Source organism: Rhodococcus sp. 14-2483-1-1, assembly GCF_002259335.1.
Lineage (GTDB): Bacteria > Actinomycetota > Actinomycetes > Mycobacteriales > Mycobacteriaceae > Rhodococcoides.
In genome coordinates this window covers 230,685-288,355 of sequence record NZ_NPFX01000022.1, presented here as the reverse complement: position 1 = coordinate 288,355, position 57,671 = coordinate 230,685, and the positions used below count along the sequence as shown (strand labels likewise).

General features: G+C 65.0%; 52 protein-coding genes and 1 tRNA gene (1 of these 53 only partly in view). 26 read left to right on the top strand and 27 right to left on the bottom strand.

Annotated features, from left to right (window positions below):
* Both scpA and meaB read left to right on the top strand, forming a co-directional pair.
* Nucleotides 1-814 carry the 3' end of a methylmalonyl-CoA mutase gene (scpA, locus tag CH294_RS22250; protein ID WP_094739091.1) on the top strand. It extends 1,457 nt beyond the left edge of the window, so 814 of the gene's 2,271 nt are visible here — the last part of the coding sequence; its start codon lies beyond the left edge, outside the window; its stop codon occupies nt 812-814.
* A 2-nt stretch (nt 815-816) separates the two neighbouring features.
* A complete protein-coding gene (gene meaB, locus CH294_RS22245) occupies nt 817-1,851 on the top strand; it encodes a methylmalonyl Co-A mutase-associated GTPase MeaB (RefSeq protein ID WP_249305453.1) in 1,035 nt (344 codons plus the stop codon).
* Here meaB and CH294_RS22240 read toward each other — a convergent pair.
* Together CH294_RS22240 and CH294_RS22235 are read right to left on the bottom strand one after the other, a co-directional pair.
* Entirely contained in the window at nt 1,828-2,904 is a 1,077-nt protein-coding gene (locus tag CH294_RS22240; protein WP_094704912.1) for a nucleoside hydrolase, read from the bottom strand. The genes meaB and CH294_RS22240 overlap by 24 nt on opposite strands.
* Complete coding sequence (locus CH294_RS22235) at nt 2,901-3,371, bottom strand: OsmC family protein (protein ID WP_094739184.1); 471 nt, start codon at nt 3,369-3,371, stop codon at nt 2,901-2,903. Before CH294_RS22235 ends, CH294_RS22240 begins: the two co-directional genes overlap by 4 nt.
* Nucleotides 3,372-3,679: 308 nt before the next feature.
* Between CH294_RS22235 and proP the strand changes: the two genes are divergently transcribed.
* Entirely contained in the window at nt 3,680-5,089 is a 1,410-nt protein-coding gene (gene proP / locus CH294_RS22230; protein WP_242640151.1) for a glycine betaine/L-proline transporter ProP, read from the top strand.
* A 33-nt stretch (nt 5,090-5,122) separates the two neighbouring features.
* Here proP and CH294_RS22225 read toward each other — a convergent pair whose 3' ends face one another.
* The 5 genes from CH294_RS22225 to CH294_RS22205 form a co-directional block, all read right to left on the bottom strand.
* Entirely contained in the window at nt 5,123-6,388 is a 1,266-nt protein-coding gene (locus CH294_RS22225; RefSeq protein ID WP_094739090.1) for a CoA transferase, read from the bottom strand.
* Nucleotides 6,389-6,428: 40 nt separating this feature from the next.
* A complete protein-coding gene (locus tag CH294_RS22220; protein ID WP_052058386.1) occupies nt 6,429-7,694 on the bottom strand; it encodes a saccharopine dehydrogenase NADP-binding domain-containing protein in 1,266 nt (421 codons plus the stop codon).
* Nucleotides 7,695-7,737: 43 nt separating this feature from the next.
* Nucleotides 7,738-9,234 carry a glutamate-cysteine ligase family protein gene (locus tag CH294_RS22215; RefSeq protein ID WP_032403401.1) on the bottom strand — a complete coding sequence of 499 codons (1,497 nt, stop codon included), beginning with the start codon at nt 9,232-9,234 and terminating at the stop codon, nt 7,738-7,740.
* Between the two features lie 124 nt (nt 9,235-9,358).
* On the bottom strand, nt 9,359-10,819 hold the full coding sequence (locus CH294_RS22210) for an SDR family NAD(P)-dependent oxidoreductase (protein WP_032403402.1): 1,461 nt from the start codon (nt 10,817-10,819) through the stop codon (nt 9,359-9,361).
* 145 nt (nt 10,820-10,964) lie between these two features.
* Nucleotides 10,965-11,050 (bottom strand) — tRNA-Leu (locus CH294_RS22205).
* A gap of 179 nt (nt 11,051-11,229) precedes the next feature.
* On the opposite strand from CH294_RS22205, the gene CH294_RS22200 reads away from it, so the two are divergent.
* A complete protein-coding gene (locus tag CH294_RS22200) occupies nt 11,230-12,588 on the top strand; it encodes a M20/M25/M40 family metallo-hydrolase (RefSeq protein ID WP_094739088.1) in 1,359 nt (452 codons plus the stop codon).
* A gap of 16 nt (nt 12,589-12,604) precedes the next feature.
* The gene (locus tag CH294_RS22195) at nt 12,605-13,132 is read left to right on the top strand and encodes a YbhB/YbcL family Raf kinase inhibitor-like protein (RefSeq protein WP_094739087.1); all 528 of its coding nucleotides are present in this window, start codon (nt 12,605-12,607) and stop codon (nt 13,130-13,132) included.
* Nucleotides 13,133-13,192: 60 nt separating this feature from the next.
* On the opposite strand, the gene CH294_RS22190 is transcribed toward CH294_RS22195, so the two are convergent.
* The 3 genes from CH294_RS22190 to CH294_RS22180 form a co-directional block, all read right to left on the bottom strand.
* Entirely contained in the window at nt 13,193-14,263 is a 1,071-nt protein-coding gene (locus tag CH294_RS22190) for a quinone-dependent dihydroorotate dehydrogenase (RefSeq protein WP_094739183.1), read from the bottom strand.
* A 93-nt stretch (nt 14,264-14,356) separates the two neighbouring features.
* The gene (locus CH294_RS22185) at nt 14,357-14,578 is read right to left on the bottom strand and encodes a DUF5703 family protein (protein WP_032403404.1); all 222 of its coding nucleotides are present in this window, start codon (nt 14,576-14,578) and stop codon (nt 14,357-14,359) included.
* Nucleotides 14,579-14,613: 35 nt separating this feature from the next.
* A complete protein-coding gene (locus tag CH294_RS22180) occupies nt 14,614-15,651 on the bottom strand; it encodes a hypothetical protein (protein WP_094739086.1) in 1,038 nt (345 codons plus the stop codon).
* A 158-nt stretch (nt 15,652-15,809) separates the two neighbouring features.
* On the opposite strand from CH294_RS22180, the gene CH294_RS22175 reads away from it, so the two are divergent.
* A complete protein-coding gene (locus tag CH294_RS22175) occupies nt 15,810-16,175 on the top strand; it encodes a hypothetical protein (protein WP_032377866.1) in 366 nt (121 codons plus the stop codon).
* Here CH294_RS22175 and CH294_RS22170 read toward each other — a convergent pair.
* From CH294_RS22170 to CH294_RS22155, 4 genes are all read right to left on the bottom strand, one after another.
* On the bottom strand, nt 16,150-17,013 hold the full coding sequence (locus CH294_RS22170; protein WP_094739085.1) for a heme ABC transporter ATP-binding protein: 864 nt from the start codon (nt 17,011-17,013) through the stop codon (nt 16,150-16,152). The two genes, CH294_RS22175 and CH294_RS22170, sit on opposite strands and share 26 nt — an antisense overlap.
* Nucleotides 17,010-18,077: an iron ABC transporter permease gene (locus tag CH294_RS22165; protein WP_094739084.1), complete on the bottom strand. Its 1,068-nt coding sequence runs from the start codon at nt 18,075-18,077 to the stop codon at nt 17,010-17,012. The genes CH294_RS22170 and CH294_RS22165 overlap by 4 nt, the downstream gene beginning before the upstream one ends.
* Entirely contained in the window at nt 18,074-19,021 is a 948-nt protein-coding gene (locus tag CH294_RS22160) for an ABC transporter substrate-binding protein (RefSeq protein ID WP_230592512.1), read from the bottom strand. Before CH294_RS22160 ends, CH294_RS22165 begins: the two co-directional genes overlap by 4 nt.
* Nucleotides 19,022-19,149: 128 nt before the next feature.
* The gene (locus CH294_RS22155) at nt 19,150-20,082 is read right to left on the bottom strand and encodes an aldo/keto reductase (protein ID WP_032403407.1); all 933 of its coding nucleotides are present in this window, start codon (nt 20,080-20,082) and stop codon (nt 19,150-19,152) included.
* A gap of 250 nt (nt 20,083-20,332) precedes the next feature.
* On the opposite strand from CH294_RS22155, the gene CH294_RS22150 reads away from it, so the two are divergent.
* From CH294_RS22150 to mshC, 5 genes are all read left to right on the top strand, one after another.
* Nucleotides 20,333-21,172, top strand: a complete 840-nt coding sequence (locus CH294_RS22150) for an undecaprenyl-diphosphate phosphatase (protein ID WP_094739083.1) — start codon at nt 20,333-20,335, stop codon at nt 21,170-21,172.
* Nucleotides 21,173-21,192: 20 nt separating this feature from the next.
* Complete coding sequence (locus CH294_RS22145; RefSeq protein ID WP_032403408.1) at nt 21,193-21,900, top strand: histidine phosphatase family protein; 708 nt, start codon at nt 21,193-21,195, stop codon at nt 21,898-21,900.
* A gap of 136 nt (nt 21,901-22,036) precedes the next feature.
* Complete coding sequence (locus CH294_RS22140; protein WP_032378488.1) at nt 22,037-22,627, top strand: DUF3090 domain-containing protein; 591 nt, start codon at nt 22,037-22,039, stop codon at nt 22,625-22,627.
* A gap of 35 nt (nt 22,628-22,662) precedes the next feature.
* Nucleotides 22,663-23,436, top strand: a complete 774-nt coding sequence (locus CH294_RS22135; protein WP_170944826.1) for an SCO1664 family protein — start codon at nt 22,663-22,665, stop codon at nt 23,434-23,436.
* Between the two features lie 24 nt (nt 23,437-23,460).
* Nucleotides 23,461-24,702: a cysteine--1-D-myo-inosityl 2-amino-2-deoxy-alpha-D-glucopyranoside ligase gene (gene mshC, locus CH294_RS22130; protein ID WP_032403410.1), complete on the top strand. Its 1,242-nt coding sequence runs from the start codon at nt 23,461-23,463 to the stop codon at nt 24,700-24,702.
* On the opposite strand, the gene CH294_RS22125 is transcribed toward mshC, so the two are convergent.
* From CH294_RS22125 to CH294_RS22090, 8 genes are all read right to left on the bottom strand, one after another.
* Nucleotides 24,699-25,937 carry a DUF2399 domain-containing protein gene (locus CH294_RS22125; RefSeq protein ID WP_094739181.1) on the bottom strand — a complete coding sequence of 413 codons (1,239 nt, stop codon included), beginning with the start codon at nt 25,935-25,937 and terminating at the stop codon, nt 24,699-24,701. The two genes, mshC and CH294_RS22125, sit on opposite strands and share 4 nt — an antisense overlap.
* On the bottom strand, nt 25,927-30,111 hold the full coding sequence (locus CH294_RS22120; RefSeq protein WP_094739082.1) for a TIGR02680 family protein: 4,185 nt from the start codon (nt 30,109-30,111) through the stop codon (nt 25,927-25,929). Before CH294_RS22120 ends, CH294_RS22125 begins: the two co-directional genes overlap by 11 nt.
* A 4-nt stretch (nt 30,112-30,115) precedes the next feature.
* The gene (locus tag CH294_RS22115) at nt 30,116-31,531 is read right to left on the bottom strand and encodes a DUF2398 family protein (protein ID WP_094739081.1); all 1,416 of its coding nucleotides are present in this window, start codon (nt 31,529-31,531) and stop codon (nt 30,116-30,118) included.
* Nucleotides 31,528-33,051 (bottom strand): TIGR02677 family protein, encoded by a 1,524-nt coding sequence (locus CH294_RS22110; protein ID WP_032377875.1) that lies wholly within the window; start codon nt 33,049-33,051, stop codon nt 31,528-31,530. Before CH294_RS22110 ends, CH294_RS22115 begins: the two co-directional genes overlap by 4 nt.
* A gap of 76 nt (nt 33,052-33,127) precedes the next feature.
* Nucleotides 33,128-33,427 (bottom strand): Rieske 2Fe-2S domain-containing protein, encoded by a 300-nt coding sequence (locus CH294_RS22105; RefSeq protein ID WP_037150453.1) that lies wholly within the window; start codon nt 33,425-33,427, stop codon nt 33,128-33,130.
* The gene (nirB, locus tag CH294_RS22100; protein ID WP_094739080.1) at nt 33,424-35,913 is read right to left on the bottom strand and encodes a nitrite reductase large subunit NirB; all 2,490 of its coding nucleotides are present in this window, start codon (nt 35,911-35,913) and stop codon (nt 33,424-33,426) included. Before nirB ends, CH294_RS22105 begins: the two co-directional genes overlap by 4 nt.
* Nucleotides 35,913-36,260, bottom strand: a complete 348-nt coding sequence (locus CH294_RS22095) for a hypothetical protein (RefSeq protein WP_032377878.1) — start codon at nt 36,258-36,260, stop codon at nt 35,913-35,915. The genes nirB and CH294_RS22095 overlap by 1 nt, the downstream gene beginning before the upstream one ends.
* A 101-nt stretch (nt 36,261-36,361) precedes the next feature.
* Nucleotides 36,362-37,276 (bottom strand): PAC2 family protein, encoded by a 915-nt coding sequence (locus tag CH294_RS22090; protein WP_052058405.1) that lies wholly within the window; start codon nt 37,274-37,276, stop codon nt 36,362-36,364.
* Between the two features lie 152 nt (nt 37,277-37,428).
* Here CH294_RS22090 and metH point away from each other — a divergent pair, with 152 nt between their 5' ends.
* Genes metH through CH294_RS22065 form a run of 5 tightly spaced genes read left to right on the top strand, consistent with a single transcriptional unit; the run spans nt 37,429 to nt 43,243 of the window.
* Nucleotides 37,429-40,998, top strand: coding sequence for a methionine synthase (gene metH, locus CH294_RS22085; protein ID WP_032403415.1), 3,570 nt, complete (start codon nt 37,429-37,431; stop codon nt 40,996-40,998).
* Entirely contained in the window at nt 40,991-41,662 is a 672-nt protein-coding gene (locus CH294_RS22080) for an HAD family phosphatase (RefSeq protein ID WP_032403416.1), read from the top strand. Before metH ends, CH294_RS22080 begins: the two co-directional genes overlap by 8 nt.
* Before the next feature lie 41 nt (nt 41,663-41,703).
* Nucleotides 41,704-41,985: a phosphoribosyl-ATP diphosphatase gene (locus CH294_RS22075; RefSeq protein WP_179278375.1), complete on the top strand. Its 282-nt coding sequence runs from the start codon at nt 41,704-41,706 to the stop codon at nt 41,983-41,985.
* Between the two features lie 49 nt (nt 41,986-42,034).
* Nucleotides 42,035-42,886 (top strand): ATP phosphoribosyltransferase, encoded by an 852-nt coding sequence (hisG, locus tag CH294_RS22070; RefSeq protein WP_032377881.1) that lies wholly within the window; start codon nt 42,035-42,037, stop codon nt 42,884-42,886.
* The gene (locus CH294_RS22065) at nt 42,887-43,243 is read left to right on the top strand and encodes a PaaI family thioesterase (protein WP_094739079.1); all 357 of its coding nucleotides are present in this window, start codon (nt 42,887-42,889) and stop codon (nt 43,241-43,243) included. It abuts the gene before it with no gap.
* A gap of 13 nt (nt 43,244-43,256) precedes the next feature.
* On the opposite strand, the gene CH294_RS22060 is transcribed toward CH294_RS22065, so the two are convergent.
* Nucleotides 43,257-44,069 carry a thioesterase family protein gene (locus CH294_RS22060; RefSeq protein ID WP_170944816.1) on the bottom strand — a complete coding sequence of 271 codons (813 nt, stop codon included), beginning with the start codon at nt 44,067-44,069 and terminating at the stop codon, nt 43,257-43,259.
* Nucleotides 44,066-44,905, bottom strand: a complete 840-nt coding sequence (locus CH294_RS22055; protein ID WP_094610428.1) for a RecB family exonuclease — start codon at nt 44,903-44,905, stop codon at nt 44,066-44,068. The genes CH294_RS22060 and CH294_RS22055 overlap by 4 nt, the downstream gene beginning before the upstream one ends.
* Before the next feature lie 344 nt (nt 44,906-45,249).
* Here CH294_RS22055 and CH294_RS22050 point away from each other — a divergent pair, with 344 nt between their 5' ends.
* The gene (locus tag CH294_RS22050) at nt 45,250-46,110 is read left to right on the top strand and encodes a tRNA (adenine-N1)-methyltransferase (protein ID WP_032403681.1); all 861 of its coding nucleotides are present in this window, start codon (nt 45,250-45,252) and stop codon (nt 46,108-46,110) included.
* 39 nt (nt 46,111-46,149) lie between these two features.
* Here the strand turns inward: CH294_RS22050 and CH294_RS22045 are convergent, their stop codons facing one another.
* Nucleotides 46,150-46,635 carry a hypothetical protein gene (locus CH294_RS22045; protein WP_032403682.1) on the bottom strand — a complete coding sequence of 162 codons (486 nt, stop codon included), beginning with the start codon at nt 46,633-46,635 and terminating at the stop codon, nt 46,150-46,152.
* 184 nt (nt 46,636-46,819) lie between these two features.
* On the opposite strand from CH294_RS22045, the gene arc reads away from it, so the two are divergent.
* From arc to prcA, 5 genes are all read left to right on the top strand, one after another.
* Nucleotides 46,820-48,583: a proteasome ATPase gene (gene arc / locus CH294_RS22040; protein WP_032403683.1), complete on the top strand. Its 1,764-nt coding sequence runs from the start codon at nt 46,820-46,822 to the stop codon at nt 48,581-48,583.
* A gap of 80 nt (nt 48,584-48,663) precedes the next feature.
* Entirely contained in the window at nt 48,664-50,163 is a 1,500-nt protein-coding gene (gene dop / locus CH294_RS22035) for a depupylase/deamidase Dop (RefSeq protein WP_032403417.1), read from the top strand.
* Nucleotides 50,164-50,357: 194 nt separating this feature from the next.
* Entirely contained in the window at nt 50,358-50,552 is a 195-nt protein-coding gene (locus CH294_RS22030; protein WP_008716348.1) for a ubiquitin-like protein Pup, read from the top strand.
* Nucleotides 50,553-50,590: 38 nt separating this feature from the next.
* Nucleotides 50,591-51,490 carry a proteasome subunit beta gene (gene prcB, locus CH294_RS22025; protein WP_170944815.1) on the top strand — a complete coding sequence of 300 codons (900 nt, stop codon included), beginning with the start codon at nt 50,591-50,593 and terminating at the stop codon, nt 51,488-51,490.
* Nucleotides 51,487-52,272: a proteasome subunit alpha gene (gene prcA / locus CH294_RS22020; RefSeq protein WP_032403419.1), complete on the top strand. Its 786-nt coding sequence runs from the start codon at nt 51,487-51,489 to the stop codon at nt 52,270-52,272. The genes prcB and prcA overlap by 4 nt, the downstream gene beginning before the upstream one ends.
* A 35-nt stretch (nt 52,273-52,307) precedes the next feature.
* Here the strand turns inward: prcA and CH294_RS28090 are convergent, their stop codons facing one another.
* Nucleotides 52,308-52,820 carry a hypothetical protein gene (locus CH294_RS28090; RefSeq protein WP_349290439.1) on the bottom strand — a complete coding sequence of 171 codons (513 nt, stop codon included), beginning with the start codon at nt 52,818-52,820 and terminating at the stop codon, nt 52,308-52,310.
* Nucleotides 52,821-53,777: a phosphatase PAP2 family protein gene (locus CH294_RS22015; protein ID WP_349290438.1), complete on the bottom strand. Its 957-nt coding sequence runs from the start codon at nt 53,775-53,777 to the stop codon at nt 52,821-52,823.
* A gap of 98 nt (nt 53,778-53,875) precedes the next feature.
* On the opposite strand from CH294_RS22015, the gene pafA reads away from it, so the two are divergent.
* The 4 genes from pafA to tatA all read left to right on the top strand — a co-directional run bounded on the left by pafA (nt 53,876) and on the right by tatA (nt 57,665).
* Nucleotides 53,876-55,234 (top strand): Pup--protein ligase, encoded by a 1,359-nt coding sequence (pafA, locus tag CH294_RS22010; protein WP_170944814.1) that lies wholly within the window; start codon nt 53,876-53,878, stop codon nt 55,232-55,234.
* 94 nt (nt 55,235-55,328) lie between these two features.
* Nucleotides 55,329-56,321, top strand: coding sequence for a YafY family protein (locus CH294_RS22005; protein WP_032403420.1), 993 nt, complete (start codon nt 55,329-55,331; stop codon nt 56,319-56,321).
* Entirely contained in the window at nt 56,318-57,313 is a 996-nt protein-coding gene (locus CH294_RS22000; RefSeq protein WP_032403421.1) for a YafY family protein, read from the top strand. The genes CH294_RS22005 and CH294_RS22000 overlap by 4 nt, the downstream gene beginning before the upstream one ends.
* An 85-nt stretch (nt 57,314-57,398) precedes the next feature.
* Nucleotides 57,399-57,665 (top strand): Sec-independent protein translocase subunit TatA, encoded by a 267-nt coding sequence (tatA, locus tag CH294_RS21995; protein ID WP_094739078.1) that lies wholly within the window; start codon nt 57,399-57,401, stop codon nt 57,663-57,665.
* Nucleotides 57,666-57,671: the final 6 nt, after the last annotated feature.

Genomic DNA, 57,671 nt, shown 5'->3' with positions numbered 1-57,671 from the left:
GGTGGGCGTCAACAAGTACGTGCCCGACGAGCCCGACACCATCGAGGTGCTCAAGGTCGAGAACTCGAAGGTCCGCCGTGAGCAGATCGAGAAGCTCGAACGCCTTCGTGCCGAGCGCGATACAGCCGAAGTCGAGGCAGCACTGGCGAATCTGACCCGGGCCGCGGCCTCGGATAAGCCGGGAATGGAGAACAATCTGCTCGCTCTCGCCATCGACGCCGCGCGCAAGATGGCCACCGTCGGCGAAATCTCCGATGCGCTCGAGAAGGTCTACGGGCGCCATCAGGCGGAAATCCGGACAATCAGTGGTGTGTACCGCGACGAGGCAGGTAAATCCGAGAACATCACCCGCGCCACCGGGCTGGTCGAGCAGTTCGCCGAGGACGAGGGCCGTCGGCCTCGCGTCCTGGTGTGCAAGATGGGTCAGGACGGGCACGATCGTGGCCAGAAGGTCATCGCAACGGCGTTCGCTGACATCGGCTTCGACGTCGACGTCGGCCCACTGTTCCAGACGCCGGAGGAGGTGGCCCGCCAGGCCGCCGACAACGACGTCCACGTTGTCGGCGTGTCGTCCCTGGCGGCAGGCCATCTGACGCTGGTGCCCGCCTTGCGTCAGGCCTTGGCCGATGTCGGCCGCGGAGACATCATGATCGTCGTCGGTGGCGTCATCCCACCCGGCGATTTCGACGAGCTCTACGCGGCGGGCGCCGCGGCGATCTTCCCTCCGGGCACCGTCATCGCCGACGCCGCGATCGGGCTGGTGGAGAAGCTGTCCGTCGCGCTCGGGCACGCACCACGCGAGGCCAACGCCTGAGTATGGGTTCTCCGAACGACAACACGAGTTCCTCGACCGGTGCAGCGTCGCCGAGAGGCCGAACCATCGACATCGATGCGGTGGCCGAGTCGGTCCGAGCGAACGAGCGATCCGGCCTGGCGCGTGCCATCACGCTGGTCGAGTCGACTCGATCGGATCATCGAGATCTGGCGCAGCAACTGCTCCTTCGCGTGTTGCCCGACGCAGGTGGCTCTCACCGGGTCGGCATCACCGGAGTGCCGGGGGTCGGTAAATCGACGTTCATCGACGCGCTCGGTATGCGGTTGATCGAGAAGGGGCACCGGGTCGCGGTGCTGGCGGTCGATCCGTCGTCGACGCGGACCGGTGGTTCGATCCTGGGTGACAAGACCCGGATGTCGCGATTGGCGGTGCAGGAGAACGCGTACATTCGGCCGTCTCCGACGTCGGGAACCCTGGGCGGGGTCGCACGTGCGACCCGAGAGACCATCGTCCTGCTCGAAGCAGCCGGTTTCGACGTGATCCTGGTCGAGACGGTGGGCGTCGGACAGTCGGAGGTGACGGTGGCCAACATGGTCGACTGCTTCACGTTCCTCACGCTTGCGCGCACCGGAGATCAGTTGCAGGGCATCAAGAAGGGCGTTCTCGAACTCGCCGATCTGGTGGCCGTCAACAAGGCCGACGGCAAGCACGCGACCGACGCGAAGAACGCGGCGCGGGAGTTGGCGGGCGCGCTGCGGCTGATCTATCCGCACGATGCGATCTGGAAGCCCCCGGTGTTGACGATGAGTGCCATCGAGGGCACCGGGCTCGACGAGTACTGGGATACAGTGCTGCGCCATCAGCAAGTGCTCAGTGACGCAGGCGAATTCGCAGAGAAGCGTCGCAAGCAGCAGGTCGATTGGACGTGGACGATGGTCAACGATCAGCTGCTGCGCCGGCTGGCGCAGAATCCCTCCGTCAAGGCCATCCGTAGCGACGTCGAGGCCCGGGTGCGCGACGGTTCCCTGACCGCCGCGCTCGCGGCGCAGGAGCTACTCGACGCGTTCGATTCCTGAATCTGCGTCGGCCGCCGGCGTCGCGGGATAGAGCCGGGCGGCGAGAGCTCCGACACGATCGATCAGGCGGTCGAAGAACGCCTCCGGATCGGTGTGCGTCGCGATCGCGACGTTCGCGTCCCTGCCCCACATTCCGCGCCAGTCCGCGACTGTGGTTCCGCGCGTGAGGGTTCCGACGAGTTCGACGTCGACGGTCGCGTGTCGGTAGGTGGCGATATCCGCGTCCAGCGCGACAGCGGCCGCGAACGGATCGTGCATGTGCGCCAGGAATCCTTGATCGTGATCGCGATGAAATTCCATGTAGAACCGCACCGCGTCGGAGAAGTGCCGCACGATCGGATTCGACGCGGTCGACCGAACACCTGGTGCATCGTCGGGCGAGATCACCTCGCCCGGAGAGCTTCCAGCCCGATCGGCAAGCCGCCGAACATGTTCCGGCGTCATCTCGATGGTCTCGGTGATGTCGAGCGCACAGACGATGGGGCGGCGCTCTGCAGGTAGTCCGGAGAAGGCTGCGAACACCTCCGCGGCTGCCTCCGGGTCCACCGCGATGTTCCATTCGCTGGTAGGTGTGGTGTTGCCCTGGTGTTGGAAGGCTCCGCCCATCAGCACCAGACGCTTCAACAGTCGAGGAAGCTCGGGGTCACGCCGGATCGCCAGCGCGAGATTGGTCAGTGGACCGGTGACGAGACCGGTGATCTCGCCCGGACGCGACCGGACCAGCTCGATCCACATCGTGGTGGCGTCTCGCTCCGACAGCGACCGCGACGAGACCGGTAGTTCCGCGTAGCCGATGCCCTGCGGCCCATGAGTGTCCTCGGTGGTCATCAGCGGTGCCACGAGCGGCACCTGCGCACCGAGGGACACCTCGACATCACTCGCGCGGCACAGGTCGAGCCAGGCCAGATTGTTCGCCGCCACTTGGTTCACCGGCACATTGCCCGCGGTGGATGCGATACCGAGGATCTCGGCATCCTCGCTGGCGAGCAGATAGAGCAGGGCGAGCGAGTCGTCGATCCCGGTGTCGACGTCGACGATCAGTGGCACCGTCATGCGGCCACCTGCGTGGTCGGGGTGTGGCGAACCGGAAAATTGACCGAACGTGCGATGAAGCACTTCGAAGACGCGGATGCGTGCAGTTTCTCGGCGCGGGCCACCATCGACGGGTCGGCCACGCTCACGACCGGGGCCAGGGTGACTTCGACGAACTGCCCGGACCCGTCGGAGTGCTCCGTCATCACCCCGGTGGGGGAGTCGACGTAGCCGGTGACGGTAACGCCAGACGCGGCGGCCAGTCCGAGGTACCAGAGCATGTGGCAACTCGACAGCGAGGCCACGAGGAGCTCCTCGGGATTCCAGCGCTCTGCATCTCCGCGGAAGCTGGGATCGGAACTTGCAGCGAGGTCGGGTTTCCCTGGAGCCGAGACAACGTGGTCGCGGTCGTAGCAGGAGGCGCCCGAGGTGCCCTCGCCGCGGTTGCCCGTCCAGTTCACTGTGAGTCCGTAGTTGTGGTTCGGCACGAGTCCATCGTGCCAGTACCGGGCCGAGGGGCGACGGTCCACCTGGTCCCTCGATGTCCGGATCGACCGTATTGCCCCAATTGTCAAGGGGGCCAGGCAAAACGGATCTTTCGACCACCGACCTGGTGAAACCTGGACCGATGTCGCTTTTTGTCGTGTTGGTTGTTTGATCTGCGGTCATTCCCCTGGCTAACGTTGCAGCAATGACGGTTGCGCAAGGTCCAGAATCTCCCGAGTCGTCACCCCGACAATCGCGATGGGGACATCGGCATGTCCAACTCCTCCGACGGGACGCGTTCTCCCATCGGATGCGGAGAAAGCCGGCGCTGTCGGAGGAGAGCATCACCGTCGTCGATCAACCGATGCTCAAACGCGCGGTGTCGGCTGCGGCCCTCGGCAACACGATGGAGTGGTTCGACTTCGGTGTCTACGGCTACCTGGCGGCGACCCTGGGCAAGGTGTTCTACCCCGACGCCACGCCCGCGGTTCAGCTCATCTCGACGTTCGCCACGTTCGCCGCAGCGTTCGTGGTTCGGCCACTGGGCGGCCTGTTCTTCGGCCCGTTGGGGGACCGAATCGGACGGCAGAAGGTGCTCGCCGCCACGATGATCATGATGGCCATCGGCACCCTGGCCGTCGGACTCATCCCCAGCTACGCGACCATCGGAATCTGGGCACCGATCCTCCTTCTCGTCGCACGCTTGGTTCAAGGCTTCTCCACCGGCGGTGAGTACGGCGGTGCCACGACCTTCATTGCCGAGTACTCCCCGGACAAACGGCGTGGCTTCCTCGGTAGTTGGCTCGACTTCGGCACCTTCGTCGGGTACGCAATGGGCTCCGGCCTGGTGACGATCCTCAACGCGGTGCTGGGCGAGGCCTCGATGGTCGAATGGGGCTGGCGCATACCGTTCTTCGTTGCCGGCCCGATGGGGCTCATCGGGCTGTATCTACGTCTCAAGCTCGAGGACACTCCCGCATTCCGTAAGCAACTCGACGAACACGACAGCAAGGTGAAAGCGCAGGAGAGTGCACGGAGGTCGGTGGGAAAGATCTTCACCGATCACTGGCGAGCTCTGCTGATCTGCATGGGAATCGTGCTGTTGTACAACGTGACCAATTACATGGTGACGTCGTATCTTCCGACGTACTTCACCGAAGTTGTCGGACGTAGTCAGCTCAGTGCCGACTTGCTCGTACTTTCGGCGATGATCGTCGTGGTGAGCATCATCGTGCTCGTGGGCAGACTCACCGACAGGATCGGACGCAAGCCGGTATTCGTGTTCGGTGCCGTCGGACAGATCGTTCTGGCCGTACCGTGCTTTCTTCTGCTACGTGGCAGCGGATGGGTCGGGCCGCTGATCGCGTGCCTCCTGCTCGGCCTCGTACTGGCGTGTTTCGCGGCACCGAGCGCATCGACGCTACCTGCCCTGTTTCCCACCCGGATTCGCTACGCAGCGCTCTCGATCGGGTTCAATCTGTCGGTCTCCATCTTCGGCGGAACGACGCCCCTGGTCACGTCGGCCCTGGTCAGTGCAACCGGCAGTCCGATGATTCCTGCCTACTACCTCATCGTGAGCGGCGTCATCGGACTCATCGCAGTCGGTTTCCTGCGCGAATCCGCCACGCAACCGCTCGACGGGTCTCCGCCGCAGGTGGATTCGACAGAGGAAGCCAAGGAGCTCTACACCGAGGCATCGGCTTTGGCCGGACGACCGTGACGAGAACCTGGCCCTGACGAGACAGATGGCACGTCACAACCAGAGCGCCTCGTCGGCTCCCCATGGGCGTGCTGGAAACGGGTAGTCGGCGTAGTCGTCGAACACCGGACGCGCTGCTGTGACGCGACCGTTCGTGACCACACAGTCCGGTGTCGGGGTCTCGGCCGGACCGTGATCGGGATCCCGTCCGGGTGATTCGAGCAACCAGGCGGCCGTCCGGGCCAGGGACACTTCGACGGTGGCGGCCGACCCGAATCCGGATGCACGATCGGCCAGCTCCGAGACGATTCCAGCAGCGAGCAGGTACCCGCTCGCGTGGTCCAGCGCCTGGGCCGGCAGGCGCCCGAGTTCTCCACCACTACCTTCGAGTACCGAGATGCCGGTGGCAGCCTGGACGAGACTGTCGAAGCCACGCCGTCCCGACCATGGTCCGCGAGTACCCCAGGCACTGACCCGTCCGTGCAGGACGTCCGCTCGGTGTTCGAGTCCGAAGCGCTCGAGAGCGCCCGGGCGGTACCCGGTAACCAGGACATCGGCGAATTCGAGCAGTCGGTTCATCACGGCACGTCCTTCATGCGTGCTCATGTCCACCGTCGCCGAATGCTTCCCCTGCCCATTTTCCATGTGCTGCCAGGTGATTTCGGGGCGGTGGGGCGGATCGACGCGAAGCACCTCGGCACCGAACAGGGCGAGCGCGCGGGTAGCCACCGGTCCGGCGATGACGCGGGTCAGGTCCAGTACCCGCACTCCGGCCAGCGGAGCAGCCGTAGTCCCTCGGAATTCGGGAACTCGATACGCGGCAGAGCCCGTGTCGTCCGAACGCGCGATCACCGGACCTGGCCCGGCCGCTGTTCCTGCAGGCTCAGCGGACCACTGGTCTTCGGTGCGGACCTGCACTGCCAGAGCGCCGTTCTGTGCGCACGACCATTCGAGCTCTGCAGCGGCGATACCCGCCACCCGCGCCGCGAATTCATCTGTGCCGCAACCATCGTCGAGACCGACTGTCTCGAGTAGCGCGGTCCGGTGGTGCGGATAGTTCGCGTGAGTTCTCACCCAGCCGTCGGACGCGAGGAAGAAGCCGGACAGATCTGCGAACGGCTGCACCGGTGCGCCGTCGAGGCGCAGCATCGAGTCACTCATGAACGATGCCGCTATCCGCTCCGCCGACGCGGTCGGGCCCGCGCCGGCGGGGGACGGTCCGAGAACACCCCGCAGCCTGCCGACTGCGGTACCGAGGGCACCGACCGACTCGGCAGCGATGGTCGCCACCGGCAGTGTCGCTGCGAGCCATGCACTCACGGGGGCAGGCCCCGTGCCGATGGGACTGCTGTTCCCGACATCAGTTCCGCTTGGCCCAGATCTCCATCCCGGCCGCGTTGAGACGGTCGATGAGAACGTCGCCGATCGCGGTGGCCGGAGTCAGAACGCCACTGGCCTTCGGCAATGCATCCCCACCGAGCACCAGCGCCAGCGCCGATTCCCCGAGCATCACCGCGGTTGCCTTGTAGCCGGGGTCGCCCGACGCCTTGACCCGAGCCCGGTAGCGAGCACCCGAGGTGGTGAGGGTGTACAGGTCGACGGTGAAATGGCCCTTCTCGCGGGCCTTCTCGCTGGGACCGGTTCCTGGCTTGGGCAAGATACGGTCGAGGACCTTACCCGGCAATACCGTCATGGCGGACACTCCGACGAACAGCCCTGCCGAGAGCGCTCCGGCGAGTACCGGACTGGCGAACGACGACCCGACGCTCATCACTTCGCTGTAGCGGAACTGTTTGCCGTATGCCCAATCACGAAGTGCATTGCTGCGCCGGACGACGCGTGTGTTGTACGAGGCCATCACGAACGGTGCCTTCCATCCGCGCAGGCTCGGGTCGATCTTCTTACCGTCGATCAGGACGGTGTCGAGTTGACGGCCGAGCTGCGGCTCCAGGCCTCGGTCCGGGCTGAGTGAGTACGGTCGAGCGGCGATCCGTCGTGCCCGCTTGTCCTTCTTCATCGCCTCGATCTGTCCTCGCAGCGAGTCGATGGTGCCGCCGCTGACTCCACCGGACATCGAGGTGACCACCAGCGTCGTGTCGGTGAGTTCGCCTGCGTTGTCGGCCGTGACGGCCTCGTACAGGGCATGTACTCCGATGTCGGACGGAACGGAATCGAATCCACACGAGTGGACGATCCGTGCTCCGGTGCGCTGGGCGATCTCGTGATTGGCGTCGATGCTCTCGCGGGCGAACAGGACCTCGCCGGTGAGGTCGACATAGTCCGTGCCGGCTTCGGCGCAGGCCGTTGCCAGCGCCAAACCGTACTTCGCGTAAGGGCCGACCGTGGTGATGACGACCTTGGTGGACCGGGCCATGGTGTTCAGCGACGCGACGTCGGTGGCGTCGGCCTCGAGTGCGGACCAGTGTGCGGCCTTCGGTCCGAGTTCCTTCTGCGCAGCGTGTACCCGGGCGGTCGAACGACCGGCCAGAGCGATGCGTGTGCCGGCCGGAGCGTGCTCGGCAAGGTACTTGGCCGTCAGTTTCCCGACGAAGCCCGTGGCTCCGTAGACGACGATGTCGTAGGTGCGATCGGGGCCGATGGTCGAGTCCGAAGCAGGCGAGTTCATAGCAGCGACACTAACGCGGTTGGCGCACCGAGTCGAAGCACCGTCAGTTGGTCCAGGTGTGTACGGGCTCTCCGGAGTTCATCTGCGTGACGTAGTCGCCCAGCATTCCGGCGAGTGCTCGATCCCGCTTGTCGCCTGCCCGTTCGCGGGCGACGACCGAGTTTCGTTGCCAGACCGACCCGGACTGCTTCGCCAGGCAACGGGCCTCGATAACGCCGAGGTACCGGTCGCGGACGGCGGTGTCCACGCCGTAGGCGGCCAATCCGGCATCGGCCATCGGCAGCAGCCGACGCAACACCAGTTCCTGTGGACTGACCCAGCCGACCTCGGGCCAGTACAGCATCGAATCGAAGCCGCCGCGTGCGGCGGAGTGCACGTTCTCCTCCGCAGCGTCGAACGACATCTGCGACCACAACGGTCGATCGGCATCCGCCAGTGCTCGCACCGTGCCGTAGTAGAACGCGGCATCGGCGAGGGTATCCACCACCGACGGTCCGGCCGGGAGGACGCGGTTCTCGAGCCGGATGTGGTGACCGTCGCCGGACCGGTCGTAGATCGGACGATTCCACCGGTAGACGGTTCCGTTGTGCATGCGCAGCTCGGACAGCGACGGCGTCTTTCCCTCGGCCAGAGCTGCCTTGGGGTCCTCGTCGCTGCACACGGGCAGCAACGCCGGAAAGTAGCGGGAATTCTCCTCGAACAGATCGAAGATCGACGTGATCCATCGTTCGCCGAACCACACCCGTGGCCGAACACCCTGATTCTTCAGCTCCTGGGGGCGGGTATCGGTGGCCTGCTCGAACAGCGGAATGCGAGTTTCGTGCCACAGCGCGCGGCCGGCGAAGAACGGCGAGTTGGCGGCAAGGGCCACCTGAACTCCCGAGAGTGCTTGCGCCGCATTCCAATACGACGCGAACTCGTCGGGCGCGACCTGCAGATGCAACTGAACGGAGGTGCACGCAGCCTCGGGAAGGATGGTGTCGGTGACGATGTCCAAGTCCTCGGTAGCGGCGGCACCGGGCAGTCGAACACCACCGATCTTCAGTTCGATGTCCTCGCCGCGAGCGGCGAATATCTGTTGGTTGAGCAGGTCGTAGCGAGGATTGGCCGACAGCCAGCGGTGCTGAAAGTGTTCTTCGTCCAAGGTCGGGAGCATGCCGATCATGGCGAGACGACTACCCGAGGTGCGGGCGCGTTCGTCCGCTGCGTTCAGCGAGCGCCGCAGGTCCTCTTCCAGTTCTGCGATGGAGGCACCACGCAACGGCCGAGGATCGACGTTGATCTCGATGTTGAACTGGCCGAGTTCGGTTTGGTAGTCGGGGTCGGCGATGGCGTCGAGCACGGCGGCGTTGGCCATCGAAGGTGCCATGTCGTCGTCGACGAGATTGAGCTCGATCTCCATGCCGATCTGCGGCTCACCGACGTGGAAGGTCTCGTCGGCCAGCATGATTGCCAAGGCGTCGAGACAGTCCTGAACTTTCTGACGAAACTCGTGTCGATCCTGCCTGGTGAACTTGCGACGCTCGACGTCCTCGCCCATGGTGACCGCCTATCGGTGCGTGAAGAAGGGCCGATCGCTCACACGTAACGGCTTTTCGAGTATCGCAGCCCGTCTTCGCCCTGGGGCACGCACACCGAAATTACTCCACAGTCGAAGGCCGACATCACCACGGTGACGGTTGGTAATCCTTGAGGAAGGAGCCGTACAGATCGTTTCCGAGCTCTCCCTGCACGATGGGGTCGTACACCCGAGCCGCACCGTCCACCAGGTCGAGCGGAGCGTGGAATCCCTCGTCGGCCAGCCTCATCTTGGTGGGGTGCGGGCGCTCGTCGGTGATCCAGCCGGTGTCGACGGCGGTCATCAGAATCCCGCTCTCGAGCATCTCCTTCGCGCTGGTTCGCGTCAGCATGTTCAGCGCGGCCTTCGCCATGTTGGTGTGGGGATGGCCCGGTCCCTTGTATGCGCGGCCGAACTGGCCCTCCATCGCCGAGACGTTGACGACGTACTTGCGTCGCGCATCCGAGGCCTCCATTGCCGGACGCAGACGCGACACGAGAATGAACGGGGCAACGGAATTGCACAGCTGCACTTCGAGCAACTCGACCGGGTCGACCTGCTCGACTGTGTGGATCCAGCTGTTCGTCTCGGCCAGGTCGGGCACCAGACCGCCTGCATCGATAGCGAGCCCACTCTCGATTCGCTCGGCCGTCACCGAGCCCGCGACCATGGCGAGCGAGGCCACGTCGTCTGCACTCAGCACTGCGGCCGGCTGCCCGCCGAGCGCCGTTGCCGGCAGCGAACTCGCGAGCGACGCGGGGTGGGCATCACTGGTCTTGCCGAACGTGATGCGCTCCGGGCCCGCCCCGTCGGCCAAGGCGGCCGGCAGAGGCTCGGCCTCGGCGTCGGCCAGTGCGCTGTACGAACCGGGGGAGCGCTTGACGGTCTGTGCGGCATTGTTGATCAGAATGTCCAGCGGTCCCTCCGCAGCAACCGAATCGGCAAGGGCCACAACCTGAGCCGGATCACGCAAATCGATCCCGACGATACGAAGACGATGCAGCCACTGGTCGCTGTCGTCCATCGCAGCGAATCGCCGAACCGCATCGTTGGGGAAGCGGGTGGTGATGGTCGTGTGTGCACCGTCCCGAAGCAGTCGAAGCGCGATGTACATCCCGATCTTCGCCCGACCTCCGGTCAACAACGCGCGTCGTCCGGACAGGTCCGTCCGCGCGTTGCGCTTACCGCGATTGAGCGCCGCGCACTCCGGGCACAGCTGGTGGTAGAACGAGTCGACATCGGTGTAGCGCTGCTTGCAGATGTAGCACGGGCGAGCCTTGATCAGCGTGCCCGCGATGTCGCCCTCGGCGCGCGAGGTGAGCGAAAGACCCGCAGTCTCGTCGTCGATGCGGTCCGGCGATCCGGTTGCGGTTGCAGCGACGACGGCACGGTCGGCGGCATTGACGGCATTACGTGCGGCGACGCGTCGGGCACGCTTGAGATCTTTGAACATGGCACCGGAGGCACGTTGAACGGCAATGGAATCAGGATGATTCTTGTCCAATTCGGCGGCCTGCTGCAGCACCCGTAGGCACGTCTCCAGATCGGTGGGGTCGATCGAGTCCATCGTCAATCTCCTAGCATCTGCCCGGTCGAGCCGAACGAGGCGAGTGAAGAACGAAAAAGACCCCGATTCCGAAGAATCAGGGTCCGTTTCGTCTGTCTCAACTCAGATCTTTGAAAATCTTTGTCTGCCTACATCTTTCAGACGGTGTCCGAGGGGGGACTTGAACCCCCACGTCCGTTAATAGGACACTAGCACCTCAAGCTAGCGCGTCTGCCATTCCGCCACTCGGACCAGCGCGACTCGTGTCGCACGTTTCAACCTTGCATTCACAACCGGCCGCTGTGCGCTGCGTTAGATTATCCGACGGGTTCCCGATAACCCAAATCCGCACGTCAGTTCATGTCCGAAGGCGTTCGCCGGTGGTGCCCACAGCGGATTCTGGTGGTAGGAACAACGGTGTGCCCAACGAAGTGAGCAACCCCGGACATCGCACCACCGACAACCCCACCGTCGCCGTCGACGAAGTCGTGGATCTGGTCAGTTCCCTCATTCGATTCGATACGTCGAACACAGGAGAACTCGAGACCACGGTCGGCGAGAAGGAATGCGCCGAGTGGGTGGCGAGCAAGCTCGAGGAGGTGGGGTACGAGACCGAGTACGTCGAATCCGGTGCTCCCGGCCGTGGCAACGTGTTCGCCTGGTTGCGCGGAGCGGACTCCTCGCGCGGTGCACTACTGGTCCACGGCCACCTGGACGTCGTACCGGCCGAGCCGGCCGACTGGAGCGTGCACCCGTTCTCCGGCGCCGTCGAGGACGGGTACGTGTGGGGTCGTGGTGCGGTCGACATGAAGGACATGGTCGGTATGGCCCTTGCGCTGGCCCGGCAATTCAAATCGAACGGAACCGTGCCGCCGCGCGACATCCTCTTCGCGTTCCTCGCCGACGAGGAGGCGGGTGGCAAGTACGGATCGCATTGGCTGGTCGACAATCGACCCGACCTGTTCGAGGGCGTCACCGAGGCAGTCGGCGAAGTCGGCGGGTTCTCGCTGACCGTCGCTCGCCCGGACGGCACCGAGAAGCGGCTCTACATGGTCGAGACGGCGGAGAAGAGCCTGGCGTGGATGCGGCTCACCGCCAAGGCCCGCGCCGGCCACGGATCGTTCCTGCACGACGACAACGCCGTGACGTACCTGGCCGAGGCCGTCGCCAAACTCGGCAATCACACGTTTCCGTTGGTCCTCACCGAATCGGTGTCGCAGTTCCTGCACGCGGTCTCCGAGGAGTCCGGCCTCGACTTCGACCCCACCTCGCCGGATATCGACGGCACCCTGCTCAAACTCGGCAGCATCGCGCGCATCGTGGGAGCGACTCTGCGTGACACCGCGAACCCCACGATGCTCTCGGCCGGATACAAGGCCAACGTGATTCCGCAGAGCGCGACGGCGGTAGTGGATTGCCGGGTGCTGCCCGGGCGGCAGGCGGCCTTCGAGAAGGAGGTCGACGAGTTGATCGGCCCCAACGTCGAACGGGAATGGATCACCAAGCTCGAACCCTACGAGACAACCTTCGACGGTGACCTCGTCGACGCGATGAACGAGGCCGTCCTCGCGCACGATCCGAACGGCCGAACTGTTCCGTACATGCTGTCCGGGGGTACCGATGCAAAGGCGTTCGCGCGCATCGGTATTCGCTGCTTCGGCTTCGCTCCGTTGAAGCTGCCACCGGAGCTGGATTTCGCGGCGTTGTTTCACGGCATCGACGAACGAGTACCCGTGGAGTCGTTGGAGTTCGGTACACAGGTACTGGAACACTTCTTGATGCACAGCTGACACGAAAGGAACCATCGTGGCGTACAACCCATACGACTCGCTTCCGGACCTACCGTCCTTCGAGTTGACGTCCGAGGACATCGAGGACGGCCAGGCGTTGGCCGCTCAGCAGGTCAGCGGGATCATGGGAGCCGGTGGGCACGACAACTCTCCGCAGCTGTCCTGGTCCGGCTTCCCCGAGGGAACCAAGAGCTTCGCTGTCACCGTCTACGATCCCGACGCTCCCACTGCGTCCGGATTCTGGCACTGGGCAGTGGCGAACATCCCCGTCGAGACGACGTCACTGGTGTCGGGCGCCGGCGACGACGGCGGCACCGGAGTGCCCAGCACCGCGGTGACACTGAAGAACGACGCGGGCCTGTTCCGCTACATCGGAGCGGCTCCGCCGGCGGGTCACGGACCGCACCGGTACTTCATCGCCGTCCATGCGGTGGACGTCGAGCGACTCGAAGTGGACGAGACGGCCACCCCGGCCTACCTCGGCTTCAATTTGTTCTCGCACGCCATCGGCCGTGCGGTCATCACCGGCACGTACGAGGCCTGACCTCGGCCCTGTCGTGCGCGTTTTGCGTAGCTCCAGCTACGCAAAACGCGCACAAGGGGATCAGGGTCTGTTCGCCGAACCCACGGCGTCGGCGATCGTGTCGAACCCGTTCTGTTCCAGGCGCGCCGACAGTCCCCGGTGAATGCTCTTGATCCACAGCGGGCCGCCGTAGATGAACCCTGTATAGCCCTGCACCAGGGAAGCGCCTGCGGTGATCCGCTCCCAGGCCTGCGCCTCGGTCTCGATTCCCCCGACCGAGATCAACGTCAGCTGCGTACCCACTCGGCGGTAGAGATGACGCAGCACCTCGAGTGACCGCTCTGCCAGCGGTGCGCCGGACAGGCCTCCAGCTCCCATTCCGGCAACCATTTCCGCATCGCTGCGCAGGCCTGCGCGCGAGATCGTCGTATTGGTGGCCACGATGCCGTCGAGACCGAGTTCGATGGCTAGGTCGGCCACGGCGTCGATATCCTCGTCGGAGAGGTCAGGGGCAATTTTGACCAGCACCGGCACGGACACCACCGACTGCACCGCCGCCAGGATCGGTCGCAGTGATTCGACGGCCTGCAGGTCACGGAGCCCCGGGGTGTTGGGAGAGCTCACGTTGACCACGACGAAATCCGCCAGCGGCCCCAGCGAACGAGCGCTGGCGGTGTAGTCCGCAGCAGCATCGGCGGGTTCCACGATCTTCGTCTTGCCGATGTTGGCACCGATCGGGATGCGGGTGCGCCTCGAGCGCAATCGCTGAGCGGCATGTTCTGCACCGTGGTTGTTGAAACCCATGCGGTTGACGATGGCGCGATCGAGGGGCAACCGAAACAGTCGAGGGGTCGGATTACCGGGCTGGCCCTGCGCTGTCACGGTGCCGATCTCGGCGAACCCGAATCCGATGGGTTCCCAGGAATCGATGCCGTCGGCGTTCTTGTCGAAGCCGGCCGCGAGACCGAGCGGAGCTGGGAAGTCGACGCCGAACACCGTCGAGCGCAGGCGCGGGTCGTCGGCCACGAACAACTTCCCGGCCAGATGGCGCAGCGGCGGTACGACAGCCACCGCGCGGAGTACACCGAACGCCAGGTGGTGAATCCGTTCCGGTGGCACGAGGAACATCAGGCGCAACAGCGCGCGGTACAGACGGTCTCCCACGGTCTTCTTTCCGATCGATCCGGCTCGGTAGACATGTTGAGGTAGAACTTCCACTGCGGTCGAACAGTACTGCTGTGACGATCAGATTCCGGGCTCCGGGATGTGATGCGCAGTCTTCTTCCGCTTGAGCAGAACACGCCGGCTGCCGTCGGTGTACAGCCGAACCCGCGACAGTTCCCAGCCGCCGAACTCCGCTTGGATCGCCAGCCTCATCGACGCCGTGACCCGAGTGACGTCCGGGGGCAGCCGCAGCGGCACGTACTCCCAATCGTCGGATGGGGACACTTCCCATCCGATGGGCATCTTGGCTCGGCCCGGTGTCGAACTCTCGTGTGCGTTCACGTGCCTCCTTGACGACCCGCGGAAGGGATGCGCTGCAGCCCGTCGCCGGTTGCCGATCCGATGTACAGGTCGCCGGTGTTGTCGTCGACGGCAATCGAGTCAGGCTGCCGCACGGTGGCCAACCGCTCGGTCTCGACGGGAATTCCGGTATCGAGTGTGTATCCGACCACTTCGTTGAGGGCGGGCAGTGTCACCCACGCGACGCCGGACTGTTCATCGTAGGCGATAGCCCAGGGCTTCGACCCGACCGGAAACCGTTGCCGCATGAGCAGGTCGTGCGAGGTGAAGACGAGCAACTCCGTGCCGGTCGAATCGGTGACCAGAAGCCGCCCGAATTCGTCGCTGGTCATTTCCGCAGCACCTTCGCCGGCCCGCAGAGCCACTCCGAGGGTGCCGTCGTCCAGATTCAGATCGGTCACCGACGTCTGTCTGCGATCGAGAACCGAGACGCCCTTCGGCGTACTGGCCAGCGCATCGGCAGAGGTGACACTGCCCCCGGAGACCGTCCGGGTCACCTGTCCGCTCGCGTCCAGGACGCGGATCGTGCCGGTGTCGTCGCCGACGGCAGTGGTGCCGTCGGGCAGGTCGGCAGCCGACAGGGCACTCGATTCGACGGCCAGATCGGTGCGCTGCCCGTCAGCGACGTCGATCCTTGCCACCGAACCGTTCAGTGGAACCAGGACGGTCGAATCCCGACCGGCAACCAGTTCTGCTCCGACAGAGCCCAGGTCGATCACACGCGTCTGTGCCGCCGCGTCGGTGCCGACCAGACTCACCGAAGTCGATGAGTCGGTCAGCGCAACGAGCGTCCGGGTGACAGGATCGAAGGTGAGCGCGCTGACGGGCGCAAAGTCGGTGACGATTCCGGCAGGAGTCACAGCCGTTGCGGGGGATTGGGCCGGTGGCAGCGGTTCGACCGATATCTCGTCGGAATTCTCGTCGTCGCTCGAACACCCGCTCACCGACAACACTGTGACCACGGCGAGTGCGGATGCAACTGCCGCTCGAACCGTACGAGCCGACGGTGTTCGCATGGAACCGAACCTACTTCCTTGGTGGCACTGCCCTGTTGTGGCGATGCCACATCTGTACCAGCGTGCGACGATCCCGGTGAAATCGACCGTGCCGGATCGGGTGTCCCCGGCCGTGCCGGGCGAGGCGGTAGCGTGATCGTCCGAGGTGAGTACACGACATGGGAGTGGACGTGGAATCCGAAGAAGCACACTTCGTCGTCGAAGAAGTGAATGCCGGAACGCATGCGAACGGTTTCGGGCACACCGACGACGGTCGGGCGTTCGCGTTCAGAGTGCACCGCAGCACGCTGTACGTGGAGATCTACCGAGCCGACGTACGATCCCCGGTGCCGGATCGGTCCGAGGTCGAAGCGGTTTCCGAACACTCGGTCACCGAGATCGATCTGACCGACGAACGCAGCATCATCGGCGTCGTGCGTGACGCGGTTGCACATGCACAGCAGCTGTCCGATGCGTCACAGCGAGACACGACGGCAGTCCGAGCCTTCTTCAATCGGGTCAACTCCGTGCTCGAGGGTTTCTGACTCGACGGGGAACGACGAGTTGTTCACCGGTGTCGGGGTGATCGAAGACGTCGACGGGGTGTCCGTACACGCGAGCGAGCAGCTCCGAGGTCAGTACCTGTCGCGGCGGACCGACGGCAACGAGTGAACCCGAGTCGAGTATCGCAACGCGATCGGCGTACGCCGCTGCGAGACCCAGATCGTGCAACACGACGACGACGGCGCGGCCCGCGGCTGCGAGGGAGCGCACCACAGCCATGACGGACTCCTGATGTCCGAGGTCGAGCGCAGCGGTGGGCTCGTCGAGCATGATCGTCGCGGTGTCCTGCGCGATCACCCGTGCCAGCGCAACCCGAGCCTGTTCACCCCCGGACAACGACGCGAACGGCCGACGTGCAAAGCCCGAGACGTCGCATGCAGCCATCGCGGATCGGACACGAGCATCGTCGTTGCGAGCCTCGGCCGTTCCCACCCAGGGGGCACGGCCCATCCGGACTATCTGTTCGGCCGTGAACGCGAATCCGACAGTGTGGTGCTGCGGCAGCACCGCGCGTCTTCTGGCCAGATCGAGGGACCGGTACGGCTGGGTTCCGAGTGGGGTCGGTGATTGCGACGCCACCACCACCGATCCGGTGCCGGGCTCGGTGTCACCCGACAGGACGGAGAGCAGCGTCGACTTTCCCGCGCCGTTGGGTCCTACGAGCGCCAGAATCTCGCCGGCGACGACGTCGAGGTGGACGTCGTCGAGCACCGTTCTCTCGCCCAGCTGCGCGCTGACTCCGCGAGCGACGATCGTGTTCGAGCCCGTCGTCGGGGCAGTAGGGATGTCGTTGCGAACCCGGCCGAATCGCCGCATCATGCCCAACCGCCTTGCCGAGCGCGAGTGCGACGAAGCAGCCAGAAGAAGAACGGCGCCCCGGCCAGGGAGGTCACCATGCCAAGGGGGAGGTCGACGTTCGCGACGAGGGTGCGCGTGACGAGGTCGGCAGCGAGCAACACGATGGCTCCCGCGAGCGCGCTGGCCGGAATGAGGACGCGATGCGATGGGCCGAGCACCATCCGCATCGCATGCGGAACGACCAGGCCCACGAACAGGATTATTCCGGTGAACGCGACACCGGATGCGACGAGCAGGGCGACGATCACGATGGCGAATTGTCTGAGACGTTCGACGTTCACTCCGAGATGACGCGCCACGTTCTCCCCGAGCGCCAACAGATCGAGTCGGCGAGCGATCACCAGCGAGGCTGCGATCCCGAGTACCGCCAGTGGGGCGACCACAGCCACCGACTGCCACGTTGCGCCCGCCAAGGACCCCAGTTGCCAGAACACGATCTGATCCCTGGCAGCGGGACTGGCGACGAAGGTGAAGAACGCGATCATACCGCCTGCGAAGGCATTGACTGCGACGCCGGTGAGGATGAGGGTCACCACCTCGGTGCGGCCGGCGTTGCGCGCCAGGAAATACACCGCGATCGTGGTGATCAGCCCGCCGACGAACGCGGCCAGAGCCACGCTCCAGACCCCGGCGAAGCTACCACCGAGGACGATGACCGAACTGGCACCGACGGCTGCCCCAGAGGACACTCCCACAACGCCTGGCTCGGCCAGAGGATTCGCGAACACACCCTGCAGCAGTGCGCCCGCGCACCCGAGACACGCGCCGACGAACACTGCGAGGGTCAATCGAGGAAATCGGACCTGCCATAACGTCACCTCGCCGCTGGGGTGAGCGGGCATCGGACCGATGTCGAGACCGGCCCGATGGGCGAGGCTTCCCAGCACTTCCAACGGCGACGTCGGCACTTGCCCGACGACGGCAGAGATCAGCGCCAGGGCAACCAACGCCACGACCGATACGCCGAACGTCACGACGACCCGGCGTGTGTCCGTTCGCGCCCCGATCGGTGATGCCTCGGTCATGACGGCGGGTCGTACACGGCTGCGGACAGTGCTCGCAGCACCTTGCCGGTGTTCGGGCCGAAACTGAGAATGGTGCCGTCATCCATGTCCACCACGCGGCGTTCTCGACCGGCCGGGGTCTGTGCGATTCCTGGAATCTGCTCGAGTCCCTCGATGCCGCCGATCGACTGCAGTCCTTTTGTCATCATCAGGATGACGTCGGGTGCCGCGGCGATGAGTGCCTCGCTCGTCACCGGTACGAATTGTTCGGTCAGACCGGATTGGACACCCGCGTCCGTCGCCCCGAGCGCCTCGATCAGTGCGTCGGCTCCCGAGCCGGGTCCGGCGAGCATCTTGATCGCCGGACCACGCATGTACAGAAACGCGATCTTCAGCGGTACGTCCGATGTCGGGGTGTCGTCGGCAGCTTCGTCGATCTCGGCGTTCGCACGTTCGGCGAGCGCGCGGCCGGCGTCGGGTACCCCGAGTGCGGCGGCGACGGCTTCGATCTGGTCGGCGACCCCGGTCAACGTTCGGGTCGGGTCGAAGTACACGACGGGGATGCCCGCGGCTCGGATCTGGTCCTGCACTGCGCGCGGACCGATGCTGGTGTCGGTGAGTACGACGGTGGGCGAGAGCGCCAGGATTCCCTCGGCGCTCAACGAGTGGCCGGTGGGAGTGACATCAGGCACGTCCTGTGCCGCCGGAAACGCTGCCGATGTGTCGCGTCCGACCAGTTTGTCACCGAGCCCCAGCGCGAAGACCGTCTCGGCCAACGTGCCGTACTGGTCGGCAGCGACTATGCGGCTGTTGTCGGTCACCGTGACGGCGACGCCGTCGAATCCGGTCACGGTGGCGGGTAGCACCGCCGCCGGGTTCTCGGCGACCGGTTCCGGATTCGGGTCTTCGACGACGGCGGTGCGGGGGCCGAATGTGCCGGTGGGCCCGGCGTCGGGCGTGGGCACCGAGCAGGCGGCCGACAGTGCGGCGACGACAAGCACGGCCGCTAGGCGTTCGACGATCACCACCGAAGGTTAGCCTGTCCGATGTTTCTGGTCGCCCCGAAGTTTCTCGGCGAGAACGACTCGACCGATCAGGCGCTGACGTCGTCCAGGGCGGACGCAATGGCCGCCGGCAGTTCGAGTTCTTCGGCCATCAATGCGCCCATCAGCTGGGCAAGATCGCGGGCACCCACGATAGCGCTGCTCACACCCGGACGATCCCGAGCCCATGCGAGCGCCACGACGAGGGGAGAGGTCGCGAGCCCGTCGGCAGCGGTGACGGCAGCGTCGACGATGCTGACAGCAGAATCGGTCAGGTAGGACAGCACGGATTCGGCGTGCAACTCGTCGGCACCGCGCGAGTCTGCAGGAATTCCGTTGCGGTACTTGCCCGTCAGCACGCCGCCCGCGAGGGGAATTGCGGCCAGGACGCCGATGCCGTGGTGATGTGCTGCGGGAACCAACTCGTCCTCGATCCCGCGGGCAAGCAGGGAGTATTCCGCCTGCGTGGCCACGATCCGACCGGTATCGGCTGCTCCCGCTGCCGTTGCCAACTGCCAGCCGAGGTAGCCGCGGGCACCGGTGTAGCGCACCCGTCCGCTGGTGACGGCATAGTCGAGCGTCGCCGCGACCTCGTCGACAGGCGTCATCGGGTCCCAGGCCGCGACCTGCCACAAGTCGAGATAGTCCGTTCCGAGCTCTCGCAGCGTGGCATCCAGCTGTCCGAGGAGACCACGTCGTGAGCAGTCGACGTCGTACCGGCCGTGGCGCGGGTTCAGTCCCGCTGCACTGCTGATCACCAGTTCGTGCCGGGGGACCACGTCGTCGAGCAACTCGGCGAGTACTCGCTGCGCACGACCGTCCCCGTACGCCGGTGACGTATCGACCAGGGTGCCGCCGGCCTCGGCGAACGCCGACAGCTGTGCTGCGGCATCGTCACCGTCGGTTCCGCTGCCCCAGCCGAGGGTGCCGAGGCCGAGTCTGGAGACTCGGAGTCCGCTGGTGCCGACCGATCTCTGCTTCATATGTGCCGAATGTCCTTTTACGTGTGATCGTCGGTGTCCAACTGCACTGCCGCCAGTGCACAGTAGTGCGCCCGGCCGCTGTCTGTGAATGTGCCGCGCCGCGTCGCTCGGCTCGGTACGAACCTGCCTCGCCGGGTACGGTCGTGCCCGTGAATCGCGAATTCAGGGGGCGTGCCGTCGGCCGCGCAACGGTAACGAACAGTCCATCCGCTTCCGTAACGGAGATGTCGATGTCGGAGGGGGGTGCCGCATGATCGACATGACGTGGCTGCAGGCGATCATTCTCGGTGCAGTGCAGGGCCTGACGGAATTCCTACCTATTTCGTCGTCGGGCCACCTCCGCATCGTGTCCGGAGTGTTCTGGAACGAGGACGCGGGTGCCTCGTTCACCGCCGTGACTCAGCTCGGCACCGAAGCTGCTGTGCTGCTGTTCTTCTGGCGCGACATCGTCAGGATCGTCAAAGCCTGGTTCGTCGGACTGTCGAAGAAGGACGAACGCGGTCTCGATTACCGGATGGGCTGGTACGTGATCATCGCCACCATTCCCATCGGCGTTCTCGGATTGCTGTTCAAGGATCAGATCCGAACCGGTGCCCGCAACCTGTATCTCATCGCGTTCATGCTCATCGCGTTCGCCATCGTCATCGCGGTCGCGGAGAAGGTCGGTCGCAAGGAACGCGCGATCGAGAAGTTGACCACCCGCGACGGCATCGTGATGGGTCTGGCGCAGTGTCTGGCGTTGATTCCCGGAGTGTCTCGCTCCGGCGCGACGACCAGCGCCGGCCTGTTCCTCGGCCTCGAACGCGAGGCAGCAGTGCGATTCTCGTTTCTACTCGCCATTCCGGCGGTGACCGCCTCCGGATTGTTCTCGCTGCCCGACGCCTTCGAACCGGTCGGCACGGGACTGGCCGCGTCCGGCCCACAATTGCTGGTGGCAACCGTCATCGCCTTCGGCCTCGGCTATGCCTCGATTGCCTGGCTGCTCAAATTCGTCGCGAACCATTCGCTGTACTGGTTCGTCGGATACCGCATCGTGCTCGGCGTCGTGGTGCTCGGTTTGCTGGCCGGCGGGGTCGTATCGGCTACCTGAGCCCCACTAGGCTCAGAGCAATGACAGTCATCTTGCTTCGGCACGGCCGCTCGACTTCGAATACCGCGGGCACTCTCGCAGGTCGCAGTGCCGGCATCGAACTCGACGACCGTGGGCGCGAGCAGGCGCAGGCGGTCGCGGACCGCCTCGGTGAGCTTCCGGTCGCCGAGATCGTCCGTTCGCCGTTGCTCCGGTGTGAGCAGACAGTGGAGCCCTTGGCGGCCAGGCTCGGCATGTCGCCGGTGGTCGAGGACCGTCTGGTGGAAGTGGACTACGGACAATGGACCGGCCGGACGATCAAGGAATTACTGGCAGAGCCCCTGTGGAAGGTGGTTCAGCAGCATCCATCGGCAGCTGTGTTTCCCGACGGCGAAGGCCTGGCGACGGTGCAGCAGCGCGCGGTGCAGGCCGTGCGCGAGCACGACGCCCGGTTGGCCGCGCAGCACGGCCGGGACGTGCTGTGGGTGGCATGCTCACACGGCGATGTCATCAAGTCGGTGCTGTCGGACGCGATGGGTGCCCACCTGGACTCCTTTCAGCGCATCGTCGCCGACCCGGCGTCGATCAGTGTCGTTCGATACACCTCGACGCGGCCGTTCGTTCTGCGGACCAACGACACCGGGTCCGATCTCAGTGCATTCGTGCCGAAAGCCGAGGAGCCCGACACGTCGGAATCGGACAATTCGAGCTCTTCCGACGCGGTAGTCGGCGGTGGAGCCGGCAGCTGAGGCGGGCGATTCGGCACCGAAGCCCCCATCGGTGGCAGGCTGGAGAGCAAGCAATACCGTCCGTGGTCGATCTGTGGCCGATAATGAAGGTTCCGCGATGTGCCACGCGGAGCTGTTCGAGTCGTTAGGAGGTGCAATGCCGCGCGCAATACACGTTTTTCGCACCCCTGATCGTTTCGTTGCCGGGACCGTTGGTGAACCGGGCGACCGAACGTTCTTTCTGCAAGCGGTGCACGACGCACGAGTGGTGTCGGTCGCGCTGGAAAAGCAGCAGGTTCAGGTCCTGGCCGACCGGGTGGGACTTCTGCTCGAGGAAGTGCACCGCAGATTCGGAGCCGATGTGCCGGCCGAGGAAACGGACACGGTGGACACCAGCCCGCTTCTGACACCGATCGACACCGAATTTCGTGTCGGCACGATGGGACTCGGCTGGGACGCCGATGCCAACGCAGTCGTGGTGGAACTGCTTGCTGTCAGTGAGGTCGAGGTGGACGAATCCGTCGTACTCGACGACACCGACGAAGGCCCCGACGCAGTCCGAGTGTTCCTGACTCCGGTTCAGGCTCGCGAATTCGCGGTCCGATCCGAGCGCGTGATCGCAGCGGGCCGCGCGCCGTGCCCGTTGTGCGGACAGCCGTTGGCACCCGAGGGACACGTCTGCATCAGAACCAACGGATATCGCCGCGGTGCGACGTTCGGACCGGTGACCGAGGTCGACGAGTCTTGACCGTCGACCTGCCTCCGTTCGAGGGCCGCGAAACGATGGAGACCGGCGAGCTCACGATCGTTGGGCGGGTGGTCTCGGCCAGCAACGCCACGCTGGTGTGCGAAGCGGGCGAGGGCGATTCGTCTGTCCGATGCGTCTACAAGCCCGTTCGCGGGGAGGTGCCGCTCTGGGACTTCCCCGACGGCACTCTCGCGGGCCGCGAAGTGGCGTCCTACGAGATATCCGAGTCGCTCGGCTGGGGTGTGATACCGCCGACCGTTCTGCGCGACGGGCCGTTCGGGCCCGGAATGGTGCAGAAGTGGATCGACACACCCGAGGTTCACGCCGAAGGAAGGGTCGACCTCGTCGACATCTGTCGACCCGATCTGGTACCCGCAGGATGGATTCCGGTGCTGCAGGCGTACGACGGCGAGGGAGAAGAGATCGCGCTGATCCACGCCGACGATCCGCGTCTGCAGCGGATGGCAGTCCTCGACGTGATCCTCAACAACGCCGACCGGAAGGGCGGACACGCGCTCGAAGGTCTCGACGGATACGTGTACGGGGTCGATCACGGCATCTGCCTGCACGCCGAGAACAAGTTGCGCACGGTGCTGTGGGGATGGGCCGGCCAGGCGGTGGACGACGCGTTGATGAACGACGTCGTTCGGTTCGTCGAGACCTTCGACGCCGTCACCGCCCCGCGTCTGGTGGACAAGATCACACTGACCGAAACCATCGCGGTTCTCGATCGGGCACAGGAGCTCATCGCACGCCCGGTCATGCCGGAGCCTCGTTCGAGCAGACCCATACCGTGGCCCGCCTTCTGATCGGGCTCGGATAGGCTCGGCTGCATGCATTCTTGGTCCAGCCCGGAGATCCCGACAATCCCAGGACAGGGTCCAGCGCTTCGATTGTTCGACACCGCCGACCGCCAGGTCCGTCCCGTCACCCCGGGTTCGACCGCCCGCATGTACGTCTGCGGCATCACCCCGTACGACGCCACCCATCTGGGACACGCAGCGACCTACCTGACGTTCGACCTGATCAACCGGTTGTGGCGGGATGCCGGTGTCGACGTGCACTACGTGCAGAACGTCACCGATGTCGACGATCCGCTGTTCGAGCGTGCCGACCGCGACGGTGAGGACTGGCGCGACCTGGGGGCACGCGAGATCGAGCTCTTCCGCGCCGACATGGAAGCTCTGCGGGTGATCCCTCCTCGCGACTACATCGGGGCCGTCGAGTCCGTCGACGAGGTCGTCGAACTGGTGGAGAAGTTGGTTGCGTCCAAGGCCGCCTACGTCGTCGACGACGCCGAGTACCCCGACGTGTACTTCCGCGCCGACGCCACCGAGCAATTCGGCTACGAGTCCGGATACGACCGCCCCACGATGGACACGTTCTTCGCCGAGCGCGGTGGCGATCCAGATCGCGCAGGCAAGCGAAATTCACTCGACGCATTGTTGTGGCGCGCGGTGCGTCCCGGCGAACCGTCGTGGCCGTCGCCGTGGGGCCCCGGCCGACCGGGTTGGCACATCGAGTGTGCCGCAATCGCACTCAATCGCATCGGAACCGGCTTCGACATCCAGGGCGGCGGAAGCGATCTCATCTTCCCGCACCACGAATTCTCCGCGGCCCACGCCGAGGCCGCGACCGGTGATCCCCGCTTCGCCCGCCACTACGTGCACACGGGAATGATCGGGCTGGACGGCGAGAAGATGTCCAAGAGCCGCGGCAACCTGGTGTTCGTCTCCAAGCTCCGCGCCGAGAACGTCGATCCGGCCGCTGTGCGTCTCGGGCTGTTGGCGGGTCACTACCGGCAGGATCGACCGTGGTCCGACGAGGTCCTCGAACGGGCTCACACCCGGCTCGCGCTGTGGCGTCGGGCAGCGGCGCTCGAGGCGGCGGCGTCGGCCGACGACGTGATCAACCGGCTCCGGCAGCACCTGGCCGACGACCTCGACACACCCAAGGCGCTCGACGCTCTCGACGCGTGGGCTAGTTTTGCAGTCGAGCGGGGTGGATCGGATGCAGGTGCACCCGGTGCCTTCGCCGATGCCGTCGACGCGCTGCTCGGAGTGCCGCTGCGTTAGTTCGCGGGCCCCAGGCGTAGATCCGCCAGCAGATCCGGGATCAGTCGTTCTTCCATGACCGCACGACCCGAATCACGGAGTGCGGCAGCCAGTTCCGGGTCCCACGGACTGTCCGTGGGATGTCCCTTCAGTGGTTCCGAATTCCGCGCATCCAGTCCGTGCCGGTAGGAATCGACATCCATTCGCCACGGTGACGCGCCGTATCGATCCACGGCTCGTTTCACCATGTGCAGTCCGGCCCAGTCGAAGTCGGCACGCCACTGGATTACGGTGTCGGGAGCGCGCGAAGCCAGCAGCCGATGCACCGCGGCCGACGGCTGGCCGTCGGTGCAGATCACGCTTGCGCTGCTCGAGCCGAGAGTTCGGGCTGCAGCAGCGAGCACAGCGATGTTCTCGCAGACGAACACTCTCGACGAGCTGTTCGTGAGCGGGCCACGCGCGAGCATGTCCACGGTGACGGGAAAAGGCACGCCCTCGTCCGCTGCGTCGTTGAGCCAACGAGCCACCGTGTGGTTCTCGTCGACGCGGTAGCCGAGAACCAGGACCCGACTCGACAGTGCGTCGACCGACACCCCGGCCGTCTCCCACAGCGCCCTGATGCCCACCGGGTCGACGGGTCGAGGCACGTTCTCGCACAACGACAGTGCGTCGAGGACGAGCTTCGCGGCTCCTCCGCCCGCGAGGGCCTTGGTATCACCGGTGGCCAGTTCCGCCAGCTCGGTGAGCGACATCCCGTCCACCGGAAGCAGGGCCAGGACCTGCGTTGCCACCGCCAGTGCATCGACGGCGACGCGGCCGCCGAGCGTGCCGTCCTGATTGAGCAACGATGCGATCCAGTACTCGATCCACTCGCGATCGGTACCACCGCCGAGTACCTCCCTGGCTCGATCCAGAGCGTCCGCCCGCATCTGAGCCTTGTCCGCAGCGATGCGCTTCTTGTCCTGCAACGGGGCCTGCTCGGTGAGAGTGTCGATCAATCCGGCGCCACCATTGAGCGGATGGCGCAGCCACGCGTCGAACCGCTCGAGGTCGAGCTTGGTGCTCCGCGCCCGAGAATGCAGACTGGAGTTGGACCGAGAGATGGCGCTGCACAGACGCCACAACTCCGGGGCATCGCTCAGATCGACGGTGATGTTGCCACCGACCCGAAGCCAGTTGGACTCCAACTTCTTTCGCGCAGCATCCAGCAGCGCAGACAATTCCGCGCTGCCCCGCCATTCGCCGTTACTGGACAAACTCCAGCCCGCCTTCGGTTCGGGTCGGCACACGGCGCGTCAACGGTGATCCGAGTGCGGCCGCGAGGTCGGTGCCGTCGTGTTCGGCGAACAGTTCGCCGTTCTCCCACACCAGAAGCGCTGCACTGACGGTGTTCTCGGCCGTCGAATGCGCCAGGTCGTAGTGCGCGCAACCGGGGACGTCCGCGTAGGTGATCCACAGGTCGTAGCCGGTCATGAACAGGTCGAGGTCGAATTGCACACTCAGGCCCAACAATTCGCTGCGGCCGTTGTCGTCGACACCGGCGAACGCCTCGTCGAGAGCGAGCAGACGAGGGGAGTGCGGATCGGCGGAAGACAGCATCACGTGCGCTGCCGCGAACAGCGGCAGGTGCAGCGACACAGATTGCTCGCCGCCGGAGAGCGCACTGTGCCGGGCGACGGTCAGGCGATCCTCGTTTCCGTCCCCACTGATGAGCGTGAAGGCGAACACCCGCCAACGGCGATAGTCCAGTGTCGCAGAAAGGATCTCGGGGTACGACCGTTCCGGATGTGCGGCACGGGCAATCCTGATCTCCGACGCGAAGTGGGCGCGCATCGCGGCCAGGTCGTCCTGGTTCAGCGCCGAGGCGTCGCGGTCCAGCAGTTTGGACACCGCCCGCGCCCCGTCGTCGAGGTTGTCCGCGAGCACCCAGTGCACGCCGATCGTGTTGCCCGAGGACATCCGGCGTTGCTTCATCTCGGCGGACATCTGAGCGATCAGCTCGCGGGCGTCGACAGTGCGCTCGTGGATCTGCTGCGCCAGACCGGTCAGCAGGGCATCCTCGAGAATCCGGCGCTCCTGCTCGGTCAGCAACAGTTCCTGGTCGGCCCTGGCCGAACCGATTCGGTCGGCGAAGTCTCCGACCGACGAATAGCCCTGCTCGTCCTGCACTCGTACCACCGTCAAACCGTCCGGCGCATCCCACTGCAGACGGTAGTCCTGACCCGATGCGGCCAGTTGCGAGTCGAACTCCTGCAGCGCACTCGTCAGCGCCGTTCGGGTCGACTTCCGGCTCGAGTCACTCACTTTCACCGACGCCGTCGCCGCGTCGAGTGCCGAATGCAACGCGCTCACCACCGGTGGAAGCACCGGATCGACGTCGTCCGGGCCGTCGGCCTGCTGAACTCGATACAGGATCTGTTCGACCGTCAGCCACGCCGAGTCACTGGCCGGCCACGCGTACGTCTCGTGGACGCCGAGGATGGCGAGCAGATCCTTGCGGGCGTACGGCGCGAGCCGCACCGCATCGGTCAGGGTTTCGGTGACCGCGGCGCGCAGGGTTTCGAGTGCCGTGTTGCAGGCACCCTCGGCCTTGCCGATCGCTTCGCCGGCTTCCTTGTCCGCTTTTCGGGCTGCCCGCTGCTCGACGCGGCATTTCTCGATGCGTTCGCGTGCGTTCTCGAGATCGGTGTCGATCTGTTCGGCGGTAGCACCGAGCTTCTCGCTCAGGAGCTCGAGGCGTTGTACCTGTTGCCGGTAGTTCTCGTCGGCTATCGCGGCTTCCTCGGCGAGCTCCTCGGCCAGACCGGTCGCTTCCTCGAGGCGGTTGGTGGCTTCGCGGGCCCGCTCGCTCTCGCGCGTGTGGTCGCTGCGCTTGCGGATGACCACCGCGCCCTGGTGCTCGAAATGGCGAATCGCTGCGGCAAGGGCATCGACATCACGTCCGATGTGAGGGGTGCGATGGGCGACGGCGACGGTGCGCAGTTGCTTCTCCTTCGCGGACAGATCCGCGATCGCCTGATCGAATTCGCGGTCGGCGGCTACGGAACCATCCTTCGAGGTGCGCAGCGCTCCAGCGGCGGCCGTGACGGCGCGTTGTGCCTTCACGATGGACGAGACACGGGGGAGTTGTTTGGCGGCCGCACCCAGAGCCTGCACCCGCTCGCGTGCCGCCAGCTCGTCGGCCGTCGCGGTCTCGAGCGCAGCCGTTGCCGTATCGATCGCGCTGCCGAGTTCGGCGATGCGCTGCTCCCGCCGGCGAGCCCGCGCCGTGGCACCGATGTACTCGGCGTCCGGTTTCGCGTGTCGACCCCGCTGCACACCCTGCCAGTATCGGCCGTCGACACTTACCGCGACAGCGCCGCCCGATCGATCGTTCGGCTCCTGCTGCAATGCAACGGATTCGAGCAGATCCAGGACTCGGGACGCCGGTACGGCCGTTCCGGGTTCCGGTTCCAGAACGGACGCCAACGTTGCCCCGGAAGGCCTCGAGGCCTCCGGTAGCGGCACCAGATACTGCTCCGAGTCTGCGTCGGCGGGGAAGTCCGCGGTCGGGTGGATCCAACCGTCGAGCACATTGGCGGCCTGCAACGCGGATTCGATCCCCGCCGCGTCGGCAGGGGACACCGCGTCGGAAAATCGAACCAGCTGCCACAGCGGTGCGCCCGAGATATCTGCACGGCTGTCGGTCCGCGCAGCGAACGGCGGCGGGGCGTCGTCGTGTTCGGCTCGAACCAGAGACAGTTCGTCGCGCAGCGCATTCAGTTCGGCCGAGCGCGTGGACACGTCGACGCGTGCCTGTGCCTGCCGGGCACGAATTGCGTCGATACCGTCTGCGGTCTGCTCGGCGAGCACCGATTCCAGGCTCGGGGCGTCGTCGTCACCGATGCCTGCCAACGCCGCGTCGAGGGCGTCGAACACAGCGGAGGTGATGCCCGCGGAGGAGTAAAGCGCCGAGTTGTTCGACCACCAGGTCCGCAGTCCCGAAGCGAACTGCGCCTTCTCGAGATCCACGGTCGCCTCGGCCTCGGTGACCGCTGCCGCCGCTGCCTCCAGCAAGTCGCGCGCCTTCGTTGCAGCCTTCTCCGCGCGAGCACGTTCCGTGGACGCCTTCTCGACGGTTGCCAGCGCCTCACGAACCGCGCGTACGTCACCGTCCCGCTCCTCGGCGTGCCCTCGAAGAGCGGTACTGATCTGGTCACTGCGAGCCGTACCCGGCAGCGGTGTCCACACGATGCCCGCGTCCTCGGCTGCAGTCTGCAGCTCTTCCTCCGCGCGGGTCACCCCGGAGACGGAATCCCGGAGTGCGGCGTCCGCTCGAGCGGCCTCGGCGGTGCGCTGTTCCAGTTCTGCTTGCGCTTTGCGTGCCCGGTCGGCCTGCTGCGCCGTCGACACTTCCAGCTTTGCCGCAGATTCGGCCAGGTCGTCCAGTTGCTGCTTGCCCTCGTACGCGCTCGAGCGCTGCAGTGTTTCGCGGTCTGCGACGGCCTGATCCAGTGCACGCTCGGCCTCGTCGAATCGAGTTTCGGCTGCCGCCCGCTCCACCAGTCGACGGTCCTTCAGCGCCGACGCCGCGAAGTGCGCAGTGGTCGCGTGGGTTACGGTCTCGAGCCGGCGCGAGACTTGCTCGACATCCGAACGAGTTTGCACCCGAAGGTATTTGGAATAGACCGACACGAAGTTCCTGGCTGCCTGGTCGGCTTGAGCCAGCCCCTCCAGCGCACGTCCCACTTCCTCCATGTCACTGAAGGATCGTGCGGCCTCGAGCACCAGTTGCTCGTCGAGAGGACGCAGACCATCGGTCAGCGCCTGGGACAGTCCCTTCGGATCGAGATTCTTGGCCAACTGCGGACGGCGAAGTGTCAGAATCAGATTGATCAACTGGTCATAACGTTGCGCGCCGAGCCCGAACATCCGGGCATCGATCGCGGCGCGGTAGTCGACCGGACGATCGGTGATGGCGTCGCTGCCGAGTTGTTCGGCCAACTGCTTCTTCGTCAACGGCCGGTCGTCGGAGCCCAACAACGAGAAGTCGACGCCCACTCGGCCGTCGGCCACGAAGTACCAACGAGTCACCTTGTCGTTCTGACGGCTGGCCCGCATGCCGATGCCGACGGTCACCGATTCGGGGTCCGCACGCGAGCCGCGGCCGAACTCCATCCACACGTACGAGTGAGCACTTTCCTGCCCTCGGTAGAGCAGGTTGGACTTCATGGTTCGCTCTTCACCGGCGAACGGATTGAGTCGGCGCGGTTCGATGCGACCATCGAGGACGAAAGGAAACAATACTTCGAGCGCTTTGGTCTTGCCGGATCCGTTGGGCCCACGCAGCACCAGTCGACCGTCGGCGAAGGAGAACTCCTGATCGCGGTAGTCCCACAGGTTGACGATCCCTGCTCGTGTCGGCCGAAAACGTGTCGAGTGTGCGGTCATCTACTCAAGCCTCTACTTCGGATGGATCGGTGCTGGGGGATTGTCCGTTGCCGAACAGTGAGTCCTGCGGGGTCCGATCACGCACGCTGACCATCACGTCTCGGTAGCGCGCGATCACCGGCAGTACCAGCGCGCCGCCGGACACGCAGTGCACCAGGCGAAGTCGATGCAGTAGTGCCAGTGCACGCAGCCGTAGGCCGTCCCGATCGCTCTGCCACTGAGCAGCGAAGGTGCGGCCGAAACGTTCGACGAGATCATCGACGACCGTGGTCAACCAACTGTCCTCGATCAACGGATACAGCTTCTTCTCGTCCACACTGTCGAATGTCGTTGCGTCGGAACCGAACCCGAACTCGGCGAGATCACCGAAGATCCCACCGTCGGGAATGGCACTGTCCAACTGCTCGATCAGGGCGTCACCGTCGGGTAGGGGGTAGGTCGCCAGCGCGGGTGCATCCGGATCGATCACTCGGTCCGAGATCTCACCGGCGATCAACAACGCGACCTGGGCAATGGTTCCGGTGCTGGGGAAGCGGTGGTCCGACAGCCGACCCGAGGTGTCGATGAGTGCCACCCCCTCGGAACGGCGCTCGGCAACGAGACCGGTCAGCAACTCGACGTCGGCAACGGTGCGCGGTGCGGCCAGGGCAGTGCGGCCGTCCGGGTCGAGATCGTCGAGGTAGACGACCGGTTGCTCGACCAACGCTCGGCGTACTGCACGTAGCGTTTCCTTCGGGTCTGCTTCGCGTCCGGAGTCGGTGTGTCCTTGATCGGAGTCGTCGAGATCGATCGCGGCGTCCGTGCCGGCCAACAGACCGCGAATCGATCGCAGATGCTGGACGGCGCGAGGCGGCCGGAAGAGTGCGACGACAACAGGCCGGTCGATGTCGTAGAGGGCCTCGCCTGCGGACGGATTGTTCGCCCAACCGGTGGCGTCACCGTCGGCCAATGCGATCGCACCGCGGGTCGCAAGCCAGCCGATCGCGTCGACGAATGCGTCTCGGTCGCTCGCTCGGTCGGTCGTCAGCTCTACTCCGTCTACTTGACTTGCTTCTGCCGCAACATGATCGGCAAGCTCGGAGAGGGTGATCTGGTTGCCCGCCCTGCCGAGTGCCGCCAGTGCCAGTGCCAGATACGCGTATCTACGTCGGTCGAAGATTCGGTCGGTGGCTGTTCGGGCGGGTTGACTGTCGTCGAGCCGATCGATCACCGGGTACAGACGTGCCGTGGTCTCGGTGACCTCGAGGCGATATCCGAACAGTTCGAGCAGGTCCTCGCGTAACTCGGTGGCCCATCTGCGCAGCAGAGGCAGCGCAATCCTATCGGGATACGTCGTGGTCACCAGGTGATTCGACAGCGCGACCCGGGCGGCCCGCTGGTAGGAATCCAGTGCGAGGGTGGAGATTTCGCGAGCTCTCATCGGCGAGCGACCTCACTGACATCGAGAGACAGGCGGTCCAGATGCAGGCGTCCCCGGCTGGTCCGCACGATCGTCGAACGGTCGCTGTCACTCAGCGTCAAGCGCACGCCGCTGTCCGATCCGGACGAGTCGGAGGTCCGCCCACTCACCCGTACCCGCGCCGTGAGTGCAGCGTTCAGCAGGCTCAACAGCACCTCGGTTTCCTGCTCGTTCAGAATTCGGTCGTGGATTCCGGCCGACGCAAGCGACTGCGCTGCGGCACTGCGTGATCGCTGCGCGTCCAGTTGCTGCTCCCGAAGCCGCCTGATGCCGCCGTCGTTGCGCTGCACCCGACCCGGAACGCCGGGAGTCGGGGTGCGGCCGGTCTCGGCCAGGGTGCGGGAAATCTCGACCGGTGGAGCCTCCCACCACGATCGGGACGTGGAGATGATGTCGGCATCGGGATGCACCATCGACAGGTGCCTGGGCCTGCCGAGACCGAACACTGCGTGAAACAGGGCGTGTGCGCTGTCCTCGGTAGGCGTGGCCGCGAACCAACCGGCCAGATGCCGCAATTGGCTTTCCCTGCTCACGCCACCCCTGCGGGTCTCCGTGACGCGGCGTAGGAGCGACAGCACGGCGGCAATCGCGCTCATCGTGCCTTCGCGGAGTCGCTCGGACTCGCTGAGTTCGGACTCCGCCGCGACGAACCAGTGCGACAGGCCGGCCCAGCGGTCGGTCCAGTCGGCTCGCCGTTCGTCGACGGAGAGAAATACTCGTTCGTCGCTGATCGCGGCGCGCTCGACGAGCTCCTCGATGCCGGTGCTCTCGACGAGCGCGATCGCCTCCGCCAGCTTCGGGGCGTAGCGGGTGAGATCCGAGCTGAACTCGCGCATGTGCGTCAGCAACGCATCCTTGTGGACCAGAAACGACTCGGGAGTGATTTCGGTGGTGCGCACCAGATCGCCCAGCACCAAGTAGAAATGTGCGGCGCGGGTCGCCATCTCCGACAGCGTCGAATCGAGTCTGCTCAGCTTGCGGTAGATGCGATCGCCGTCGGCCTGACGGTTCGCCTCGGCCAGCTCGTGCATGTCGGCCAGCAGCTCGGGCAACACCAACCGCGACAGTGACGCGTCGTCCAGGCGGGCGCCGAGCACGTCCTCGACCGCGCGGTACGCCTTGTAGCCGGCCTGGCCGAACTGGTAGACGAAGTGACGGTTGCGGTATTCGGCGAGGGTCGCCGCGCGGGTGCCGTCGTAGCTGCGTTCGAGCAGGCCCCAGGCGTGGAGCTGATCGAGGAGGGGCGCGATGTCGAGTGTGGTCAGTGCGGCGTGCCGACCGGGGCTGCGGGCGATGAGGTCGGCCACGTCTCCGGAGTGCAGCAGGACGACGTAATTGGCTCGTGCGGTGTCGAAGGCCCGCAGGACTGCCAGGTACTCGGATCGCTTCTCGGCAACGGCGAACGAGAACAGACCGAGACGGTCCTCCTCCACGAACGCGTTCACGGCGCCCAGCCGTGCGTCCTCACCTGAATCGCTCACTGGAACAGGGTAGGGGGTAGGAGTGGAGCCTGCGGAATGACCCTGGCCACGGGTCTCGGTCGTTCAACCGTGCCGGTTAGAGCTCGACGGTCACTTTCCCGTCCACCACAGCGGCGGGGTAGGTGCGCACGGAGTCGATGCCGCTGGGGCAGGAGCCGTCGTCGAGCGAGAACGTGTACTGGTGGAGTGGGCAGACGACGATGGATCCGTCGATCTGACCGTCCGCCAGTGGCCCGCCCTTGTGTGGGCAGATGGCATCCATCGCCCGCACCGAGCCGTCACCGAGCAGGAACACAGCCACCTGCTTGCCGTCCACCACGTAGGCCCTGCCCTCACCGGGCGTCAGGTCCTCGACCGCCCCCACCGGCACGCTCATCGGACCGGTACCTGTGGCAGCGGAAGCAGTGGCAGCGACGGGGTGAACTGCGCGGGTGATCTGGGTGCCGCGCGGTCCTGCCACGGGTCGACGTAGCCGTCCACCGATGCCTGCATTCGCTCGTCGAGTCCGGCCACGATGCCGTCACGGTCGTCGATCAGCACGCTCTGCAGTTCTTCCAGGCCGAGGCGCGGAACCCACGCGTACGTTCGCTCGAGCCATTGGGCGTTCTCGCGGTAGTGCTGAATGAACCTGCCTGCCACGGTCAGAACCTCCTCGGCCCCCGTCACGGTAGCCAGTAGATCGCCCTTGCGAATGTGTGCGCCTGCCGCGCCTCCGACGTAGATCTCCCACTTGTCCTCGCCCACCGAGACGACGCCGAAGTCCTTGCACAGTGCCTCCGAACAGTTGCGAGGGCACCCTGCTACCGCGAGCTTCAACTTCGCCGGAGTCTCCAGGCCTTGGAACCGCTCTTCGAGGGCGATACCGAGAGCAGTCGAGTCGCCGAGGCCGAAGCGGCAGAAGTCGCTGCCCACGCAGGTCTTCACCGTGCGCATGCTCTTGCCGTACGCGAACCCCGAGGGCATGTCCAGATCGCCCCACACCTTCGGCAGGTCTTCCTTCTTGATGCCGAGCAGGTCGATGCGTTGTCCGCCGGTCACCTTGACCAGCGGAACGCTGTATTTGTCTGCGACGTCGGCGATCTTTCGCAGCTGATCCGGTGTGGTGACGCCACCCTTCATCTGCGGCACCACCGAGAACGTGCCGTCCCGTTGGATATTGGCGTGCACACGATCGTTGATGAACAACGCGCCGCGCTCGTCCACCCAATCCGGACCCCACACGGTGCGCAGCAACGACGCCAACGGCATCTTGGCGGCGGCGTCCTCGAGGCCGTCGGTCGCGAGCGTTGTGAACACCTGCGACACCGCCCGCAGATCCTGCGCTCGGACGGCGTCGATCAGTTCCGGCTTCGTCATCGGGATACACGGCACGTACCAGTCCGCGGTGGGGTCTGCTTCGACGGCACCGCCCGCTGCGCACGCGATGATGTCTTTCACCAGCCCCTTGCACGAGCCGCACCCCTTGCCCGCGCGGGTCTTCGCGGTCACGTCGCTCAGATTCTTGGCACCCGCGTGCACGCAGGCCACGATGGCACCCTTCGTGACACCGTTGCAGTTGCACACCTGGACGTCGTCGGCCAATTCCGCGGCTCCTGTTGCCGCAGAGGGAGTTCCCATATCGAAGAGCATGCTGATGCGCTCGTCGGGCAGTGGTACTTTCTCGTCGAATGCCTGAGTCAGGAAGTTGGCCTTGGAGATGTCGCCCAGCAGAGTGGCACCGACCAGTTTGTTGCCCCGCACGATCACCGACTTGTACGTGCCACTGCGCGGCTCGTAGAACTGGACGAACTCGTCGTCGTCGCGCTCGGGGGCGGTGATCCCCATCGAGGCGACGTCGACACCGGCCACCTTGAGCTTGGTCGTCAGACGCGAACCATGATACGCCGCAGTGGGATTCGCACCCGTGAGCACGTCGGCCAATACGACGGCCTGCTCCCACAGTGGCGCAACGAGGCCGTAGACCTCGCCGCGATGTTGGCAGCATTCACCGACGGCGTAGATGGAACCTTCGTCCTCGCAACGTAATTGGTCGTCGACCACGATTCCTCGTTCGATCACCAAACCGCCGGCGCGAGCGAAGTCGACACTGGGGCGGATACCGGCGGTGACGACGACCATGTCCGCAGCAAGCGAGGTGCCGTCGTTGAACCCGACGCCGGTGACGACACCGTCCTCGGAACGCAACACCGAGGTGGTTCTCTTCGAGGTGTGCACTCCGACCCCGAGCGACTCGATCTTGTTGCGCAGCACTCGTCCACCGCGCTCGTCGAGCTGCTGGTTCATCAAGTGTCCGGGGGAGTGCACCACGTTCACGTCGAGCCCCTGGGTCCGCAGACCGTACGCGGCTTCGAGTCCGAGCAGTCCGCCGCCGATGACGACGGCGCAGACGTCGTCGCGAGACTCTGCCATCTGCAGCATGCCATTGGTGTCTGCGATGGTCCGGAAGCCGAACACGCCGCGTGCCAGTCTGCCGTCGGATTCGCGGAGACCGTCCATGTTCGGGAAGAACGTGTTGCTTCCCGTTGCGATGATCAGCACGTCGTAGTCGACGGACCGACCGCTCTCGCACACAACGGTCTTGGAGAATCGATCCAACGACACGGCACGATCGCCCACGTGCAGTGTCACGCCGTTGTCGCTGTACCAACTCATGGGATTGAGGATCAGATCCTCGTCATCGACGGTGGTCTCACCGGACAGCACGTGCGAAAGCATGATTCGGTTGTAGTTGCCGTACGGCTCGTCGCCGATCATCGTGATCTCGAACAACGAGCTGCCGTCACGCTCGAGGATCTGCTCGACCGTTCTCGCACCGGCCATTCCGTTGCCGATCACCAACAGCCGCTGCTTGCCTGCAGTCATCAGACGAGCACCAGACCGAAATCGACGACGACCTCTCCGGTGGTTCCGGCCGGGGCAGCGACGACCAACTCGAGGACGGTGTCCGGATCGACGTCCTCGACCACACGGAGGGGGATGTTGACCCCGCTCTTGGCTCCCATCGGGAAGATGCGCATCGGGCTACCGTCGCGCAGCAGAGTCACGACCACGAGTTCGTCGCTGGAGTTTCCACCCCGGAAGTACAGCGGTTGGGCCGTCACACCCTCGGGCACGACGAAACTCAGGCTGGGATCGATCAACTCGGGCTTGTCCAGGCCGTTGCCGGAGAAGGAGAAGACGCCTTGCAGAAATCGTGGTGTGCTGGCCATACCCACGAGGTTGCGGTGTCGGGGTGACGCCACCGATGCGGTGACGTTACGTCGGCATCAGAAATACCTCACCGAGCGCCGGTTCATCGTGTGCGCTCGGGTCAGAGTCCGAAGTTGCCGGGGCCGCGGCGCCTCAGGTACTTCTCGAACTCGGCTGCAATGGCGTCGCCGTCGATCTTCGCTATCGCGTCGGACATGTCCACCTCGGCATCGCCGCGCTCTTCGAGGCTGCGCACGTATTCGCTGATCTCCTCGTCCTCTTTCGTCATCTCGTTGACCGCTTCTTCCCACTCCTCGGCCTGGGTGGGAAGTTCGCCGAGCGGTACCTCGATGTCGAGCACGTCCTCGACCCGCTGCAGCAATGCAACGGTCGCCTTGGGATTCGGCGGCTGCGAGACGTAGTGGGGCACGGCGGCCCAGAACGACACCGCAGGGACGCCGGCCTTCACGCATTCGTCCTGCAACACGCCGGTGATTCCCGTCGGGCCCTCGTATCGGGTCTGTTCGAGATTGAACTGTTCGGCCGACTCGGTGCTGTAGGCGGTGCCGGTGACCGGAACGGGCCTGGTGTGCGGGGTGTCGGCCAGCAGTGCTCCCAGGATGACGACGGTCTCGACGCCGAGCTGTTCGACGAACTCGAGCAGGTCGTCGCAGAAGCTGCGCCACCGCATGTTCGGCTCGATGCCGCGCAGCAGCACCACGTCACGGTCGCTGCCGGGAGGCGAACACACCGACAACCGAGTCGACGGCCACTCGATCTCACGGGTGACACCATCCACCTGGCGAACCGTCGGTCTGTTGACCTGGTAGTCGTAGTAGTCCTCCGAGTCCAGCTCGGCAAGAGGACTGGCATCCCAGATCAGCTCGAGGTGCTCGACGGCACCGCTCGCCGCATCGCCCGCGTCGTTCCAGCCCTCGAAAGCAGCCACCAGGATGGGGGAGCGCAATTCGGGAATGTCCTCGTCGAGATCGTCGAGGTCTGTGGCATTGGCCACAGCGTCGTGGACGGCCTCGATCAACGCGGCGTCGAGCGGCACGGCCGAGTCGGCACCCGGAATGTCCGTATTTTCGGTAACGTCGTCGTTCGGGGACTGGCCATCGAGGTTTCGGGGACTCACCACGACAGCCTACGACCCGAGGGAACTGCGGTGCCCACTACTCTGTAGTGATGCCCGATCAACACAAGCCCGGTCTGCTCGATGCGATTTCACGTCGCGTTGTCATCGGCGACGGAGCGATGGGCACGATGCTCCAGGACGCCGACCTGACTCTCGACGATTTTCTCGGTCTCGAGGGATGCAACGAAATTCTGAACGCCACCCGGCCCGACGTGCTGCGCGAGATCCACCGCGAGTACTTCGCAGCCGGTGCGGACGCCGTGGAAACGAACACGTTCGGATGCAACCTGCCCAACTTGGCCGATTACGACATCGAGGATCGAATTCGTGAGTTGGCCGAGAAAGGCACCCGGCTCGCCCGCGAGACCGCCGACGAAATGGGCCCCGGCCGCGACGGGATGGACCGATACGTCCTGGGTTCGATGGGCCCCGGGACCAAGCTCCCCACACTCGGACATGCTCCGTTCGCCCGGCTGCGCGACGCGTACACCGAAGCCGCTCTGGGAATGATCGACGGCGGAGCCGATGCCATTTTGGTCGAGACATGCCAGGACTTGCTTCAGGTCAAGGCCGCGATCATCGGTAGCCAGCACGCGATGGACAGGCTGGGCGTCCGTATTCCGATCATCACCCACGTGACGGTCGAGACGACGGGTGCGATGCTCGTCGGCAGCGAGATCGGTGCAGCGCTCACTGCGCTCGAACCGCTCGGAATCGACATGATCGGCCTCAACTGCGCCACCGGTCCGGCCGAGATGAGTGAGCACCTGCGCCATCTGTCCAAGCATTCGCGGCTGCCGGTGTCGGTGATGCCCAATGCCGGTCTGCCGACGTTGGGTGCAAAGGGAGCGGAGTACCCGCTGACCGCACCCGAACTGGCCACGGCGCTGAGCGGTTTCGTCAACGAGTACGGGCTGGCTCTGGTCGGCGGTTGCTGCGGAACCACCCCCGAGCACATCCGTCAGGTTGCCGACATGGTGCACTCAGCCACGAAGCTCGAGCGCCGGCCCGCGCCGGAGCCGGGTGTCTCCTCGCTCTACACTGCCGTTCCGTTCGAGCAGGACGCCAGCATCCTGATGATCGGTGAGCGCACCAACTCCAACGGCTCCAAGGCATTTCGCGACGCGATGCTGGCCGAGGACTACGAGAAGTGCCTCGACATCGCCAAGGATCAGACGCGCGACGGGGCGCACATGTTGGACCTCAACGTCGACTACGTCGGCCGCGACGGTGCCGCCGACATGGCCGCGCTCGCAAGCAGATTGGCGACCGCGTCGACGCTGCCGATCATGCTCGACTCCACCGAACCGGCCGTACTCGAAGCCGGTCTGGAGCACCTCGGCGGCCGTAGCGCCGTCAACTCGGTCAACTACGAGGACGGCGACGGGCCCGATTCGCGGTTCCAGAAGATCATGCGTCTGGTCAAGGAACACGGTGCCGCCGTCGTCGCCCTCACCATCGACGAGGAAGGCCAGGCCCGTACGGCCGAATGGAAGGTGCGTGTCGCAGATCGCCTGATCACCGACATCACCGAGAACTGGGGCCTGCGCCACGAGGACATCATCGTCGACACCCTCACCTTCCCGATTTCCACCGGCCAGGAAGAGGTTCGACGCGACGGCATCGAGACCATCGAGGCGATCCGGCAGCTCAAGGAGAAGTATCCGAAGGTGCACACCACCCTCGGGTTGTCGAACATCTCGTTCGGTCTCAATCCCGCTGCACGCCAGGTGCTGAACTCGGTCTTCCTGCACGAGTGCACACAGGCCGGCCTCGATACCGCCATCGTGCACGCGTCGAAGATCCTGCCGATGAACAAGATTCCCGACGAGCAGCGCGAGACCGCTCTGGATCTGGTGTACGACCGCCGCCGCGAAGGCTACGACCCGTTGCAGAAGCTGATGCAGCTGTTCGAGGGCGTCTCGGCAGCATCGGCCCGGGAATCTCGCGCTGAGGAACTGGGTCGTCTGCCACTGTTCGAGCGACTCGAACGCCGCATCGTCGACGGCGAACGCAACGGTCTCGACGTCGATCTGGATGCCGCGATGACCGAGAAGCCGCCGCTGGAGATCATCAACGAGACGTTGCTCTCGGGCATGAAGACCGTGGGGGAGCTGTTCGGTTCCGGTCAGATGCAGTTGCCGTTCGTGCTTGCCTCCGCCGAGGTGATGAAGGCTGCGGTGGCGTATCTGGAGCCGCACATGGAGGCGACCGACGACGACGGCAAGGGTCGTATCGTGCTCGGTACCGTCAAGGGCGACGTCCACGACATCGGGAAGAACCTCGTCGACATCATCCTGAGCAACAACGGCTACGAGGTCGTCAATCTCGGTATCAAGCAACCGATTTCGACCATCCTCGAAGCCGCGATAGACAAGCGCGCCGACGTGATCGGGATGTCCGGGCTGCTGGTGAAGTCGACCGTCGTCATGAAGGACAACCTGATCGAACTCAACTCCAAGGGCGTCGCGGAACAGTTCCCGGTCCTGCTCGGTGGAGCAGCGTTGACGCGGTCGTATGTCGAGAACGATCTGCAAGATGTGTACGAGGGTGACGTCCACTATGCGCGAGACGCATTCGAGGGCCTGCGTTTGATGGACACCATCATGACCACCAAACGCGGTGGGGGTCCGGCTCCCGACAGTCCGGAGGCACTCGAAGCGAAGGCCAAGGCCGCCGAGCGCAAGGAACGCCATGAGCGGTCCAAGCGCATCGCGGAGAAGCGCAAGGCTGCGGAGGCACCGGTCGTCGTGCCCGAACGATCCGATGTCGCAGCCGATATCGACATTCCGGTTCCGCCGTTCTGGGGTACTCGCATCGTCCGAGGCGTGTCCTTGGCCGACTACTCGGGTCTGCTCGACGAGCGCGCACTGTTCCTCGGGCAATGGGGCCTGCGCGGTGCTCGCAAGGGTGAAGGTGCCACCTACGAAGACCTGGTGGAATCGGAAGGCAAACCGCGCCTGCGGTATTGGCTGGATCGCCTGAGCACCGACGGCATACTCGCACACGCCGCACTGGTGTACGGGTACTTCCCGGCGGTCTCCGAGGGCGACGACGTCGTCGTGCTCACCGAGCCCGAACCCGATGCACCCGAACGCTTCCGGTTCACGTTCCCCCGTCAGCACCGTGACCGATTCCTCTGCATCTCGGATTTCGTTCGGTCGCGTACGGCTGCACGAGAATCCGGCCAAGTCGATGTTCTGCCGATGAACCTGGTGACAATGGGCCAGCCCATTGCCGACTTCGCGAACGAGCTGTTCGCTGCCGACTCGTACCGCGACTATCTCGAGGTGCACGGAATCGGTGTCCAGCTCACCGAGGCGTTGGCCGAATACTGGCATCGTCGAGTGCGCGAAGAACTGAAACTGTCCGACGGCAAATCGGTCGCCGCGGAGGATCCCACCGAGGCCGAGGGGTACTTCAAACTCGAATACCGCGGTGCTCGTTACTCGTTCGGCTACGGGGCATGCCCCGATCTGGAAGACCGGATCAAGCTCGCCGCTCTGCTCGAGCCCGAGAGAATCGGCGTGAAGCTCTCCGAGGAGCTGCAGCTCCATCCCGAACAGTCGACCGATGCGTTCGTACTTCATCACCCGGAGGCCAAGTACTTCAATGTCTAGTGGAATTCACCTGCAGGGTGTCCTGTGGGACATGGACGGCACACTGCTCGATTCCGAGAAGATCTGGGACGTCGCGATCGGTGAGTACTCACGAAATCTCGGGACGGAACTCAGCGCAGAAGTGCGCGAGAGCACCCTCGGAAATTCGATGTGGGATGCATTACGCAAGGTCCTGGCACACGCATCGGTCGAGGTCACCGACGAGCACCTGACCGAGGGTCGTGAGTGGCTGACGACCCGTGTCGGGGACCTGTTCGCCGAGGGTATTCCCTGGCGGCCCGGTGCCAAGGATGCGCTCGCTCTGGTTCGCGAGATGGGTCTGTCCACCGGCCTCGTCACCAACACCGAGCGCGGTCTGGTCGAGCGAGCTCTGGACACGTTGGGCCGCGAATACTTCGACATCACGGTCACCGGCGACGAGGTGGAGGTCGGTAAACCGCATCCAGCGCCGTACCTGCGCGGTGCCGCACTGCTGGGCGTGGACGCTGGAGCCTGCCTCGCGGTCGAGGACTCGCCTACGGGCTCACTGTCCGCGCACACTGCGGGATGCCCCGTGCTGGTGGTTCCCTCGGAGATCGCCGTGCCGCCGGCTCCTGGGTACACCATTCGTGACGGTCTTGTCGGTCTCACCGCCGACGACGTCCGGCGGGCCTGGGCAGCCTGATTCCTCGAATCTCGACCGAACTGATTCCGCTGGATACCGACGTGAAAGAATACGAATCCGTGAAGACTTTCGATTCCCTGTTCGCCGAGCTCACCGACCGCGCGAAGACCCGCCCGGAGGGCTCGGGCACCGTCGCAGCGTTGGATGCGGGAGTTCATTTTCAGGGCAAGAAGGTTCTCGAAGAAGCGGGCGAAGTGTGGATCGCAGCCGAGCACGAAAGCGACGAGGCGCTCGCCGAGGAAATCTCGCAGCTGTTGTACTGGGTCCAGGTGATGATGGTGGGCAGGGGCATCGAGCTCGAGGACGTCTACCGACATCTGTGAGTCGAGGACCCGCATGTCTCCCACGAACTCACCGAAGAAGGAAAACTCCATGCTGCGCGTAGCCGTACCCAACAAGGGCGCTCTCTCCGAGTCCGCCGCAGAGATTCTCAGCGAGGCCGGCTATCGGCGCCGAAGCGACTCGAAGGACCTGACGGTTCTCGATCCAGCGAACGGCGTCGAGTTCTTCTTCCTCCGCCCCAAGGACATTGCGATCTACGTCGGATCCGGCCAGTTGGATCTGGGCATTACCGGCCGCGACCTGGCCCTCGATTCGGGTGCTGCCGTCGAAGAGCGCTTGGCGCTCGGATTCGGCCGCTCGACGTTCCGCTACGCGGCGCCCGCGGGCAAGGAATGGGCACCCGAGGACTTGGGCGGACTCCGCATCGCCACGTCTTACCCCAATCTGGTGCGCGCGGACTTGGCGCAGCGGGGGTTGGAGGCCACGGTCATCCGCCTCGACGGCGCGGTCGAGATCTCCATCCAGCTCGGGGTCGCCGACGCCATTGCCGACGTCGTCGAATCGGGCCGATCACTGCGCCAGAACAACCTGGTGGCCTTCGGTGAATCGCTCTGCGATTCGGAGGGCGTACTCATCGAGCGCGCAGGCACCCCGGGTACCGATTCCGCGCGTAAGCAGCTCATCGCCCGCGTGCAAGGCGTCGTATTCGCACAGCAGTACCTGATGCTCGATTACGACTGCCCGAAGTCGATTCTCGACGAGGCCGTCAAGATCACCCCGGGCATCGAGTCGCCCACGCTGGCGCCGATGGTCGACGACAACTGGGTTGCCGTGCGCGCCATGGTTTCTCGCAAAGTTCACAACAACGTCATGGACGAGCTCGCCGAGTTGGGGGCAAAGGCTATCCTGGCGTCCGACATCAGGTCGTGCCGCGCCTTCTAGATCCGGCGGGCTCAACTCGTCTCCACCGACGGTGGCATCGTAGAGGTTCGCCTCAATAACCGACCCGAGCTCCGACAGCAACACGGCTTCGTGCACGGTGGCGTCATCAGCTATCTGGCCGACAATGCCGTGACGTTCGCCGGCGGAATCGCGCTCGGCGGCGACGCGGTGACCGCGCACTGCACCGTCGATTTCGCGAGGCCGGCAACCGGCGAGTATTTGATCGCCCGCGCGCACTCGGTCTCGTCGACCCGAAACCAGGCTGTCTGCCACTGCGCCGTGTATTCGATCGACGGGGACACGGAACGGATTGTCGCGGTGGCTCAGGGCACCGTCGTGACAGCGCGCACGTCCTGATCGGTCGCTGCCGTCAGTTGCGACGCCGGACCAGGACCGTCTGCGCGATTCGGCCGACCGGACCCAGTTCGTCGCTCAGAGTGCCAGCACACATGGCGATTCCGTCCGGACCGGTGGAGGTTTCGGCCGAGACTCCGACCCAGTCACCCTGAGGCACCCTGAACACGTGCACTGTCAGGTCGGTGTTCAAGAAGGTCCATTCGTCGATCGGTAATTTCGCGCCGATTCCGTTCGCGATGTCCGCAATCGAGAACAGTCGCTCCAGCGGAGTCATCGATTCACCCTGGACGAGAACAGGTTTGGGCCTGGCCCAGATCTCGCCGGGACCATCGGCACCGAGCCCGGTGAGAATCTTGAACTCGACGGCGTCGAGATAGCCCGACGACCACGTGCCCCCGAAGGTGTAGTCGACTCCGTCTCCCACCGGCTTCATCACCGGGTCGCCGCCGTGTTCGACGTCCTCCGTCGGTGTGGTGCGCATACGCCACGCGGTGCCGCGAGCCACCGCCCGAGCAGTGCCGGACGAACTTTCCGCCCACAATTCGGCAACAACGAGTTCGACGTTGCCCCCGGGGCGCTCCGTCCATGCCCGAATCTCGATGTCCGCGACCGGAATCGGACCGAGTATGTCGACCGCGACTCGACTGATACGGGTGTCCTCCCGAGCGTCGACGCGCTCGAGTGCACGGACCAGTAGAGCGGACGGCGGAGCGCCGTGCTGCATCGTCGGTGCCCACAGACTGACGGTGTTCTCGGTGGCCGTGACCCTCTCGAAGCCGTCCTTGCCGACACCGGCGGGAACGAAGAAGGCGTCCGGAATGGTCACAGCTCGGGCTCCGTCTGTTCCGATGCGACCTGCGGCCAACCCGGGTACGGCGGAGGAGTGCCGCCGAACTCGGGACACAGGGCCTGGTGGTCGCACCACTTGCACAGTGCGCCTTTCTTGGCGCGAAAGTCACCGGTCTCGCCTGCGGCCAGAATCGCTTTCCAGATGGCGGACAGCATGCGCTCGAACCTGCGCAGCTCGTCTTCGTCGGGAGCGTAGGTCAGTTCCTGCTTGTCGGCCAGATACATCAATTTCAGTTGCGCCGGAACGACTCCGCGCATGCGCATGATCATCAAGGCGTAGAACTTCATCTGGAACAACGCCTTGGACTCGGTGAACTCCCGCGGTGCCCGACCGGTTTTGTAGTCGACGACGCGAATCATGCCGTTGGGTGCGACGTCGATTCGATCGATGAATCCCCGAAGCGGCGTGCCGTCGTCCAGATCGATCTCCACCCGTTGCTCGCAGGACTCGGGCTCGAAGTGAGTAGGGTCCTCGAGTTCGTAGTATCCGGCGACCAGAGCCCGAGCGCGATCGAGAAAAGCCGTCCGCTCGTCGGCCGGAACCAACGACTCGATGGCGGGCGACTGGGCAACCACTCGCTCCCACGCCGGATCCACCAGGTCGCGCGCAGTCGTCGGCACTCGGTCCTGCGCAGGCAACGCGTAGAGAGCCTCCAGTGCGGCATGCACCACAGTTCCCTTGACCTGAGCTTCGGTGGACACCTCCGGAATGCGGTCGACCGCGCGAAAGCGGTAGAGCAGAGGACACTGCTTGAAATCGCCTGCGCGGGAGGGCGACAACGCCGGCGTGCTGCGGGGGCTCGGCACCGCCAGCGGCGGTCGCGCGCTGTCGCCGAGGTCGAGTAGAGGCAAGTCGATGGGTGTCGACACGGAAATACTCACGACTGCGAGACTATGCCGCTGGTCCGACAACTTCGGTCAAGGCCGTAGTCTGGCACGTCGAGTCGTCCCCGACGCCTGCCCGCTCCGGTAGATCGTCGAACCGAACAACGAAAGCAGGTTCCGCTGTGTCCACCGGTGATTCCGCGTCCGCGTCGACCGACGGGCCCGAGGTCGACGCGCTCGTCGATGTCCCGGTTCCGAGTGCGGACGATGTGGTCACCGCCACGGTCGACGAGATCGAACTCGACCAGGTCCCGACTGCGGACGAGAACTCCATCGCACCGGTTCCGACCGGACCCGCCCGCAGTGGGCCGTTCCGCGTCGGAGATCGAGTGCAGCTCACCGACGGCAAGGGCAGGCACTACACGGTGGTGCTCGAGGCGGGCAAGGAATTCCACACCCACCGAGGCGGAATCACTCACGACAAGTTGCTGGGTGCCGACGAGGGCAGCGTCGTGACCTCCGTCAACGGCACCCCGTACCTTGCGCTTCGGCCGCTGTTGACCGACTACGTGTTGTCGATGCCGCGCGGCGCGCAGGTCATCTACCCCAAGGATGCAGCGCAGATCGTCCACGAGGGCGACATGTTCCCCGGAGCCCGCGTTCTGGAGGCCGGTGCCGGATCGGGCGCTCTGACGTGCTCGCTGCTGCGTGCGGTGGGTACGGAAGGAACGGTCATCTCCTACGAGATCCGCCAGGACCATGCCGACTACGCGATCAAGAACGTCGAGACGTTCTTCGGCGAGCGGCCGTCCAACTGGCACCTGACGGTGGCCGACGTGGATCAGTTCGGTGTCGATCGACCGGGGGAGCAGGTGGATCGGGTGGTTCTCGACATGCTGGCTCCCTGGGACGCACTGCCTGCCGTATCGAAGGCTCTCGTTCCGGGCGGAGTGCTGTTGGTCTACGTCGCCACGGTGACGCAGCTGTCCAAGGTCGTCGAAGCCCTACGCGCACAGGAATGCTGGACCGAACCCCGTTCGTGGGAGTCGATGGTCCGAGGTTGGCACGTCGTGGGACTGGCGGTTCGGCCCGAGCACCGTATGCAGGGGCACACGGCATTCCTCGTGAGCGTTCGACGCCTCGCCGAGGGCACCGTCACCCCCAAGCCGCAGCGTCGGTCCGGTAAGGGCTGACCGATCGCGGCGGTCTCGCTCGACTGGCGGGCCCGGACTTCAGGCGCAGGGTGCTTGCCCCATCGCAAGGATCTGGCAGGTGCTGGCGTCGGAGAGCTTCCACTTGCCGTCGATCAGGACCCAGGTCTGCGGTGAGGGCGCTGCCGTCCCTCGTGGGGTGGCGATCGCCACGTCGGCCGTGGACGTCTCGCCCTCGACAGTCGGCTCGGCAACCTCGAACGTGATCGTGCCGTAGTTCGCCAGCGCGGCGGTCATGGTGTCGAGGTTCGTCAGACGCGCCTGACCGTTCTCGACCGCGGCCGCTTTGGTTGCCGCGTCGACGTCCGGTGCCACCAGCTGCAGCAGCGAGGATTCGAGTTCATCGGAGGTCGGTGCCGCAACAGCGGGCACGTCGGTCGTCGTGCCGACAGAATCTGCGGCCGACGTCGAATTGTGATCGGCGTGATCGGATTCATCTGCGGTGCTGCACCCGGCCACCGACATCACCGCCGCCGTGAGTGCGACGCTGGCGGAGAATATGCGCATCTTCACTGGTGAAGCCCCTGTTTCCGTAGTCCGTCCACCGTTTGGTCAGGTGAGGCTAACATGACCCCGGCCTCGGTTGGTGTGCAGTCGAGGCATGCAGCAGGCACGCCCGATCGTGGTGTCGGTCCGCACATTCGGGCCGGTGCCGGTAGCGTTGATAGATCGTCACTGGGAGGAGTCGCTCATGAGCTCAACAGACAATCCGGATGTGGCCGCGGCCAGAGCCGAACTGGACGCCGTGCGAGCCGAAGCCGCTTCACTGCGCCGTCAACTGGGGGAGTCCCCCGAACAGGTACGCGAGCTCGAAGGCCGTGTCGATTCGCTCTCGCTCCGCAACACCAAGCTGATGGACACCCTCAAAGAGGCCAGACAACAGCTCATCGCGCTTCGCGAGGAGGTCGACCGACTCGGCCAACCGCCGAGCGGTTACGGCGTTCTGCTGAGTGTGTTCGACGACGGAACCGTCGATGTGTTCACGTCCGGCCGAAAGATGCGCCTCACGTGCTCGCCCAACATCGAAGCCGACTCGCTTGCGCCGGGCCAGACGGTGCGGCTGAACGAGGCGTTGACCATCGTCGAGGCCTGCACCTTCGACCAGGTCGGTGAGATCAGCACTCTGCGTGAGCTTCTCGGCGACGGATCGAGGGCTCTCGTCGTCGGTCACGCCGACGAGGAGCGCGTCGTGTGGCTGGCAAAGCCGCTGATCGACATGGTCAACGACGACGGCCCCATCGACCCGGACGAACCGTCCCGCAAACTCCGTCCCGGCGATTCGCTCCTGGTCGACACCAAGGCCGGCTACGCCTTCGAGCGTGTCCCCAAGGCCGAGGTGGAGGACTTGGTCCTCGAAGAGGTTCCGGACGTGGGATACGAGGACATCGGTGGTCTCGGTCGACAGATCGAGCAGATTCGCGACGCCGTCGAACTCCCGTTCCTGCACAAGGATCTGTTTCGCGAGTACTCCCTGCGTCCACCCAAGGGTGTACTGCTCTACGGCCCTCCCGGGTGCGGAAAGACGTTGATCGCCAAGGCGGTTGCCAACTCGTTGGCCAAGAAGATCGCCGAGGCCCGCGGGCAGGACGCCAAGGAAGCGAAGTCGTTCTTCCTCAACATCAAGGGTCCCGAACTGCTCAACAAGTTCGTCGGCGAGACCGAGCGTCACATTCGCATGATCTTCCAGCGCGCACGGGAGAAGGCGTCCGAGGGCACCCCGGTCATCGTGTTCTTCGACGAGATGGACTCGATCTTCCGCACCCGCGGTTCGGGTGTCTCGTCCGATGTCGAGACGACGGTCGTTCCGCAGCTGCTCGCCGAGATCGACGGTGTGGAGGGGCTCGAGAACGTCATCGTGATCGGTGCCTCCAACCGAGAGGACATGATCGACCCCGCGATCCTGCGGCCCGGTCGCCTGGACGTGAAGATCAAGATCGAGCGTCCCGACGCCGAATCGGCACAGGACATCTTCTCCAAGTACCTGACCGACTCGCTGCCGGTCAATGCCGACGATGTCGCCGAGTTCGGTGGTGACCGCGCGGCCTGCATCCGAGGGATGATCGACCGGGTCGTCGAGCGCATGTACGCCGAGAGCGACGACAACCGTTTCCTCGAGGTGACATATGCCAACGGCGACAAGGAAGTTTTGTACTTCAAGGACTTCAACTCCGGTGCCATGATTCAGAACATCGTGGACCGCGCGAAGAAGTACGCCATCAAGTCGGTTCTCGAAACCGGCAACGCCGGTTTGAGGATCCAGCACCTCTTCGACTCCATCGTCGACGAGTTCGCCGAGAACGAAGATCTGCCGAACACCACGAATCCCGACGACTGGGCGCGAATTTCCGGTAAGAAGGGCGAGCGGATCGTCTACATCCGCACGTTGGTCACCGGTAAGAATGCCAGCGCGAGCCGGGCAATCGACACCGAGGCCAACACCGGCCAGTACCTGTAGATCCTGCACAGAACAACATCGGGGCGCGTCCGCACAGGGCGCGCCCCGTTCTGTGTCTGCGTGCCGTCTAGGCTCGACTCATGCAGCGCATCATCGGTATCGAGGTCGAGTACGGCATTTCTTCGCCCACCGAACCCACCGCCAATCCGATCTTGACGTCCACCCAGGCAGTGTTGGCCTACGCGGCCGCTGCAGGGGTACCGCGGGCCAAGCGCACACGATGGGATTACGAAGTCGAGTCGCCGCTACGTGACGCCCGTGGCTTCGACCTCGGACGCTTCAGCGGCCCTGCACCGGTCATCGATGCCGACGAGATCGGCGCGGCCAACATGATTCTCACCAACGGTGCCCGTCTGTACGTCGACCATGCTCACCCCGAATACTCGGCCCCGGAAGTACGGGATCCGTTGGACGCTGTGATCTGGGACAAGGCCGGGGAGCGCGTCATGGAGGCCGCCGCTCGCCACGCCTCCAGCGTGCCAGGAGCCCCGCGGTTGCAGCTGTACAAGAACAACGTCGACGGCAAGGGCGCGTCGTACGGCACTCACGAGAACTACTTGATGTCGCGCGAGACGCCGTTCTCGGCCGTCATCGCCGGTCTGTCGCCGTTCTTCGCATCGCGGCAGGTGATCACGGGATCGGGACGCGTCGGAATCGGCCAGTCCGGCGACGAGGCCGGGTTCCAGCTCTCTCAGCGAGCCGACTACATCGAGGTGGAGGTCGGCCTCGAGACCACACTCAAGCGCGGCATCATCAACACGCGCGACGAACCGCACGCGGATGCGGACAAGTATCGCCGCCTGCATTGCATCATCGGCGACGCGAACCTCGCGGAGATGTCGACCTACCTCAAGGTGGGCACCACCGCGCTGGTACTCGACCTCATCGAAGCCGGAGTGGATCTGTCCGATCTCCAGCTCGCCCGACCGGTGACCGCCGTCCACCAGATCAGCCACGATCCGACTCTGCGCAAGGCAGTGGCTCTCGCGGACGGGCGCGAGCTGACCGGGCTTGCGCTCCAGCGCATCTACCACCAGCGGGCCGCGAAATTCGTGGCCGCCGAGGGGAGCGACGACGCGCGGGCCCTGGACGTGCTCGACAAGTGGGCCATGGTGCTCGACCTCCTCGAACGCGATCCGATGGAATGCGCCCACCTGCTGGACTGGCCCGCGAAGCTGCGTCTGCTGGAGGGTTTCCGCCAGCGCGAGGGCCTGGGCTGGTCGGCGCCGCGCCTTCATCTGGTAGACCTGCAGTACTCCGACGTTCGGCTCGACAAAGGCCTGTACAACCGGCTGGTTGCTCGTGGGTCGATGGATCGACTGGTCACGGAGCAGCAGGTACTCGATGCCGTCGGCAACCCGCCGGAGGATACGAGGGCCTACTTCCGCGGCGAGTGCCTCCGCAAATTCGGGGCCGATATCGCTGCGGCGAGCTGGGATTCCGTCATCTTCGACCTGGGTGGCGACTCACTGGTACGCATCCCGACACTCGAACCGCTGCGCGGTACCAAATCGCACGTCGGTGCGCTGCTCGAGTCTGTCGACAGTGCCGCCGAGCTCGTCGATCAGCTCACCAACTGAGAACCCGGCAACGCAGTCCGACTATTCGATGGTGTCTCGACGACCCGCGCGGCCGGTCTGTCGGTAGGGTAAAGGTCCGTGCACTTTCGGCGGAACGTTCGGTTGCACTTGCACATCCACAACGGTGCATCTCGGATGAATCGATGAACGTGCAGTAGATGTGTTCTCTCGATACACGGAGGAGGTCGGCGACTATGGCACAGGAGCAGACACGGCGCTCTGGCGGCGGCGACGACGATGAGGTCCCAGGCGACACCGGAGCCGGTGGGCAGGAGCGGCGCGAGAAGCTGGCCGAGGAGACCGACGACCTCTTGGACGAGATCGACGACGTCCTCGAGGAGAACGCCGAGGACTTCGTTCGTGCCTACGTGCAGAAGGGCGGCCAGTGACGGTGGATCGTTCGGACCCACGGTCGGCCGGTGACGGCATGACGATCCCGCTCGGATCGAGCAGTTCGTCGTTCTCCGACTACCTCCGTCAGCACGCCCCCCATCTGTTGCCCGAGAGCGGTCTGGCCGCAGACCTGGTGTCCCACGCTGCCAACGGCACCTCCGACAAGTCCGGCATCGCTCCGCACGGGACGACGATCGTCGCCCTCACCTACGCGGGTGGGGTCCTGATCGCTGGTGATCGGCGCGCCACTCAAGGCAATCTGATCGCCAACCGTGACATGCAGAAGGTCTACGTCACCGACGAGTACTCCGCTGCGGGCATTGCCGGAACCGCAGGCATCGCGATCGAGCTCGTACGGCTCTTCGCGGTCGAACTGGAGCACTACGAGAAGATCGAAGGGGTTCCACTCACCTTCAACGGCAAGGCCAACAAGCTGTCGTCGATGGTGCGGAGCAACCTCGGTGCCGCAATGCAAGGATTGGCCGCCGTCCCGTTGCTGGTCGGGTTCGACATCGACATCTCGGACCCGGACAGTGCCGGGCGCATCGTGTCCTACGACGTGGTCGGCGGGCGCTACGAGGAGCGCTCGGGCTATCACGCGGTGGGGTCGGGATCACTGTTCGCCAAGTCGGCACTCAAGAAGCTCTATCGCCCCGGAATGACCGAGGACGAAGCGCTTCGCGCAGCGGTCGAATCGCTGTACGACGCCGCCGACGACGACTCCGCCACAGGCGGACCTGACGTCACCCGAGGGATCTATCCGACGGCAGTGGCAATCACGAGCGTCGGCGCAGACGACGTTGCACACGACCGTGTGTCGGCCGCAGCGCATTCCGTTCTCGCGGAGCGGACCGAGAGTGCCGCGCACACCGGCGGTGCCGAGCATCACACCCGGTCCGGTCAGCAAGTGAGCGAAGGGGGTAGCGCACCATGACAATGCCGTACTACGCATCAGCCGAGCAGATCATGCGCGATCGTTCGGAATTGGCGCGCAAGGGAATCGGCCGTGGCCGGAGCGTCATCGCACTGACCTACGCGGACGGCGTGCTGTTCGTGGCCGAGAATCGCTCGACGGCGCTGCACAAGGTGAGCGAACTGTACGACCGGATCGGCTTCGCGGCCGTGGGGAAGTACAACGAGTTCGAGAATCTCCGGAAAGCCGGTATTCAGCATGCCGACATCAAGGGGTACACCTACGACCGCCGGGATGTGACCGGCAGGTCGCTCGCCAAGACCTACGCGCAGGCGCTCGGCACGATTTTCACGGAGCAGCTCAAGCCGTACGAAGTGGAAATCTGTGTCGCGGAGGTCTCGCATCAGGACGAGCCGATCGCAACGCAGCTCTACCGCATCACCTACGACGGGTCCATCGTCGACGAACAGGATTTCGTCGTCATGGGCGGAACGACCGAGCCCATCGTCGCAGCGTTGAAGGACACCTACCGTCCCGGACTCGATCTGGCCGACGCGGTGCGCGTTGCGGTGGATGCACTCACCGCGGGACCCGCGGTACCGCCCGCTGCAGGCGGTGAGCCCGAGAAGAAGGTTCTCGAGGTATCCGCGCTCGAAGTGGCTGTACTGGACCAAGGTCGGCCTCGGCGCGCGTTCCGACGCATCGCAGGAGCTGCGTTGGAGGACATGTTGCCGGCTTCGGCACCAGCCGTACAGGCCACCACCGACACGGTCGACGGTGTGCCCGAGGTGGGTCCCTCGTAGCTGGCTCGCAGATCGCACCCAGACGGCCTCGTGCCCTACCGCTTCCGGTAGAGCGCGAGGCCGTTCTTGTCACTGGTGAACTCGAACCACGTTCCGTCGCCTACCACTTCGCCGTCGGCGGCGAGTGCAACGGGAGCGCCTTCCACCTCCACCGTCAGCTGCTTCACTGCTCGGCGAACGTAGGCCGGTGAGGAGCCCAGGGTGCCCGTCACCGTCGCCCACAGCAATCTGGTTCGCGACGCCTTGGGTTCGGAGGGAAGGAAACGAACGTCCAGGGTGCCGGTGTGAATGCTGCTGCGCGACATGGGAACTTGGTCGGTCGGCACGTAGTTGCCGTTGCCGACGAAGAGCATCCACACCGAATGTCCGGTGCCGTCGAGTTCGATGTTCAGCGGCTCCGCGGCGGCCAGTACCCTCGTCATCGCAACGGCTGCCGCAGGCCATTTGCCGATTCGGCTCTGGAGTTTCTGACGTAACCGCACCGAGTCGGGATATCCGCCGAAGGTAGCGGTGTTGACGAACGACACGCTGCGGCCGTCGATGGCCACCTAGGCAATATCGACCAGTTCGGCCGTCCCCGCCTCGATGGCTGCTGCGGTGTCTTCGACGGCGGTCAAACCGGTGTCACGGGCGAAGTGATTGAGAGTGCCACCGGGGAACGCTGCGAGAGGCAACCCGCTGCGCGCTGCCGACGCGGCGACGCTCACCACCGTTCCGTCGCCGCCGCAGACGCCGAGTGCCCGCGGCGACGTATCCCGAATTCGTTGTTCGAGTTGCTCGTTGAAATCGAGTTCCGGATCCGGAACGAACAGATCTGCCTCGGGAAGTGCGCGACGGATCGCCTCGGGCACCGACTCGGAGCCATCACCCGACCCTGGATTGACGAGCACGAGCAGCCCCCGTCCCCCCTGAAGTGGCGGGACCTCGACCGGTGAGCCCAGATCGGCAGGCTTTTCCGAACGCACAGCCCACCATCGGCGGGTGGACAGCGCGATGGCCGAACCGAGGGCGGCGCCTGCGATGACGTCGGTGGGCCAATGCACACCGACGTGGACACGCGAGTAGCAGACAGCGGCCGCAACGGGTGCCAGAACAATTCCTGCCAGCGGAGATTCGATGGCAACGGCCGTCACGAAAGCCGCGGCAGAAGCCGAGTGACCGGACGGAAAAGATGAGGACACCGGTGGAGCCAGTACCTGACGCAGCACGGGCACCGACTCGGAACCGGGACGAGTCCGTGGGAACAACGGCTTGAGCAGACCGTTGGCGCTGGCACTCGCGCCCGCGAGCGCCACGAGTCCACGAACACCCCCTCGGCGTGCAGGCCCACCAGCGGCAACGAGCACAGCAGCAACGCCGAGCCACAGACGACCGTGATCGGCCGCGTTACTCAGCGCGCGCAGGCCCGCATCCGCTCGGCTGGACCGCAACGCTGCACTCCGTGCCACCAGCGAGAGGTCCCACGCATGAACGGCCGTCGAAACAGAGGTAGGCGTGGGTGTCATGACACCCAGCCTAGGCACGCGCGGCAGCATCTTCACGGACGGACGACATCGGGGCGCTCCGACACATCGAATCGCAGGTTGCGTTGTAGTGTCGAAGTGTGCAGCGACGAATTATGGGCATCGAGACAGAGTTCGGTGTCACATGTACTTTCCACGGACATCGACGCCTCAGTCCGGACGAAGTGGCTCGCTACTTGTTCCGCCGGGTGGTCTCGTGGGGGCGAAGCTCGAATGTGTTCCTTCGCAACGGTGCCCGCCTGTACCTCGATGTCGGCTCGCACCCCGAGTACGCGACGGCCGAGTGCGACAGCCTGCTGCAGTTGGTCACCCACGACCGGGCGGGCGAGCGTGTTCTCGAGGATCTGCTGATCGACGCCGAGCAGCGCCTGGCCGAGGAAGGCATCGGCGGCGATATCTACCTGTTCAAGAACAACACCGACTCCGCCGGCAACTCGTACGGCTGCCACGAAAACTTCCTGGTACAGCGAGCGGGGGAGTTCTCTCGGATTTCGGACGTTCTGCTTCCCTTTCTGGTCACGCGTCAATTGATCTGCGGCGCAGGCAAGGTCCTGCAGACGCCGAAAGCGGCCACGTTCTGCCTGTCACAGCGTGCCGAGCACATCTGGGAAGGCGTCTCCTCTGCCACCACTCGGTCGCGGCCGATCATCAACACTCGCGACGAGCCCCACGCCGACGCCGAGAAGTACCGCAGGCTGCACGTGATCGTGGGCGATTCGAATATGGCCGAGACCTCGACGATGCTCAAGGTCGGAACGGCGGCCCTCGTCCTCGAAATGATCGAGGCAGGAGTATCTTTCCGAGACTTCGCTTTGGACAATCCGATTCGCGCCATCCGCGAGGTCAGCCACGATCTCACCGGACGGCGCCCGGTGAGGCTCGCGGGGGGACGGCAGGCCAGCGCCCTCGATATCCAGCGGGAGTACTACGCCCGGGCCGTCGAACACCTGAAGACGCGGGAGCCGAACACTCAGGTGGAGCAGGTGGTCGACCTCTGGGGGCGGACCCTCGATGCCATCGAGACGCAGGACTTCGCGAAGGTGGATACCGAGATCGACTGGGTCATCAAGCGCAAGCTGTTCCAGCGTTACCAGGATCGGTACTCGATGGAGCTCTCCGATCCCAAGATCGCTCAACTGGACCTGGCCTACCACGACATCAAACGCGGGCGTGGAGTGTTCGACCTGCTACAGCGCAAGGGCTTGGCCAAGCGAGTCACCGAGGACGAGCAGATCGACGAAGCGGTCGACCTCCCTCCGCAGACCACGCGGGCCAAACTGCGAGGTGAGTTCATCACCGCCGCGCAGGAGGCGGGTCGCGACTTCACGGTCGATTGGGTGCACCTCAAGCTCAACGACCAGGCGCAGCGAACCGTGTTGTGCAAGGACCCGTTCCGTTCGGTCGACGAGCGTGTGGAGAGACTGATCGCGTCGATGTAAGCCCGGTGGATATACGGCAGCTCGGGTCGCTACCGCTCCGACGACTCGGGTCGCTACCGCTCCGGCACCAGTTGAGCAACTAGGCTCGACAGTCGTGGCCACCACCAAAGTCGAACGCCTGATGAATCTTGTCATCTGCCTGCTGTCGACGCGTCAGTTCCTCACCGCGGAGTGGATCCGTGACAGCGTGGCCGGATACGACGACTCGTCCAGCCACGAAGCTTTCAGTCGAATGTTCGAGCGGGACAAGAACGAACTACGTGACCTCGGCGTTCCCTTGGAAACCGGAGCCGCAACCAGGTTCGGCGGCGTCGAGGGCTACCGCATCAATCGCGACGCGTACGAGCTGCCCGACATCGACCTCACCAGCGAGGAGTCGGCCGCTGTCGCTGTCGCCGTCAAACTCTGGGAATCACCCGAGCTCACGTCGGCGGCTCAGAGTGCGCTCCTCAAACTTCGCGCCGCGGGTATTCAGGTCGACCAGAACGAGTCCGCGGCGGCGGTGACCGCGGTTCCCGCACGGACCAGGGGCTCCGAACCTGCACTCGGTGCGCTGCTGGCCGCCATCGACGAGGGCAAATCGGTGCGGTTCGAGCACCGACCGTCGTTGACGGATCCGTTCACCACCAGAACCGTCCAGCCGTGGGGTGTCGTCACGTTCCGCGGCCGCTGGTACCTGGTGGGACACGACGTGGACCGAGACGACACCCGAACCTTCCGCCTCTCCCGCATCGGTGACGAGGTCAAATCGTTCGGCTCGCCGCAGAGTGTCCGCAAACCCGACGGTATCGACCTGCAGGACATCGTCCGTCGCGTCGCAGGGACGTCCTCGGTGTCGGGCACAGCACGAGTCTGGTTGCACGATGGCAGGGCACTGGAGCTACGCCGGATGGGAACGATCGTGGGCGCGCAGAGTCTGGGCACCCGGAGCGGCACGGTCGTCGAGGTTCCAGTGCGGTCCTGGGATTGGATCTCGCGGTTGATCGCGGGCCACGGGGCTGATGCGGTGGTGCTCGAACCCGCGGAATTGCGGGCCGATGTGATCTCGACTCTTCAGACGGCAGCCGACGTGGAGACCGAGCGATGAGCGCGCGTCTGTCGGTCCGTTTGGCCAGGCTCCTCAACATGGTGCCGTTCTTCATGGCGAATCCGGGGTTGAGCGCCGAGGAGGCCGCACGCGAGCTGGGTGTGTCGACGGCAACGCTGATGGCCGATCTCAACCAACTCTGGATGTGCGGTCTACCCGGCTACGGCCCGGGTGACCTCATCGATCTCTCGTTCTCCGAGGAGAGCATCGACGTGACGTTCTCCGCGGGGATCGATCGTCCACTGCGCCTGACGTCGACCGAGGCCACGGCCCTGTTGGTCGCGCTCCGATCGCTGACGTCGATGCCCGGCATGGTCGATCCGTCCGCCGCGCAGCGAGCGATCGCGAAGATCGAAACCGCGGCGGGCTCGGCGGCGGCCAACGTGCCACTCTCGTCCGATCACGACAGCGTCGGCACCGAAGAGGGGGCGGTCTCGAGCACCGTCCGGTCTGCTTTGCGGCACCGGCACGCACTCGACCTGACGTATTATTCTGCGTCGCGAGACGTCGTCACCGAACGAACTGTCGACCCGATCAGGACGGTCGTGGTCGACGACAACAGCTATCTGCAGGCGTGGTGCCGAGGAGCCGAGGGCGTTCGGCTTTTCCGGTTCGACCGCATCGACTCGGCTGTCGAACGGAACGAGCCCGCTGCACCGCCGGAGTCGGTTCAGGACGAGGACGCCTTCGAGATCTTCAACGACGACCCCTCGCTGTCGCAGGCGCGACTGAAGGTGTCGCCCACCTACACCTGGATTCTGGACTACTACCCGATGACACAGGTCGCAGCCGATTCCGACGGATCGATCGAGGTGACGATGCGATTTGCAACTCTGCAGTGGATGACCCGTCTGACACTCGGGTTCGGCGGCGGCGTCACGGTACTTTCACCTGAATCCTTGGTGAACTCCGTCCGCGAACGCGCACGTTCTGCGCTGGACGTGTACTCCGAGCTGGACTCGACCAGCGCAGACGGCACCGTCACGACATGAACGCAGGGCAAACCGCTGCTCGCCGCTGCTGAAGGTGTCACCCGTAGTCGGGTACGCTCGATTCATCTGATCTCAGGAGGTTCACATGGGATTCACCAGTCCCTGGCACTGGGCGATCGTTGCGGTGGTCGTCATCATTCTGTTCGGTTCCAAGAAGCTGCCCGACGCTGCTCGTGGACTCGGCCGCTCGTTGCGCATCTTCAAGAGCGAGGTGAAGGAGATGCAGAACGACGGCAAATCCGACACCGATACCACGACGGCACAGCAGCCGGCCGCGCCTACTCAGCTGCCTCCGCCTGCGCCCGTTGCCCCGACGAACGTCGACGCACAGCACGACGCGAAGTCTGCCTGAGCGCAG

What these genes read in the sequence shown, in the direction of transcription:
- CH294_RS22215 (WP_032403401.1), bottom strand. Translation starts at nt 9,234, where the DNA reads ATGGGCGAGGACGTCGAGCGTCGCAAGTTCACCAGGCAGGATCGACAC.
- CH294_RS22045 (WP_032403682.1), bottom strand. Translation starts at nt 46,635, where the DNA reads ATGCGCATATTCTCCGCCAGCGTCGCACTCACGGCGGCGGTGATGTCG.
- dop (WP_032403417.1), top strand. Translation starts at nt 48,664, where the DNA reads ATGCAGCGCATCATCGGTATCGAGGTCGAGTACGGCATTTCTTCGCCC.
- CH294_RS22185 (WP_032403404.1), bottom strand. Translation starts at nt 14,578, where the DNA reads ATGCCCATCGGATGGGAAGTGTCCCCATCCGACGATTGGGAGTACGTG.
- metH (WP_032403415.1), top strand. Translation starts at nt 37,429, where the DNA reads ATGCCCGATCAACACAAGCCCGGTCTGCTCGATGCGATTTCACGTCGC.
- arc (WP_032403683.1), top strand. Translation starts at nt 46,820, where the DNA reads ATGAGCTCAACAGACAATCCGGATGTGGCCGCGGCCAGAGCCGAACTG.
- CH294_RS22165 (WP_094739084.1), bottom strand. Translation starts at nt 18,077, where the DNA reads ATGACCGAGGCATCACCGATCGGGGCGCGAACGGACACACGCCGGGTC.
- CH294_RS22120 (WP_094739082.1), bottom strand. Translation starts at nt 30,111, where the DNA reads ATGACCGCACACTCGACACGTTTTCGGCCGACACGAGCAGGGATCGTC.
- CH294_RS22105 (WP_037150453.1), bottom strand. Translation starts at nt 33,427, where the DNA reads ATGAGCGTGCCGGTGGGGGCGGTCGAGGACCTGACGCCCGGTGAGGGC.
- CH294_RS22135 (WP_170944826.1), top strand. Translation starts at nt 22,663, where the DNA reads ATGGAGACCGGCGAGCTCACGATCGTTGGGCGGGTGGTCTCGGCCAGC.
- proP (WP_242640151.1), top strand. Translation starts at nt 3,680, where the DNA reads ATGCGGAGAAAGCCGGCGCTGTCGGAGGAGAGCATCACCGTCGTCGAT.
- meaB (WP_249305453.1), top strand. Translation starts at nt 817, where the DNA reads ATGGGTTCTCCGAACGACAACACGAGTTCCTCGACCGGTGCAGCGTCG.
- CH294_RS22155 (WP_032403407.1), bottom strand. Translation starts at nt 20,082, where the DNA reads ATGAAGCAGAGATCGGTCGGCACCAGCGGACTCCGAGTCTCCAGACTC.
- CH294_RS22095 (WP_032377878.1), bottom strand. Translation starts at nt 36,260, where the DNA reads ATGGCCAGCACACCACGATTTCTGCAAGGCGTCTTCTCCTTCTCCGGC.
- CH294_RS22175 (WP_032377866.1), top strand. Translation starts at nt 15,810, where the DNA reads ATGGGAGTGGACGTGGAATCCGAAGAAGCACACTTCGTCGTCGAAGAA.
- CH294_RS22180 (WP_094739086.1), bottom strand. Translation starts at nt 15,651, where the DNA reads ATGCGAACACCGTCGGCTCGTACGGTTCGAGCGGCAGTTGCATCCGCA.
- hisG (WP_032377881.1), top strand. Translation starts at nt 42,035, where the DNA reads ATGCTGCGCGTAGCCGTACCCAACAAGGGCGCTCTCTCCGAGTCCGCC.
- nirB (WP_094739080.1), bottom strand. Translation starts at nt 35,913, where the DNA reads ATGACTGCAGGCAAGCAGCGGCTGTTGGTGATCGGCAACGGAATGGCC.
- CH294_RS22145 (WP_032403408.1), top strand. Translation starts at nt 21,193, where the DNA reads ATGACAGTCATCTTGCTTCGGCACGGCCGCTCGACTTCGAATACCGCG.
- CH294_RS22140 (WP_032378488.1), top strand. Translation starts at nt 22,037, where the DNA reads ATGCCGCGCGCAATACACGTTTTTCGCACCCCTGATCGTTTCGTTGCC.
- CH294_RS22015 (WP_349290438.1), bottom strand. Translation starts at nt 53,777, where the DNA reads ATGACACCCACGCCTACCTCTGTTTCGACGGCCGTTCATGCGTGGGAC.
- tatA (WP_094739078.1), top strand. Translation starts at nt 57,399, where the DNA reads ATGGGATTCACCAGTCCCTGGCACTGGGCGATCGTTGCGGTGGTCGTC.
- CH294_RS22150 (WP_094739083.1), top strand. Translation starts at nt 20,333, where the DNA reads ATGATCGACATGACGTGGCTGCAGGCGATCATTCTCGGTGCAGTGCAG.
- CH294_RS22115 (WP_094739081.1), bottom strand. Translation starts at nt 31,531, where the DNA reads ATGAGAGCTCGCGAAATCTCCACCCTCGCACTGGATTCCTACCAGCGG.
- CH294_RS22240 (WP_094704912.1), bottom strand. Translation starts at nt 2,904, where the DNA reads ATGACGGTGCCACTGATCGTCGACGTCGACACCGGGATCGACGACTCG.
- CH294_RS22000 (WP_032403421.1), top strand. Translation starts at nt 56,318, where the DNA reads ATGAGCGCGCGTCTGTCGGTCCGTTTGGCCAGGCTCCTCAACATGGTG.
- CH294_RS22210 (WP_032403402.1), bottom strand. Translation starts at nt 10,819, where the DNA reads ATGGACTCGATCGACCCCACCGATCTGGAGACGTGCCTACGGGTGCTG.
- CH294_RS22170 (WP_094739085.1), bottom strand. Translation starts at nt 17,013, where the DNA reads ATGATGCGGCGATTCGGCCGGGTTCGCAACGACATCCCTACTGCCCCG.
- prcB (WP_170944815.1), top strand. Translation starts at nt 50,591, where the DNA reads ATGACGATCCCGCTCGGATCGAGCAGTTCGTCGTTCTCCGACTACCTC.
- mshC (WP_032403410.1), top strand. Translation starts at nt 23,461, where the DNA reads ATGCATTCTTGGTCCAGCCCGGAGATCCCGACAATCCCAGGACAGGGT.
- prcA (WP_032403419.1), top strand. Translation starts at nt 51,487, where the DNA reads ATGACAATGCCGTACTACGCATCAGCCGAGCAGATCATGCGCGATCGT.
- CH294_RS22030 (WP_008716348.1), top strand. Translation starts at nt 50,358, where the DNA reads ATGGCACAGGAGCAGACACGGCGCTCTGGCGGCGGCGACGACGATGAG.
- CH294_RS22220 (WP_052058386.1), bottom strand. Translation starts at nt 7,694, where the DNA reads ATGAACTCGCCTGCTTCGGACTCGACCATCGGCCCCGATCGCACCTAC.
- CH294_RS22080 (WP_032403416.1), top strand. Translation starts at nt 40,991, where the DNA reads ATGTCTAGTGGAATTCACCTGCAGGGTGTCCTGTGGGACATGGACGGC.